The sequence below is a fragment of the Rhodococcus sp. BH5 genome (assembly GCF_027583855.1).
Lineage (GTDB): Bacteria > Actinomycetota > Actinomycetes > Mycobacteriales > Mycobacteriaceae > Rhodococcus_F > Rhodococcus_F qingshengii.
Map to the genome: position 1 here is coordinate 518,656 of NZ_JAJHVW010000002.1, position 56,052 is coordinate 574,707.

Consider the following 56,052-nt stretch of genomic DNA (forward strand, 5'->3'; position numbering starts at 1 on the left):
CCTCCCCCTCCAGTTCTCGGCCTCGAACGCAGTCGTGGCAGACCATTCGGTGAACGTGTGGCTGCCGGTGGTGGTCCTGGTCCTGGTCAGCACTGTCATTGCCTATCTCACCGGCATCGCCGCGATCACGCTGCTGGGGCCGACAATCGGGTCTCTGGTAGCGCTGACCGAAGTGCTGTGCGCGGTCGTCGCCGCGTGGATCCTGGTCGGGGAATCCGTCACCGCACTCCAAGCTGTAGGTGGCGCAGCAATCATCGCGGGGTTGGTCCTCGCGCGCCTCGGCCAGGTTGCACCGAAACAGATACCGGCCGACCCGATGACAAATGTCATGGCAGAAGAATGACGGACGGACGAGGGATCACGACCTCGAAGCGAGCAGATTCTATGTATGACCTCAACACAGGCACGGCATTCACCACAGGCACTGCACACACTCACTGAAGGATCGGCACACGACGCCGTCCGGTTGACCGGACTTCGCAAGAGTTTCGGAACCGTCGACGCCGTCAAAGGTATCGACCTGAGCATCCGCCCCGGCGAGATCGTCGCGTTCCTCGGCCCGAACGGCGCAGGCAAGACGACAACCATCGACATGATCCTCGGCCTGTCCCGGCCGACGTCAGGCGAGGTGAGCGTCTTCGGAATGTCACCTCGATCGGCGATTGCCCGCGGACTCGTCTCGGCAGTCATGCAGACCGGCGGACTACTGAAAGAGCTGACGGTTGCCGAGACGGTGCAGCTGACCGCCAGCCTGTACTCCCAATCCCGTCCGGTCGACGAAGTGCTGGGGAGAGCCGGAATCCTCGACATCTCCGATCGCCTGGTCAGCAAATGCTCAGGCGGACAACAACAGCGGTTGCGATTTGCGATGGCGTTGCTGTCGAACCCGCAATTGCTCATTCTCGACGAGCCCACCACCGGTATGGACGTCGAAGGGCGTCGGGACTTTTGGTCCGCCATCCGCGCCGACGCAGATCACGGTCGCACTGTGCTTTTTGCGACGCACTACCTCGAAGAGGCCGATGTCTACGCCGACCGCATCATCCTGGTCAGGCAAGGCACCGTGGTCGCAGACGGGACCACCGCCGAGGTCAAGGCGATGGCGTCCGGGCGCACCCTGCGCGCGACTGTTCCAGGCATCACCGACGAACTCCTGCGAGCCATACCGAACTCCGACGCCGTCGAGGTGCGCGGTGAGTCGCTACTCGTGCACTCGGGCGACACCGATGCCGTTGCACGGTTCCTGTTGACCAATACGCAGGCTCGCGATCTCGAAATCGTCTCGCGTGGCCTCGAAGACGCATTCATCGCACTCACGTCGAACAACTCCGAAGGACAGAAGTGATGACCACTGCAACCGAAGCGAATACCTACGGAGCCGAGCGAACCGTCGTACCTCTCGGCGGATTCAACACGACGCTACTGCGACTGGAATTTCGTCGCCTGACTCGCAACCGGCGCACGATGATCTTCACGCTCGTCATGCCGGTTGTCTTCTTCCTCGTCTTCGGTCTCGGTCAAGGCGACGACGACCACGGGATCGGGCACGGCAATGTCGCCGCGTACATCATGATCAGCATGGCCCTGTACGGCGCGATGCTGGCCACCACCAGCGGCGGCGCGATGGTCTCGATCGAACGAGCGTCCGGGTGGAGCCGACAACTTCGGCTGACTCCCCTGACCCCGGTCGCCTACATCGCCGTCAAACTGATCATGGCGATGCTGCTCGGTCTCGTCTCGATTCTCGTGGTCTACGTCGTCGGCGCGTTCACCTCGGCGCAGATGGACGGATCACTCTGGTTCACAACGGCATTGATCGCCTGGCTGGGATCGTCGATCTTCGCGGCCTTCGGCCTGTTCATGGGGTACCTACTCCCCAGTGAGAACGTCATGCAGTTGCTCGGACCGGGACTGGCTCTGCTCGCATTCGGCGGCGGACTCTTCGTACCACTCACCGACGGTTCCGTATGGGCGACCATCGCACAGTTCACCCCGATGTTCGGCATCAACGCCCTCGCCCACGCACCGTTGACGGGCAATAGCATTCACTGGACCTGGATCGTCAATATCCTGGTGTGGTTCGCCATCTTCGCCGGCGGAGCGATCTGGCGGTTCCAACGAGATACGGAGCGTGTGTAGTTGTCGCAAACGACTGACCGAGAAGATTCCGTCGCGCTCCCGCGGCGGAATCGTTTCGGCGTTCTCTTCGCGGCGGTCTGGATGGTATTTCTCGGCGGGCCGCTGATCGAGGGATGGAATCTGCGCGACGAACTGCGCGGCTGGACAGGGATTCTCGCGACGGTCGCCTTCAGTGCGCTCTATCTCTACACGTTCGCCACAACGCAGCAGCGGCGTCGAATGACAATGACTCGGCCGACGATTCGCGAAGCTGCACTGGCTCTGTCCGCCTTGACCGCGTTGGCCGCCGTGATGATCGTGAGCGTCGGGCCGACAGGTTTGGCAGCAGCACCGTACCTCGCGGTGACAGCGGTGACACTGTTGCCGACCGTCGCCGGCGGCATTCTCGCCTTGGTGTTCGCGGCCTCCGTGGAGATAGTCAGCCTCTCGTCCGGATGGGGGAACTACTCCGGACTCTCACTCGGAGTCTGCGCGGCCGCGTTCGCGACCTGGGGAATCATGTCCCTGATCAGCCGCAACTTCGCCATACTCCATGAACGCGAAGAGCAGGAGCAGCGGGCAATCATGGAGGAGCGAACGAGGATGGCGCGCGATCTGCACGACATCCTCGGGCACTCGCTGACCGTCATCACGATCAAAGCCGAACTGGCCAATCGCCTACTCGATGTCGATATCGAACGTGCGCGCAACGAACTCGACGACCTCGAAAGACTTTCTCGTGACGCGTTGGCAGACGTGCGCTCGGCCGTCGAAGGATTTCGTGGGATTTCGCTACCCGTCGAGATAGCCCGAGCGCGAGAGGCTTTGCGTGCGGCAGGTATCGAAGACGACGTGCCGAGCAGCACCGACATGGTTCCCACGCGTCTTCGGGAACTCTTTGCATGGACGATCCGTGAGGGCGTCACCAACGTCGTTCGACACAGCGGTGCGACCCACTGCCGGATCACGGTCGACGAGAATAGTGCGTCGGTCGTCGACGACGGACGAGGGGCCGAGTCGACGTCTTCCGGAAACGGTCTGATCGGATTGCGCGAGCGCGCCGGAGCGTCGGGCGCACGAGTGATCATCACTCATCCCCAGCCGCAGGGGTTTGCACTTCAGGTAGTCGAACAGGAGACAGAGTGAACAGCCAGGGCGATCGAGCAACCATACGGCTGCTCTTGGCGGACGATCAGGCGCTCGTGCGAGGAGCTTTGGCCGCGCTACTCGATCTGGAATCCGACCTGTCCGTGGTGGCCGAGGTCGGTCGCGGCGACGAGGTGGTGTCCGCCGTTCTCGAACACCGCCCGGACGTCGCGCTTCTGGACGTCGAGATGCCCGGCATGGACGGAATCGCCGCGACGGCGGCCCTTCGCGAGGCAGCACCCGACACCCAGGTTCTGATCGTCACCACGTTCGGCCGTCCCGGATTTCTTCGTAAAGCCCTGCACGCCGGGGCCGGCGGGTTCGTCGTCAAGGACACCCCCGCCAGGCAGCTTGCCGACGCGGTCAGGCGTGTCCACGCCGGACTGCGCGTCGTCGATCCCACCCTTGCGGCCGACAGCCTCGTCAGCGGCGAGTCGCCCCTGACGGAGCGTGAGACCCAAGTACTGCGCGCCGCTCACGACGGCGCACCCGTGGCAGCCGTCGCAGGGGCGCTCTTCCTGTCTGCCGGGACAGTTCGAAATCATCTGTCATCCGCGATGGGTAAGACGGGTGCGTCGACGCGCGCGGAAGCCGTCAGAATCGCCGAGTCGAACGGCTGGCTCTGATCCGCGCGTCTGGAATCGCCTTCCCCGGCAAATAGTTCGCCGTTCGATTCGTGATGGCGATTTGTCCAGATCACTCAAAGTAGGGACCTTCTACCCTAGGGATTTTCCCTGCAAACGACCGCTTCGCGAGAATCCGAAACAGCTAATCGTTCGATACCTGGCTATGATGCAGTTAATTGAACCGACGGAGCCTGTGCGTAGCGGGGGAAGGGACGTCTCATGTCGAACCAGTTCAACGATCGCTTGAACTCGCTGTTCGAGACTGCCGACTTTCACGTCACCAACGCGATGGTCGTTCGCGGCATGACCGAGTTCGGCTGCCGTATCTCCACGCCGTACCTGTCGCAACTGCGCACCGGCGTCCGAACCAATCCGTCACCCGAAGTGGTTGCCGCCCTCGCCCACTTCTTCAAGGTCCATCCGGACTACTTCTACGCCCCGTCCGATCACACTCCGCCCGCGATCTCAGGTGGCGAGGCAGACCTCTCCCTCCTCGAACAGCTGCACAACGTGCGCCTGCGGAACCTCACCTCCCGTGTCGTCGACCTCTCACCGTCTTCACAGGATCTGCTTGTCGAAATGGCGGAGAATCTACGTTCCTCCGAAAATCTTCCGCGTGTACCACCGGACTCGAATTCCTACATGTCACGCGCATAGCGCCCTTCGCCGACTCTCCTTGACTGCTCAGGGAGGGTTGGCCTTATGCTGGTCGATGCAGCTGGTTCGCCCGGCACGGTCATGAGGAGCCCCGAAGACCGGTCCCGGCGTCGAAGCTCCGTCAGCGCAAGCTGTCGGGGTGAGAGGGAACCCGGTGAAAATCCGGGACTGTCCCGCAGCGGTAAGCAGGAACGACCGCCGTTCATGTGCACTGGGCATCCGCCTGGGAAGCGACGGCCAGTAGGTTCGATCCAACTCGATCGAGTGCCCGCGAGTCCGAAGACCTGCCGACTGTGTCGGGCACGCCGTGCCCGACGGTCCACCGCCTCGTGGAATGGGCGTGTAGATCTCCATCGGACCTCGCGTGCGGTGCGGGCAGTGCTGCCCGCTGAAACTCGGGGTCTCGTGAGGTATACCCGTCTGCCGGCAGTGGCCATCAGTGCATTGGCAATCTGGAGAAACTCCGTGACAACAACATTCACTTCGACCGTGCTGGGCTCACCGCGCATCGGTCCTCATCGAGAACTCAAGCGGGCAACCGAAAGCTACTGGGCAGGGCGCATCGACGCCGACGCCCTGCAGGCTGTCGCCCGTGACCTCCGTCGGCAGGGCTTGGCCGACCTCCGTGACCTGGGCCTCGACTCCGTCCCGGTCAATACCTTCTCCTTCTACGACCAGATGCTCGACACCGCAGTTCTTCTCGGCGCGCTGCCCGACCGCGTCGCGTCGGTCGCCGATCCGTTGGACCGCTACTTTGCCGCTGCCCGTGGGACGGACACCATCGCGCCGCTCGAAATGACGAAGTGGTTCGACACCAACTACCACTACCTGGTGCCGGAGATCTCGCCGTCCACCACGTTCGCACTCGACCCGTCCAAGGTCTTGTCCGAACTGGCAGAAGCACTTTCCGACGGCATTGCAGCCCGCCCGGTCGTCATCGGACCGGTCACCTTCCTGCTGCTCTCGAAGGCTGTCGGCACTGACGAGCCGCTGCTCTCGCGACTCGAAGAACTACTCCCCCTCTACGCGGATCTACTCGGTCGGCTCGCGAAGGCCGGTGCGAGCTGGGTTCAGCTCGACGAACCGGCCCTCGTGGGCGATCGCACCGACGAGGAAATCGAAGCGGCACGCGCTGCGTACGAACAGCTTTCAGCGCTGTCCGAGCGGCCGTCGATCCTGTTGGCGTCGTACTTCGGTTCGCTGCGTGAGGCGCTGCCCGCGCTTGCGTCCACCGGCGTCGAAGGATTTGCCGTCGACCTGGTGGCCGGTCAGGATTCGATCGGCTCCGTCCCCGAACTCGCCCGCAAACTGGTCGTCGCCGGCGTGGTCGACGGACGAAACATCTGGCGGTCGGATCTGGATTCGGCACTGAGCACGTTGGGTGCTCTGTTGGGCAGCGTGGATACTCTTGCCGTCTCCACATCGTGCTCCCTGCTGCATGTTCCGTACACTCTCGACGCAGAGGCCGATGTCGACAAGGCCCTGCGCTCGTGGCTCGCGTTCGGCACCGAGAAGGTCAAGGAAGTAGTAACTCTCGCAACCGCTCTCACACAGGGCCGAGAGTCGGTGGAGGACGAGTTCGCTCTGGCACGAGCGGCCGCGTCGACCCGCAAGGACGATCGCAGACTCAATGATGCGAGTGTTCGGGGACGCCTGGCCGCCGTGCTGAACTCGGCGACCGGTCGCGCGCCCGCCGCCGAACGTCGCGCTGCCCAGGACGAACTGCTTTCTCTGCCGCCGCTGCCCACGACGACTATCGGTTCGTACCCGCAAACCTCGAAGATCCGCATCGCTCGCGCAGCACTGCGCAAGGGCGAGATCGACGAAGCCGAGTACGTCAACCGTATGCGCGCCGAAATTGCCGAAGTTGTTGCGCTCCAGGAAAAGCTGGACCTGGACGTTCTTGTTCACGGTGAGCCGGAACGCAACGACATGGTCCAGTACTTCGCGGAGCAGTTGGACGGATTCTTCGCCACCGCCAACGGTTGGGTCCAGTCGTACGGCACCCGCTGCGTGCGTCCGCCGATTCTGTACGGCGACGTCTCCCGCCCGAAACAGATGACCGTCGACTGGATCACGTACGCGCAGTCCCTGACCGACAAGCCGGTCAAGGGCATGCTCACCGGACCCGTCACCATTCTGGCCTGGTCGTTCGTCCGCGACGACCAACCCCTCGCCGACTCGGCAAATCAAGTCGCACTGGCCATTCGAGACGAGACCGTCGACCTGCAGGCCGCCGGAATCGGAATCATCCAGGTTGACGAACCGGCTCTACGAGAACTACTCCCACTGCGTGCCGAGGATCAGCGCGCCTACCTGGACTGGTCGGTCGGCGCCTTCCGGTTGGCGACCTCGGGCGTCGCGGATTCCACCGCGATCCACACGCACCTGTGCTACTCCGAGTTCGGAGCGGTGATCGGCGCCATCGCCGGCCTCGACGCGGACGTCACGTCCATCGAGGCGGCGCGCTCACACATGGAGGTCCTCGACGATCTCAGTTCGGTCGGGTTCGACCTCGGCGTCGGCCCGGGTGTCTACGACATCCACTCGCCGCGGGTGCCGAGCGTCGACGAGATTGCCGAATCCCTGCGTGAGGCACTCAAAGCTGTTCCTGTCGAGCGGTTGTGGGTCAACCCGGACTGCGGTTTGAAGACCCGCGGTTCCGTCGAGGTCGAGGCGTCACTGCGTAACCTCGTCGAAGCCGCGAAGTTGGTACGAGCGGAGCTATAGGGGCAAAGCCCCTGTGCGCCTTTTTGGTAGTGGGCACTACCAAAAAGGCGCACGGGGGTCAGCTCAACCACGTGTTGCCGAAGAGCAGAATCCCGTCCGCACTCGGGGTCACTCCGTGGACGTTCTCGCGCCACGGGATGAAGACCTTGCCGGAGTTGACCACGGCCATCGGCGCCGTCTCGTTGACCACGGTCTGAATATCGTCGATGACGGCTCGCCGCTCATCCTCGCCCGACGCCGTTTGCAGCTTGCCGAGCAACTCGTCCATCCGAGCGTTCTTGTAACCGAGGATGTTCGACGGCGATTCGCTGAACAGGTTGCCGTACATACGCACGAACGGTGACTCTTCCAGCACGTTGAACGCGAAGTAGGACACGTCGTAGTCATGCTTCGCGTACAGCATGGAAATCAGATCGTTGATGCTGGTTGCGTAGGTGATGTCGACCGTGAAACCCACTGCCTGCAAGAGCGACTGAAACGTCAGTGCGCTGCGCTGCGTCGCCGGATCGTTCATCCCGACGTACGTCAGTTTTCCGTCGTAACCGTCCGCCTTCGCCTCGGCGAGATACTTCTTGGCCGCCTCGGGGTCGAAGCCGTTCCCGGCCACCGATCCGTGCCACTGCGACCACGACGCGAACATGTCGGTGCCGGGTTCGCCGAAGCCGCCCTGAACTCGCTCGTTGAACGTATTCGGGTCCACCGCAGCGACAATCGCCTTACGCACGCGCTCGTCCTTCGCTGCCCGATCGTCGCGCTGATTGATTGCCAGAACTCCGGCCATGCTGGCCGAGTACACAAATCCGGGATCACCGGCTTCGAAAGCCTCGTGAATGAAGTCGGGAGACTTCAGATAGGCAACCTGGATTCCGTCGGTGTGCAATCCTTCCAGTTTGCTCTTCTCGTTGACGATTGCGGGAAAGCGCAACTTCTCGAGGTACGGCGCCCCGTCCCAGTACGTCGGACGGGCAGCGAGCACCAATTCGTCCTGGGAGGCGAACTTCTCGACGGTGAACGGGCCTGCCCCGATCGGGGTGAACGTGCCGGTAGCCATCGACGAGGGCGCGACGATCATGCCGGGACCGGTGGTGAACATGATCGGGAACTCGTCCCACGGCTGCGCCAATGTAAAGACGACCGTTCTCGGATCCGGTGAATTCGTCTCGCGCACAGCGGTCTTCCACACCAGCGCGTGAGTTCCCTTCTTCTGCAGATAGTGATCGATGCTCCACAGGACTGCCGCACTGTCCATCGGAGTGCCGTCGCTGAAGGTGACGCCGTCGCGCAATTTCAGTGTCCACACCGTGTTGTCGCCGTTGGCCGACAAGGACTGCGCCAAGTGGGGGACGTATTCGCCCGCCGCCGTATCGAAGCGCATGAGAAGGTCGTAGATGGCTGCCATTTCGCTACCACCGGTAGCGCCGCCGTCCTGACGATCAGCCGGATCGAGACTGCTGATCCCGTTGTAGGTGGCAAACGACACGGTGCCACCCGATCGCGGCTCTCCCCCGTTGTTCTGGTCACCGACAACTCCGACCGTCACGTCCGATGCATCCGTGGTCGTACCTTGGCTGCTACCGGCGCACCCCGTCACCACCAGCGTCGCCGACGCCAGGACAACCATCCAGATTCGAGCGCGGACTCGGTACGAGCGCTTCATTGCGACTCACTTTCACAGTTCACGGATACGTCGATCCCTGGATCGGACACCCGACATATTTGTAAGTGAATTCTAGGTAAGGTCTCGTCCTGCGTCTTCGTTTTCACAAAGCCGAAGCGATAATTCGCATTCATGACAGCAGAAACAAGAACTGAATTCTAGGTTGCAACCGTTCAGCGAATTACCAGTCCGATGACGTCTTCGACGTTCCGCTGGGCCTCTGCGAATCCGATCCGGCCACTGGTCCACAGCGCAAGGGCCGTCAACATCGTGCCGCCTATTGCCACGGCCGCAACCCTCGCCGTCTCGGCCGGGACGCCGTCCATCAACTCGAACAGCATTCTCCGATGTGCCGCTGCGCGCAGATCCAACGACTCGATCACGAACTGATCCGAGGACGAATGGAGTTCGATCTCCAACCGAGCGAAGTAGGGCCTACGCTCGAATGCCTTCATCTCGCGACGATGAAGTGCCAGAACCCGCTCGTACGCGTTGTTCTCACCACCGTCTGCCCGCAACTTCTCAGGACGACGGACCGATTCGAGACCGCTCCACGCCGTCATCGCCGCAGCCAGAAGTTGCTGTTTGGTCGGAAAGTAGCGATACAGCGTTCCGAGTGCGACGCCTGAACGCTCCGAGACGTCTTTCATCTGGATTCGATCCGACGGCATCTCGGCCAGCATCTCGACCACCGCCGTGGTCAGTCGTCCTCTCCGCTCGAGTTGCCCCACCGACATGAGGTCGACGTCCAAGGGAAACTCGTCGCTGCGCGCAGTCACGCGCGTCACGATAGTTCAGAATCCTGACCGCAGTGCCGGGTTGCGAAGTTTCATCGTAACCCCGAGATCTAATACACGGATTAATCAACTGCAGATCGCGCTAGGGTTAGTCCATGACTGACCGGACAACCGATGACCAGCCAACCGTCGGCGTGCTGAACTTCTGGTCGTTCATCGAACTGGCCAACAAGCGACTGGCCACCGAACACGGCTTTCGCGACCAGCTGGCCACCGAGGTACTACTGACACTCAATCGGGCTTCCAACGTGGTCACCTACGATCTCGAGTCGTCGATCCACCGCCCTCGCGGCTGGTCATGGTCCTCCTTCAGGCTGTTGTTCGTCACCTGGCTGGCCGGTCCGATCGAGCCGAAGGCTGCCGCCGAGCTCACCGGCATGAGTAGGGCAGCGGTCTCCAATCTGTCCAAGTCGCTGCTGGCAGACGGATTGATCGATCGTCGGCCCACCGAGAACGACGGCCGTTCCGTCCAGCTGTACCTGACCGCCAAGGGCCGAGAAGCCATGGTCGAAGCCTTTCGCGAGCAGAACGAACGCGAACACGCCTGGGTAAGCGTCCTGAGCGAGGCCGAACAGCGAATTCTTGTCATGCTCCTGGACAAACTGATCACCAACCGCAGCCAGTTCGACGTACGCGGACGTAACTGACATAGACCCGAACCCCTTGGAGGGTTGCGCTCATCACATCATTTTAGTTAATGTGTTTACTATCTGGTGGAGGTGAGCCAGGCAGAACAGCACAGAAGGAGCCCCGTCATGGCGTTCTATCGACAACTCGGCAACATCCCACCGAAGCGTCACACCCAACACCGTGACGAGTCCGGCAACCTCTACTACGAAGAGCTGATGGGAGAGGAAGGTTTCTCCTCGGATTCTTCGTTGCTGTACCACCGCGAGATCCCGTCGGCCATCGTCGACGCAACGGTCTGGGAACTGCGCGATCAGAGCACAACCCCCAACCATCCCCTCAAACCGCGCCATCTGAAACTCCACACGCTGTTTCCCGAAAGCACCTGGAACGAGACCGACGTGGTAACCGGCCGTCGTCTCATCCTCGGAAATGCCGACGTGCGATTGTCCTACGTCGTTGCGGCAGCGCCATCTCCCCTGTATCGCAACGCAATCGGCGACGAGATGGTCTACATCGAATCTGGCGAGGCGACCGTCGAGACCGTCTTCGGTGCACTCGAGGCCAGTGAAGGTGACTACGTCCTGATCCCGATGTCCACAACGCATCGATGGATCCCCAAGGGTGACAAGCCACTTCGTGCCTACGCCATCGAGGCGAACAGTCACATCGTCCCGCCCAAGCGCTATCTTTCCCGCTTCGGCCAGCTGCTCGAGAACGCACCGTTCTGTGAACGAGACCTGCACGGACCGATCGCGCCCATGATCGCCGAAGGAACCGACGTCGAGGTACTGGTCAAGCACCGAACGTCGGCGGGCATCGTCGGCACCCGAATGGTTTATCCCACGCACCCTTTCGATGTCGTCGGCTGGGACGGCTGCCTGTACCCGTACACCTTCAACATCTCCGACTACGAGCCGATCACGGGCCGTGTTCACCAACCGCCGCCGGCGCACCAGGCGTTCGAGGGGAACAACTTCGTGATCTGCAACTTCGTTCCGCGCAAGGTCGACTACCACCCCCTGTCGATCCCGGTGCCGTACTACCACTCGAACGTCGACTCGGACGAGATCATGTTCTACTGCGGCGGTGACTACGAGGCGCGCAAGGGTTCCGGCATCGGACAGGGTTCGATATCGATTCATCCCGGCGGCCACGCCCACGGACCACAACCCGGCGCCTACGAGCGGAGCATCGGCGCCGAGTTCTTCGACGAGCTCGCCGTGATGGTCGATACGTTCCGGCCCCTCGAATTGGGTGAGGGAGCCCTGGCCTGCGAGGACGAAGCGTACGCCTGGAGTTGGGCAGGGCGGGGGCCTCGGCAATGACGATCATCTCCCCACTCCTGCGTGGCCTGTGCGACGACGCAGCACTCTTCCCACCCGGCAATGCTCCTCTCGCCGAGGCAATTCCGGCCCACGCCGCCTACCTGCAGGCAGATTACGACGCACTGGTCGGGCCTTTCGTTTTTCCCGCGCCGCGACTGAGCGAACTGGCTGCGTACGTTTCAGCGGACAGCCCGGTGACGCTGAGTCTGACCGTGCCGGCCGGCCCATCCGAAACGGCGGCCGCACTCTCGAACGCGCTCGCCATCCCTGGTGTTCACGTCGCCGCCGTCGAGGTGGGAATTCCTGACGGGTTGGACGCCGATGCGGCCTTCGAGGAACTCTCTCGTGTCCATGCCGCTCATCCCGACGTCGACATTTTTGTCGAGGTGCCTCGAGGTGATCGGCGCGCGGGCTATCTCACAGCTCTCGAAACTGCCGGGCATTCCGCAAAGTTTCGCACCGGCGGGATTGTCGCCGAGGCGTACCCGAACGAGGAAGAGCTCGCCGATGCGGTGATATCCGTTGTCCGAGCGAATATCCCGTTCAAGGCGACTGCGGGACTGCACCACGGTGTGCGCAACACCGATCCGGAAACAGGCTTCGAGCAACACGGCTTCCTCAACATCATGGTGGCCGTCGACGCGGCGAGGCGGGGCGCCGATCGTTCGGAAATTGTTGCTGCACTGTCTCAGCGCGATGGAAAATCGATCGCGCAAGCCCTGGCCGACCTCACCGAGGACGAGGCCGGCGAGGTGCGTCGCCGATTCCTCTCGTTCGGTACCTGCAGCATCTCGGACCCTCTGACCGAGCTGGAAGGCCTCGGGTTGATCGTCCGCTCCGACAAAACCGAAGGAACTCTCGTATGACTGTCACGACCATCGACATTCCCGCCGACTCACTGTTCGGTCTCGACAATCTGCCGTACGGGGTCTTCTCCCCCGCGGGAGGGTTACCGCGTGTCGGTGTGCGCGTCGCCGAATCGGTGGTCGATCTCGCAGCGACACTGGGTGATTCCGTCTTCTCCGAACCGACTTTGAACGCGTTCATGGCTCAGGGACGAGATCAGTGGGTATCGGTGCGAAACCGGATCACGGAGCTCGTGACTAGCGAAATAGACTCGAATGCAGTGTTTTCCGTTGATTCGGTGACAATGCATTTGCCGATCGCAGTGGCCGATTACGTCGACTTCTACGCCTCGGAGAATCACGCAACCAACCTCGGGCGGTTGTTCCGCCCGGACGCAGCCCCCTTGATGCCGAACTGGAAGCATCTTCCCGTCGGATACCACGGGCGCTCGAGCACCGTCGTCGTCTCCGGCACCGACATCGTTCGTCCCTGCGGACAGCGGAAGGCACCCGATCAGGAAAGCCCGGACTTCGGACCGTCCCGGCGCCTCGACATCGAAGCCGAGATGGGATTCATCGTCGGAACTCCCTCGAAGATGGGCGATTCCATCACCCCGGACGAATTTGCCGAGCACGTCTTCGGCGCCGTCGTCGTGAACGACTGGTCTGCCCGAGACATCCAGGCGTGGGAGTACGTGCCCCTCGGTCCGAACCTGGGGAAGAGTTTCGCGACCTCCATCTCACCGTGGGTCGTACCCTTGCTCGCTCTCGAAGCAGCCCGAATCGACACTCCGGTGCAGGATCCCGAACCGCTTTCCTATCTGCGTGGTGAAGAGAAGTGGGGGCTGGACATCGACCTGGCCGTCGAATGGAACGGTCACGTCGTCTCCCGGCCGCCCTACGCCCAGATGTACTGGTCGCCTGCGCAGATGCTCGCGCACACCACCATCAACGGCGCAGCAGCGAGCACCGGCGATCTCTTCGCGTCCGGAACCATTTCCGGACCGGACAAAGATCAGCGCGGCGCCTTCATCGAGTTGACGTGGGGCGGCATGGAACCCGTAGCTGTGGGCTCCGAGACCCGTACCTTTCTCGAAGACGGCGACACCATCGCCATCTCAGCCACCGCTCCCGGCGTCGGCGGATCACGAATCGGCTTCGGGGATGTTCACGCTCGGATCCTGCCTGCAACGCAAACCGAAAGATAGTGATTGACAACTGTTTGATTCACACTGATCTGATGTCCGGAATTCCTTGCCTCACGATTCTCCGAAGATAAGCTGGACTAACCATCCAGAGCGATCGAGAGTCCTGGCTCCGTGACGTCGCAGCAACCCCCTCTGCTGAGGTGCGGGTGCTTTCTGCCAGGTCCGATGGAGGACTCGTGCCAGGCGATCGACCCCGTACCTCAGTGGGGACAGCAGCTGTCATCGTGATCGTGGGTGGTGGACCCCGCGGGACCGGCGTACTCGAGCGGATCCTCGCTCACGAATCGGTGAACGCCGATCCCACACCGATCGACATTCACGTTGTCGACCCGTATCCGGCAGGCGCCGGCCGTATTTGGCGAGGCAGCCAGGCGCCGCTTCTGTGGATGAATTCGACAACCGCGGACGTCACGATGTTCACCGACGAGACCACCGCCGTGATCGGCCCGGTGCTGCCGGGTCCGACCCTCGCGGAATGGGTCGCCGAGCGCTCGGCTGAGCTTGCCGAATTCCCAGAAATCGCAGCAGAAGTTCCGACGCTCACCCCGTCGTCGTTTGCATCGAGGTCACTGCAGAGCCGATACCTGAACTGGGTGTTCGAGACTGCAGTCGACTCCGCGCCAGCGCACGTCGACGTTCGAGTTCATCGACGATCCGTGGTCGACATCGTGAACGTCGGCGAGACACAGACAGTTCATCTGGACGACGGAGCTGTCATCGACGCGACGACCGTCCTTCTCGCACAGGGGCACCCCGATGCGTTGCCTGCCCCACGCGAAACCGCGCTGACCAGCTTCGCGTCCGATCACGGGTTGACGTATGTGGGTCCGGGCTACACTGCCGATCTCGACGCCGATGTCATTCCCGAAGGCGAACCGGTTCTGATCGCCGGACTCGGGCTGGCTTTCATCGACTGGATGGTTCTCCTCGCCGAGAGCCGTGGCGGCATCTTCGAACGCGGTGAAGACGGCGTCCTCACTTACGCTCCCTCGGGTCGGGAACCCCTGTTGTATGCCGGATCTCGTCGCGGAGTGCCGTATCATTCCAAGATTTCGTACTCGATCGCTGACGCGCGGCCACCGCTACCGCGGTTCTTCACCGCTGATCTCGTTCCCGGCGACGGACCGTTGGATTTCCGAAACGACATCTGGCCCTTGGCGTCGAAAGAACTGGCAGGCGCCCACTATTACGAGCTGTTCGCATCTCACCCGGATCGGACAGTGGGCACCTGGGAGGAGTTCGACGCCGAATTCGCCTCGCTGGCTTGGGGATCGCCTCGATTGCAGGAACTGGTCGAGAACGCAGTCCCGAAGCCGGAAGACCGTATCGATCTCGAGCGGCTGAACCGCCCACTCGGCGGTGAGCGCTACGACGGGCTTGCCGAGGTCCAATCCCGGATCACCGAATACATCTCGGCAGATGTCGCGCGGAGGTCGGACCCGTATTTCAGCGCCGACGCGGCTGTCTTCTCAGCGCTGCTGTCGACGTACATGACCGTCGGAGAATTGTTGCGGCGCGGCAGAATCCCGGCCGAATCCGTCGCCAAGGACGTCGAGGGTTGGCTTCATTCGTTCTTCAGCTTCATCGCCAGTGGTCCGCCGCCCGAGCGTTTGGAACAGTTGATCGCCCTCAACGAGGCGGGCATCGTCCAGTTCCTCGGGCCGGATTCGGTGTTCTCCACCGAGATCGACCCGGCAACGGGGGCTGGGATCTTTGTCGCGCGCAGTGCGTCGCACACCGACATCGTGGCCGCGAACACCCTCGTCGAAGCACGCTTGCCGGTTGCTTCCATCAGCGCGAGCGGTGACTTGCTCCTGCAGACGCTTCACGGTCGGGGCGAGGCAGTCGAACTTCGTGCGACCGTGGACAGTTCGGCGAAGCTCGCCGTCGACGGCACGTCACGAATTCTCGACCGGAACAACACAGCTCATCCTCGCCGCTTCGCGGCCGGGCCGTGGGTTGCAGGCCACAACTGGTCGGCGGCTTTCCCTCGTCCCCGTACCAATGCGGGGTTTTTCCGGCACAACGACGCCCTGGCGGCGGAGATTTTGGGCGCTGCGCGCCTGTGAGCGATTAGGGAGTCCTGGGACTCCCTAACCGCTCACGGGGGCTGTGCCCCTCCTAGCTGAACACCAACTCACCCTCGTCAACCGCGACGGTGATACTGCCGCCCTCTTCGAGGAGATCGTCGAGCAGCATGTCGGCGATCTTGTCGTCGACCACACGCTGAATCGAACGACGCAACGGGCGAGCCCCGAACTCGGGCTGATGCCCGTGCTCGGCGATCCAGTCCACCGCGTCGGCAGTGAACTCGATCTCGATGCCCTTGGACTGCAGCCGCTTCCGGCTGTCGTCGAGCAGCAGATCAGTAATCCGGTGCAGTTGCTCGGTGTCGAGCTTGCGGAAGATCACGATCTCGTCGATACGGTTGAGGAACTCCGGCCGCATCGATTCGCGCAACCTGGCCATCACGCGGTCGCGCAGTGGCTTCTCCGCCGACTCTGCATCACCCGTGGTGAAGCCGAGTCCACCGGACTTGCTCGAGATGATGTCCGAGCCGAGATTGCTGGTCATGATCACGACGGTGTTCTTGAAGTCCACCGTCCGACCCTGACCGTCGGTCAGACGCCCGTCGTCGAGCACCTGGAGCAAGGTGTTGAACACGTCCGGGTGTGCCTTTTCGATCTCGTCGAGCAGGATCACCGAGTACGGGTTACGACGCACCTGTTCCGTGAGCTGTCCGGCCTCGCCGTAGCCGACGTATCCGGGAGGAGCACCGACCAATCGGCTGACCGTGTGCCTCTCACCGAACTCACTCATGTCGAAGCGCAGCATCTTGTTCTCGTCTCCGAAGAGTGTGGCAGCCAGAGCTTTTGCGAGCTCCGTCTTGCCGACGCCAGTGGGTCCGAGGAACAGGAAGCTACCGACGGGACGATCCGGATCGCTCATACCGGTACGGCTACGACGCACGGCACGCGCGATTGCGCGAACGGCGTCATCTTGCCCGATGACACGACCGTGCAGTTCCTCTTCCAGACGGCGCAGGCGATCTTTCTCTGCCTGAGTCATCTGGCTTGCCGGAATACCCGTTGCGCGAGCGACAACTTCGGCGATTTGTTCAGCGGTCACGTCCGGCGTTTCCTCGGAAGGAACCGAGGATCCTGCCTTCTCGAGACGCTTTGCGACGCCGTTGATCTCGTCACGCAGGGTCGACGCCTTCTCGTACAACTCGTCGGCGACGGCTTTTTCCTTGTCGCTCTCGAGCTGCTCGAGACGCTGCTGCAGCGCAGCGGTGTCTACCGTGGTCGTCTTCAAGCGAAGCCTGGCGCCGGCCTGGTCGATCAGGTCGATTGCCTTGTCCGGCAAGAACCTGTCGCCGATGTAACGTGCCGACAGCTCCACCGCAGCGGTGATCGCCTCGTCGGTGTAGTGCACCTTGTGGTGATCCTCGTACCGACTGCGCAGTCCGCTCAAGATCGCGATTGCGTCCTCGATCGACGGCTCTCCGACCTGTACGGGCTGGAAGCGCCGCTCGAGCGCGGGATCCTTCTCGATGTTCTTGCGGTATTCGTCGAGCGTGGTGGCGCCGACGATGTGCAGTTCACCGCGAGCGAGCTTGGGCTTGAGGATGTTTCCGGCGTCCATCGCACCGTCTGCGCCGCCTCCGGCACCGGCGATGGTGTGCATCTCGTCGATGAAGACGATCAGCTCGTCCTTGTGTGCGGTGATCTCGTCGATCACCTTGGTCAGCCGTTCCTCGAAGTCACCGCGGTAACGGGTACCCGAGACCATGCTCGAGAGTTCGAGCTGGACGATCTTCTTGCCCACCAACGATTCCGGGACATCCCCGTCGACGATGCGCTGGGCGAGACCTTCGACGATGGCAGTCTTGCCGACGCCGGCCTCACCCACCAGGACCGGGTTGTTCTTGGTGCGGCGGGAGAGGATCTCGATGGTCTGTTCGATCTCGTCGGCGCGGCCGATCACCGGATCGACGCCGCCGTTGCGGGCGCGATCGGTGAGATCGATGCCGTACTTGTCGAGCGTCGGTGTGGTGGACTCGTCTTCGACTGGACCGGCTGCGGGATTCTGAACCGCTGCCTGCAGCTTCTCCGGCGTGATGCCGGCCGAAGCGAGCAGACGACCCGGAACATGATCGGGGTCACCGGCCAGAGCGATGAAGAGATGTTCGGGGTCGATGTACGTCGATCCCAGGGCTCGGGCCAGTTGATGAGCCTCGAGTAGAGCGGTTTTCACGGCACTGCTGAGCGCAGGAGCAGAGTAGGCCCCCTGCTCACGGCCTTGTGGCAGCCGCAGGTCGACGGCGTCGACCACGGATTTCGGGTCGGCTCCGGCGCGCTGCATGAGCGTGCGGACCGGATCCTGCTCCGCCATGACGCGGAGAACGTGCAGTGCATCGAGATCCGAATCACCGCGAGCAGCCGCTACACGTGCAGCGTCAGCCATGAGTTGCTGGGTGGCCCTGCTCATGAGCCGGGAAATATCGATGCGACCGGGACCCTCGGGCCCGAAGAATGCTGGCATTCCGAAGCCTCCTTGCAGAAAGTTGAGCGTTACTGACTCAATTAACGTGCATGGGGCTCGATCAATTCCCGCGGCCTCAGATTTGTTTCAACACCATCCAGTCGCCGATCGTTCTCAACTACCGAAAGATCCGGTAGACCGACCGACCGGGTACGCCTCGACGCGCATGATCACCGATCCCGCGCAGGGACCACTCTTGATGTCGGTACGCCACGAACCTTTCAGACTGCCATCGGGCTGAGGTGTGTAATACGCCTCGGAGTGCGCCGGTGCCCACACCTTGGGCACGCCTTCCCCCTGGTAGCAATCCCACTCCCAGTCATAGGGGTGCACCCAACTGGTTCCGTCCCAGGTGTATCGCGCAGGCTGCGGCAACGTCGGATTGGCGGGAGCCGGACCGCCGACCACTGTGGCGATACAGACTCCGCTCGAGCAGTCCGTCTCGAACGTGTATGTATCGGAGAAATCCGGCTCCCACTGGCTGGCGGCCAGACTTGTGCCCGTCTTGGTCGCGGCGAAACGCTTGAGCGAGTAATCACCGGACCAATTCGCATCCGCAGCCCCCGCGGGCATCGCTCCGGCGACAAACCACGTAGCAACGAGCGCAACCACCAGCAATGACTTTCGCATGCGTGAAGTGAATCACAAGCTATGTCCGAATTGTCGGATACTGGCCACAAGAACACCGACGACGATCAGCACCAGCGAAACCAACGGCAACGCTCCCGCACCCCTGTCCGCCAAGATCAGCCCGCCCACGACGCCGCCCGCTGCGATCGCCGCATTGAAGATCGTCACGAAAACCGATTGCGCAGTGTCCACAGCGTCGCCCGTCGTATCCGCGAGCGCAGTCTGAAGGAGAGTGGGAGCGCCTCCAAATGCCACGCCCCATGCCGCAACGCTGAGTGCGATCACTGCGAAGCTGTCACCGCCGACGCCCAACGCCGTCAAAGCTGCGGCAAAGACCACCAAGCTCAGCACGGTGAGACTTCGAAGGGCCCGGTCGACAAACACCCCGACCACACCGATGCCCACGAAGGCGAAAAGTCCGAACACGAACAAGACGATTCCCAACCGATCGCCGAAACCGATGCGATCCAGAAACGCCGCCAGATACGTGTACACGATGTTGTGCGCGAGGATCCACAAGAACGCGACAAACAGAATCGGTCGTACGCCCGGCAGGACCAGGACTTTCCGCACCGGCAGCTGCCGATCCGCTTGTTGCCCGGGAAAGTCCGGCATCACCGTGAGTATCCACGCGACCAGAAGTAGCGCAGCAACCGACATCACGGCGAAGACGACGCGCCAATCGGCCAGGGTCCCGAGCCACGCCCCCATCGGAACGCCGATTGCCAACGCGATCGGCTGTCCGACGGAGGCAACCGCAACGGCCCGCCCCTGCAGGTGAGGGGGCGACATCCTGCGTGCGTACCCGGCAAGCAACCCCCACACCACACCTGCCGCCATACCGGCCAGAAACCGAACACCCAAGGTGAGAACAAGATTCGACGAAAGCGCTGTCACCAGATTGAAGACACCGAACCCCAGAATCGCCGACACCAGGACAGCACGCCGTCGCAACCCTCGGGTCAATGCGATCAGTGGTACCGCCCCGACGACGGAACCCAATGCGTATGCGGTAACCAATTGCCCTGCGCCGGAGACTGATACGGACAACCCTGACCCGATCTGCACCAGTAGTCCGGCCGGCATGGTTTCGGTTGTGATCGCTATGAAGCCTGCCATTGCGAGTGCCGACAACCCGGCCAGCGGTAGTGTCCGGACGGAATCGGTCTCCGCCAGTGCCGAAGTCGCCGTCCCGTCCGAGTTCGAGCTCACCTCGTCGGTGTTTCGGGACTGCCTTCACCCGACTGGCCGGAACGGACCAGTTCTGCAATAGACGCCCAGTCCATCTCGCCCTGACCGTTCGCCAGAGCCTGAGCGAGCACGCCTCGAAGTACGCCACCGAACGGCAAATCCAGATCGACGCTGTCGGCGGCGTCGAGCGCAAGCCTCAAATCCTTGAGGCCCAGAGCTGTGGTGAATCCTGCAGGCTCGTACTGACGCGTCGCGACGAGGTTTCCGTAGCTGGAGTAGACCGGCCCCGGGAAGATCGTCGAGGTCAGCAGTTCTACGAGTTGGCTTCCGTCCACACCTGACCTCTCCCCCAATGTGATTGCCTCGCCCAAGGATTGAATCGCGGCGAGGATGAGGTAATTGCCGATGATCTTGACGATGTTGGCCTGCTCCGGACGCTCACCTTGTGGCCACGTGCGAGCACCGATGACGTCGAGGAAGGGTTGCACTCGCTCGAGGAGGGAACTGTCGCCGGCGGCGATGATGTTCAACTGACCAGCCTGAGCAACAGAAACGCGTCCGAACACCGGCGCCGCGATGTACCCGATACCGTACTCGGCGTGCAGTGCGGCGGCGCGCTTGGCAAGGTCGACGCTGACGGTGGCCATGTTGACGTGCACGGTTCCACTCGGAACGGATGCGAGGACGGCGGGATCCAGAATGGCCGAAGACACGGCCGAATCATCTGCCAACATCGACAGCACAACACCGGACTGGAATGCCTCGGCAACGGTTTTCGCGCCGCTCGCCCCTTCCTCGACCAGTTCGGCTACCGCTTCAGGGCTGCGATTCCACACCGTCACGTCGAAGCCTGCGCCCAGTAGATTTCGAGCGATGGGACGACCCATCGCGCCCAAGCCGACCACGGAAACAGAAGTCATGGATTTCCCTCTCGAAAGTGCTGAACCATCTAAGACGGTTCAAGACTCTCACACGGGTACAGTTGCTGTCGAACCGGTTGAGATGGTTCGCCACGAAGGAGGACGAAAGTGAACGAAGCAGGAGCTGATCAATCCGCTCGGGACGTGTTTCGACTCGACAACGACACGCTCGCCTTCCGCTTCACCGCCACCCTCACCAATCGGAACGGCTCGAGGTTCGAACGACTCACGAGCCCGCAGCGACTCGAATTATGGTTACGCGCCAACGATCTGATGGACGCCCCCGCAACCGCGACAGAAGACGACCTCCGCGGCGCGCAGGATTTACGTGAGGCCATTCATCGCATCGGAACCGCCGTGTGCGAGAACCGCCGCGCCTCACGCACCGATGTCGGGATCGTCAACACCGCATCCGAGCTCGGTGATGCCCACCTCGTCCTCGAGAGTGGCCGGGCCCTCTGGAAATCAGCCGGAGACAATCCGATCCGCGACGCTTTGTCGATAGTGGCTGCCGACGCGATCGCGGTGCTCGGTGGACCCGACCACGACCGCGTCAAAGCCTGCCAGGGCGACGGGTGCACCGGCCTCTACGTCGACACCAGTCGCGGCAACAACCGACGCTGGTGCTCGATGAACATCTGCGGAAACAAAGCCAAGAAATCCGCGATGACCGCTCGCGCCGACTAGCTCATCTCACCTTCACCGCGACTCCATTTCGCCGCCACTCGGTTCCACAGCTTCTCGATCGGCGTCGACAGCAGGAGAAGAAACAGCGGGAAGTACGACGTCACCGGAACGAGCACACTGACGAGCAGCGCCACCACCATGATCAGGAAAGTGACGATTTCAGCGGTGAAATGCGGCTTCGCATTCTCTTCGCTCAACGACGGGTTGCGAACCAGACCCCACGCGACCACCGCCAGGCACGCAGCACTGGCTGCCATTGTCCCGATGTAGAGAGCCCTGGTCCCGAGATCCTGCGACGGCGCTGCAACGAGCGCAGTCGGAAATGGCAAGAACACGATGGTCATCACCCACAACCCCAGCCCGCGCACAACCACCTTGTCTCCGTCGACCACAAAACGAAGCAGCCGATGCTGCGACCACCACAGACGGAAGATCACCAGAAAGCTCAGGGCGAACGAATAGAACTGCGCAGCATGATCGCGCAGGAGTTCCGACGTGGTGCCGTGGTGGTCACTGGTGAGTTCGACCAGCGGCAGGACGAGCAGCGTGATCGCAATGGCGACAATCGCGTCGATGAAAGTGACGTAGCGCTCGAAGTAGCGGGTGCGTTCCGCAATCTCAGCCATTGCGGAAGCATAAGCCTCACAACAGGAAACAGACCGGCGACGCCACTTTACGGAAGCACGTATCCGGAAACATACAATTAACGAATCAAATTCGTTAGATCTCTTGACCGTGACGGAGCCCATCCCCATACTTAACGAATCACATTCATTAAGTGACTCGCATCACGCCACCAGGGGTCGGTTCAGCCACCCCCTTCAGGACATGGGGTTGCCCTAGTGCCGATCAACGCTTCGACGAATACGCAGTCCGACCGGGTTCCACTCACCGCCAACCGCGGTATTGCCGTCTTCAGTATCGGCGTCATGGGGTTCATCACCGCGAACCTCATCCCCCTGATGATCGTGGCAATGGTCGAGGACCTCGGTGTCACCGAATCCGCTGCCGGTGCCGTTCTGACCGCATCGCTGCTGGTCTGCGCCGTCACCTGCCTCGCCACCACCCGAATCGCCTCGGGCCGGCATCGCCATCTCCTCGGCCGCGTCAGCCTGATCGCGATGGCAGCCGCATTCGGCGTTGCGGCCATCGCACCGTCCACGACGATCGCATGCGCCGCGATCATCGTCGGCGGTATCGGCGCTGGTGGATCCGCATCCGTTGGCGGAGCGGCACTGGCCGCGCTCACGAACCCGGACCGGGCGTCAAGCATCAGCGGCCTCGTGAACCGTGTCGTCGTCACAGCCGTCCTCGCTCTCATACCCATCCTCGGCACACACATGACCAACGCATTCGGCATCGTCGCAGTCCTGGCACTGGCTACCGCAGCAACGGTCACCTGGTTGCCGTCGTCCCCGGTGAAAGAGTCGCCGGAGATGGCGAAGTCCGCCAATACGACCACAGCTCTCCCCGCCGGGGTCAGCGCGAAACGTCTCACTTTTGCCGGAACCGCATTTCTCGCGATGCTTGCAGTCTGGGCGATCAGCGAGGACTCGTTGTGGGCAGTACTCGGCATCATGGGTTCCGAGCACGCCGGGCTCTCGGATCAACAAATGAGTCTCGCACTGAGCGCATCAACGGCGGGTGGTGTGCTCGCGGCTGTTACCTTGACCGCGTTGGGTTCTCGGGTCAGTCGGACAGTATCGATCTCCGTGCTACTGATACTCGGGGCAATTCTGAAGCTGTCTGCCGGCCTCACCACCGATCCCACGATCTACCTGGTAGTGGTCATCGCTTGGAACACGATCTACGCGGCCACGTTCATCGTCCTGGTTGCCATCTCGGCCGCGCTCGACGCGGCCGGCCGATGGTCGGCGCCACTACTGGGCACCTACCTCATCGGCTCCGCGTTCGCGCCGCTGTTCGGAACTTCGGTGACGGCCGGCCTCGGGTATCCGACCTTCGGAGTCATCATCTCGGGGATCAGCTTCGTTCTACTGGTCCCGTTCGCCTTGGTTTCCCGACTCTCTGCACATACCGAAGGTGCGTATCGTCACCACAGCGCCGCCATCACTACTACCGTCATCGCGTAAGGATCACGTAGAAGTCATGAATGACAGCATCACTCACTACCGCAACGGAAAGATCTTCACGGCTGCCGACGACGGATGGGCCGAGTCCATAGTCGTCGAGGACCACAAGCTCAGATTCGTGGGCGAAACCGTCTATGCCGATATCCTGGCACCCGACGCCGAGGTGATCGATCTCCAAGGCGCCGTCGTGCTACCCGGTTTCGTCGACGCACATACACATTTGGTCATGATGGGATTCGCGCTGCAGAAGTTGGATCTGCGTGATGCCACCGATCTCGCCGACATTCAGTCCAGCATCAAGCAATTCGCGGAATCGAACCCGGATGCACCACGTCTGCTGGGTCGCAGTTGGTTGTTCTCCGCGCTGGATGGAGAGCACCCGACGCGAGAGATGATCGACGCCGTCGTGCCCGATCGCCCGGTGTACCTCGACGCCAACGACGTACATTCGGTCTGGGTGAACACTGCAGCACTGCGAGAACTCGGCATCGACGCGGACACTCCCGATCCGATCGGCGGTCGTATCGGCCGGGATCCGGACACCGGAGAAGCCACCGGAATGCTGTACGAGACCGCCATGATGCTCTACGTCTGGCCGAAACTGGCGGAGCTCGCATCCGACGAAGACCGGGACGCCGCCCTCGCTCTCGCGTTCCGCCACTACCTCGAGGACGGCGTGACCGGTGCGGTCGACATGGCTCTCGGCGCGGACGAATTAGCCTCGCTGGAAAGAGCATTGGACGCAGGAGACGGAACACTGCCGCTGCGTGTCGCGGCTCACTGGCTGATGACCCGCGAGGACAATGAGGCCGACAACGTCCGACAAGTTCACCACGCGATCGAACTCCACGAGCGCGTCCAAGGTCCGTGGCTCCGTATCGCCGGAATCAAGATCATCATCGACGGTGTGATCGACAGCTGCACTGCCGCAATGAAAGAACCGTACTCGGACGGCACCAACGCCGAGCCCATCTGGGATCTCGAATCCTTGATCCCCGTCGTGACAGCCGCCGACGCCGCAGGCCTGCAGATCGCGATGCACGCGATCGGCGACGAGGCGTCGGAGATCGGACTGACTGCACTCGAGTACGCGATCGCCGCCAACGGAGACATTCCCCGCAGGCACCGAATGGAACACTTGGAGTCCATCACCCGGGACAACGTCGAAAGGCTTGCCCGCCTGGGAATCATCGCCTCGATGCAACCGGTTCACGCTGACCCTGCAATCCAGGAGAACTGGCAGGCGATGCTCGGCGACTACCGGGTCAATCGCGCGTACCCCTGGCCCGAATTCACCGAGGCCGGAGCGGTTCTGGCGTTGGGTTCGGACGCTCCGACCGCTCCCCACCCGCCGCTGCCGAACATGTTCATCGCCACCACCCGTCGATCCGCAATCGATCCGTCGCTGGCACCCAATCTGCCGAAGTACGCACTCCCCCTCGCGGACGCGCTGGCTCACACAACTCGCGACGCTGCCTACTCGTGCCGGTGGGAAGATGTGACCGGCCAGCTGGTTCGGGGTAAAGCAGCCGATTTTGTCGTACTGAAACAAGATCCGTTCACCGAAGGGGTCGATTCTCTCCTGACCACAGAGATTGCGATGACCGTCGTTGCTGGATCCGTGCGATACGACGCGGCCGGGGCCAAGAGCACCGAAGCACGGAACACCGAGTCCGATAGCTGATCGTTACCGGTTGTTCGATAACGCACGCATGCGGCCCGGCGACAGAACGAAGGAGGGACTTGAACACGTGAACCCATACACTCTGGAGGACGCATGCGCAGGAAAGCTCCGATTTCGGCCGCCGTCGCAGCCGCTGCACTGGTGACGGCCACTGCCCTGACGGTCGCCGGTTGTGGGTCGACCGAAGGAACACCTGAAGCGGCGGCGAGTTCCACGGCAGCCAGTTCAACGGCGTCGGCGACATCGACGGCAAACGAAACCGAGACGACGGTAGCGAGCTCTCCCCCGCCACAATCGAACACCCGCACAAATGCATCCACGACGGCGACTACGACAGCAATCCCCGCTTCGGGTCCCTGTCTCGACGTCGGCTCCTCGCTCGTCACCGACGCCATCGGCACGCTGGGCACCGACATCAACGGGGGCAATTGGATACCGAGATCCGCGAGCGAAGAACAGATCGGGAATTGTCCTGACCTGCTCTGGGTTTCGGTGGACGGCGACGGCGTCGGCGATGCGACTTACCAGTCACACGTCCTGTTCTTCCACGACGGAACATACCTGGGCACGGCTACCAGTGAGCCGTACTCGTACACACACGTCATCGACAGCAACAAGGATTCGGCATCCGTCCAATACCGTTGGCTGCTGGACGACGATGCATTCTGCTGTCCCCAAGGCGGACCGAACATAGTGAACTTCACGTGGAACGGCAGCGCCGTGGTTGCCGACGGCCAGTTCCCACCCTCCTGAACCTGCCTGGGTCCGAGTAGGACCTGAATTCAACTGTGCCCCAGCGACGACGGTCACTGGGGCACAGTCTTGTTCGATCTACTCGCCGGCGCTCCTACTCACCGACACCGAGTTCGCGCAGGCGAGTCTTGTACAGCTCGATGTTGCCGAGCTTGATGTCTTCGTAACCGCGAACCACGTCCGGCAGTGCCGCGATCTCGACGGCGCGATCGTATCCGTCGGTTGCGAGAGTACGAGAGAGGTCAGCGATCATGGCCTCGTACTCGGCGAGCAGTTCACGCTCGACCTTGCGGACGTGCATGTAGCCGAAGGGGTCGAGCTTGGTACCGCGAAGCTTCTTACCCTTGGCCAGAACCTTCAGTGCAACATGCGACTTGGGTCCGAGACCGATCTTCTTCTTGCGGCCCATCACTCGAAGGATCGGCGGGTGGAGCTTGTAGGTCAGGTTCTCCCCGGCCGGCACCTGAGACTTGACGTCCTCGATGAATGCGGGGTCGACCAGCATACGAGCAACTTCGTACTCGTCCTTGTACGCGGTGAACTTGAAGAGGCCGCGGGCAACAGCCTCGCTGAAATCGGTCCGCTCGGTTGCGGCACGTTCGGCGGTCCAGACTGCCTGAACCTGATCGATGTAGCGCTGGGCGATCTTGACGGACTGGAACTCGATGAGCTGCGCCGCACGCAGTTCCACCAGTCGCAGGGTTTCACCGGTGAAGGTGGTTCCGGCGAACATGTGAGCCGGTGCGACAACGGGTTCGCGGACGGACTTGGCCGGCGTGGTGACGGCCGAGAACGCTGCGGTGTCGGCAATTGCTGCACGACCCCAACGGAATGCCGCGATGTTCGCGTCCACGGCAACGCCGTTGATGCCGATCGCTTCTTCGATGGCCTCTGCCGGCAGACGAAGTCCGCCGCTCTGGTAGGCCGCACCGATCAGCAGGAAGTTGGCTGCTGCGGTGTTACCGAACAACTCCTGCGCCGCGGCGAGTGCGTCGAACGAACGCAGGGTGCGCGACACCTTGTCGAGACGGGCGAGGAGTGACGTCTCCTCGGGGTAGCGAACAGCCTTGTCGTAGACCATGTCTCCGGTCGGCGTCTGCGACGTCGAGGCGATGGAGACCGTCTTCTCGGCGTTGCCGTAGTCGAGGTTCTTGTTGTCCGTCGCGGTCAGCAGGTCGAAGGCGACGATGCAATCCGCACTGCCCGGAGTGAGGCGGTTGGACGGCTCGAGCGCGCTGGAGCTGAAACGCAGGTGCGAGACAACCGGTCCGGCCTTCTGGCTCAGTCCAATCTGGTCAAGGCTCTCCACCTCGAGGCCGGCGCGCAGTGCAGCCGTTGCGAGCACCTGGTTGACGGTCACGATGCCGGTGCCGCCGATGCCCGCGAGGAAAACGTTCTGCGTGCTGGTGAGCGGTCCGAAATCGGGGTCTGCGACGACGGGCGGGACGGGACGTGCGGCCTTGGGAGCCTTCTTGCCCGGTACCAATTCGACGGTCACGAACGACGGGCAATCGCCGTCCATGCAGGTGTAATCGGTGTTGCAGGACGTCTGGTCGATCTTCGTCTTGCGGCCGTACTCGGTGTCCACGGGCTGGACCGAGAGGCAGTTCGACTTCACACCGCAGTCACCGCAGCCTTCGCACACTGCCTCGTTGATGACGACGCGAGTGTTGCGAGTGGGCAGCGTGCCACGCTTGCGCTGGCGACGAGCGTCGGCCGCACAGTGCTGGTCGTAGATCAACACTGTGACGCCCTTGATCTCGCGAAGCTCCTTCTGGGCCTCGTCGAGGCGATCGCGGTGCCAGAGCTTGGTGCCCTTGGCCAGAGCGCGCTTGTTGTGACGCGAAGGCTCGTCGGCGCAGATGATGATCTGCTTGACGCCCTCGGTGGTCAGCTTGTGGCTGAGCTGAGCAACGGAGAGGGCACCTTCCGCGTCCTGTGCACCGGTCATCGCCACTACTTCGTTGTAGAGCAACTTGTAGGTGATGTTCACGCCTGCGGCGATGCATGCCTGGACAGCCAACTGACCGGAGTGGAAGAAGGTGCCGTCGCCGATGTTCTGGAACAGGTGAGGCACGTCGGTGAACGGTGCCTGCCCGATCCACTGGCTGCCCTCGCCGCCCATTTGCGTCAGGCCGGTGACAGCGCTGTCCTCACGGCCGGACATGGTGACGAGTGTGTGGCAACCGATTCCGCCGCCGCCGATGGAACCCTCGGGAATAGCGGTGGAACGGTTGTGGGGGCACCCGCTGCAGAAGTACGCGGTTCGCTTGGCGGAGAGCACGTTGAGCGACAGCGGGGCCGGGAGGGTGCGCTTGAGCTCGACGTGCGGCTTCAGTACGCGGCGCAACGGGGCGAGCAGCCGGCCTGCGGTCAGTTCACCACTGGCAGGCATGAGCAGACGGCCCTGGCCGTCACGCTTGCCGATGATGCGAGGGGCATCGTCGGTGCCGTACAGGACTTCCCGGATCTGAGCTTCGATGAAGGCGGTCTTGTCCTCGACCACGACGATCTGCTCGAGACCTTCGGCGAACTCCTTGATCTTCTCGCCCACGACGGGGTAGCACATTCCGATGCGAAGGAGACGGATCCCGGCGCGGTGCAGCGCGGCATCATCGACGCCGAGGTCTGCCAGAGCTTGACGGACGGAGTCGAAAGTTGTACCGGTGGCGGCTATACCGATCTTCGCACCGGAGGGGTTGACCTCGATCACATCGAGGTTGTTGGCAGTTCCGTACGCGTGCACAAGATCCCATCGCGGGCCGTACAGATCGGCCTCGGCGATGACACTGTCCGGCGGCGCGGCCATCTGACGCTGCTTGTAGACGAAGGGCTTGCCCTCGAACTGCACTTCCGGAACCACGATGTCGAAGTCCGCGATGCTGCCGTCGATCGTCCAGGCACCGTCTGCGACGTCGGCGACGATCTTCAGCGCTACGACGCAACCGGATACACGCGAGAGTGCAACGGCGTGCATACCCATCGTGATGATCTCTTCGGCATTGCGTGGGAAGAGAACCGGCACGCCCATCGCGGCAAGCGAGCGCTCGCTGACGGCCGGAACCGTGGAGGACTTCGATGCGGGGTCGTCGCCCACCAGGAGGACGACGCCGCCCTTGGGGTTCACGCCGTACATGTTGGCGTGGCGAATGGTGTCGGTAGCGCGGTCGACGCCGGGGCCCTTGCCGTACCAGACGCCGGTCACGCCGTCGTGGGTCGCGGTTCCGGCGGGGAGATCCGTCTGGCTTCCCCATACCGCCGTGGCGGCGAGCTCCTCGTTGAAGCCAGGGATGAAGGTGATGTCGTGCTCGGCGAGAACCTTGGGCATGCCGTGAAGCATCTTGTCGACGCCGCCGAGGGGGCTGCCCTGGTAACCGGAGACGAAGGTGGCAATACGCTTACCTGCCCGAATGTCGCGAACGTGCTGCTCGACGAAGCCGCGTGCAATTGCCTGAACACCGGTCAGCAACACCGGTCCCGATCCCGACCGGTACCGATCATCGAGGTCATAGGGCTTGGCCTGGGCTACGCCCGACACCAGTTCAGTCATCGTGGACCACCGTTCCGTCTGCAGTGCATTTCAACTACCGTGCATTTTCAACAACCGCGTAACTCGATCTGTTCAGATGATCGTGGTCGAGGTATGTGAAAGCGTCAACAGAGGCTTGTTCAACTATTCAAATTGACAATTTGTGAGCCAAATCACGTGACCTAGGTCATCGAATCAATCAGTTGGAGACCCGTTCGTGGCGATACGGCGAAACGGACATAAAACGTTCCCGACAATGCACACCGAGAACTTTCTTGACATTGACGCAACGTCAACTTGCATGCTGAATGAGCACAACCGATCCGAGAGTAGGAACTCCACGTGAGCGAATGGTCCATCCAAGAACTCGCCAAATCCGCAGGTACCACCAGCAGAACGCTGCGTCACTACGGCGATTTGGGACTCCTGGAACCGAGTCGCATCGGCGCCAACGGCTACCGCTTCTACGACGAAGACGCCCTGGTGCGACTGCAACGCATCCTTCTACTTCGGGAACTCGGACTCGGATTGCCGGCCATCGCCGAAGTCCTCACCGGCGAACGCGATACGGCCGCCGCACTGCGTACGCACCTCGAACTCCTCGAGCAAGAGCGCACGCGGATCTCGAGACAGATCGAATCGGTCAACAGGACCTTGAACAAGACGAAGAATGGTGAATCACTCATGCCGGAAGATGTTTTCGACGGGTTCGACCACACCCGATACAAGGACGAGGTCATCGAGCGCTGGGGCAAGGACGCCTACACCAGCGGCGACAACTGGTGGCGGTCGATGTCGGAGCAGGACCGTAAAGCTCATCTGCAAGCTCAAGCCGACATCGCAGCGGCATTCGGAAAAGCACTGACAGCGGGGCTGTCCGCGGAAAGCGACGACGTCCAGACGATTACCCGAAGACAGTTCGAGTGGATAAAGATCGGTTGGCAGGGAAGGACTCCCAGCGCCGACGCCTTCACCGGACTCGGCCAGATGTACGTCGACGATCCCCGCTTCACTGCAAACTACGACAAGTACGGAGAAGGCACCGCTTCGCTGGTCCGTGACGCGATGAAGGTCTACGCCGAGCGCAATCTGCACTGACGCCGATCAGTCCTGCCCACTGCCGAGGAGGTTGTGTCGGTGCGCTGCCGCGACAGCCTCTTCCCGGGAATGCGCACCGAGTTTGCGATACAAGGCTCGGAGGTGACTCTTCAGCGTGTTGTTGGATACGAACAACCGCCGCGCGATCTCACCGATCGGAATGCCGAGACCCAGTTCCACGAGAACGTCCATCTCCCGTTTCGTCAATTGGACCCGAACGATGGCCGCCGGATATATCTGCGCCGCTTCGGATTCGAGAAAGGTCGCGACGGCACTGCTCGAGCCCTCGGCCCGATCTTCGAGTTGCCTGATCAGATCACGCGGTATCGTCGCCAGGGCCGACAGGACACCGGAGGTTTCGAGCAGTCCGCGAGCTTCCTCCCATGTACTCGCGGCAGCGGGGATCCTGCCCAGTTCACACAGAGCAGCGCATTCGATCAGCAGAGATTCGAGCCGAAACCTCGTGAGATACTGCCCGCTCCAGTCGATTTCGCGGCACAATTCCAATGCCTGGGACGGCGACCCGGTCAGGAGATGCGTCCGCGCCACGGAGACCGTGACAACTGCAAACGTATGTGGCGCAGCGACTGATTCTTCCAGCGCCTTGGTACCCTCCCCGGACGCCAACAGAAGATCGATACGTGCCGCGGTGAGAAGCGCGTCACCGAGCGATCGTTCACACGGATTCACGTGCCCGTGCGTTGCCACTGCGCGCTGGAGGGAAATCAGCCCCGAGAACGGGTCCGATTGCAGCAGTGCAAATCTGGTGTAAGTGTAGGCCGCAACCGCCCACAGGTCGCCCGGCGGTGTAACCTCGGCGAGTGCGTCCATCGCGGCAGCTCCGGCGTGCAGGTCCACGCTGTCGCACGCCACCAGTGCCCGCGCGATCGCTCCCCCCATGTGCGAGGGCGGTCCCAACCATCCCGAAACGTCCGGGTGTGTGCTTTCCAGGTGCAGCCAGTCCGTCGCGTGCGCGACGTCCCCGATCAGCGCGGAGTTGAGCGCGGCATTGCCTGCGGCGTGACGCAGGACGAACTCCGGACCATGTTGCACCGCACCTTGATAGGCGAGTCGCAATTCCACCGCGGCATCACCGAGGTCACCGGTCAATTGATGCGAGACCCCCCAGATCAGCCGCAGGGCGGGCAGTTGAGACCCCAACGCGCCCAACGACTCGTCGCCGAGGCCGTACACGACGTGCGCCAATTTGCGCGTGATCTCGGTAGAGCGTTGGTACTTACCGGATGTTCTCAGCACCACCGATTGGACAGTTCCGACGTTCAACAAGCTGTGCGCATGCGGACTACCACCTATCGCACGCAATTCCGCCGGTTCCGTCGGTAATGAATCGCCGTTGATCAACTGCGGCCGCAGACGTGATTCGAGCAGGTCACGACCCACCAGAATCGAAGGGTTCGAACTGAGTACGTCACCGGGTATGGATTGCAACGCAGTCCGGACCAATCCGGTGTGATCGACCAGAAGATCAGCCCAGTGGCGCTCGAGTATGTCGAGCTCCCTGGTCCACTTGCGTCCGTCCAAGGCGTAGTGAACGGCACCGGCTATATCCGAAGTCCCGAGAGCGTGATCGACGAGAACCTGGAAGGGATCTTCGAATCCATCCCCTTGTTCGGCCCGTATCTGTATGAATGCCAGTCGAACTGACGGCGCGAAGTACCAGGACGGTTCTCCCTCGAAACCATTCCGGAAGATCAGACCGAAAGACTCGAGCAAGTCCAGTTTGCCCTCCACGTCAAGATCGTCGGACAAGACACGAGCGATCTCTGGTGTCACCGTGCGGGCAGCGGCGATCGTAGTCGCGAAGTCGAACAACTCGAGCGACTTGCCCGACCGAGGAGCGGTCCGACTGACGTACGCGTGGATCGCCTGGTCCACTCGCTGCTGAACGCGTTCGCGTCCACGGCTCGGTTCACTCAGCCCCGCAACCGCACTCAGAGCAACCTTCATCAGCACGGGAACGCCGGCGACGCGTTCACAGATCGAATGGACGATGCCCGAGGGAAGGTGAATCCCTGCCTCCGCGAACAGAACGGTGGACTCGTCGAGCGTGTATCTGAGGTCGTTCGCGCACAGGTACTCGTCCACGCGGACGTCTTCGAGCAAGTCCGTCGCAGACCGATCCTGCAGCGTGACGATTACTTTCAATCCGGGAAGCCGCACGATCAGATCCACGATTCGGCGTCCCACCTCGTCACCCTCAACCAGGTCGATGCGGTTGAACACCAACACGAATGGTGCGGGCGACGAGTCGAGGAGTGATTCGATCGCGCCCACTGGATCCTCGCGCATTCGTGGCGGGGCCTCGAGTGATTCCAGCGAATCCTGAATTACTGCGAGCGCGGTGTTCCAGTACTCGAGGGGGGTCATCCGATGCGATGGCGCCGGCACCCAGACTACCGGTCTGCTCGGCACCTGCCCGAGAGTCGTGAGCCACAACGCGGCGAGTTCCGTCTTGCCGAACCCAAGCGGCGAATCGATGACAGTCAATCCCGCCGAGCGTTCCATCAATCCGAGGAGGCGGGGACGAATCGCCGTGGCTCCACGCCCGGCAAGCCGCCTTTGCAGCGTGCCCCTTCCTCGAGGATTTCGCTTTGCTCGAGATAGCTGCGATCGATTCGAAGTGGACCTCATGATGGCCGACAAACGAGCAGTCGATCCCCGCCGAACTCGAGATTTCGTTCGAGCATCGAACTCCCAACCTGTCCACCCATAACGAACAACATAGACAGCTTCGCCGCGACACGCGAGCACTGGCCGTCTCACAAATACGCCCGATTTGTCTCATCATGTGGGCTCGGTCACTATTGACGTTTATTTGCGGGAGAGTGACTGCGACCTGCGGGATCTGACATATCATGCCCGCGTGTCGATGAATTCCGCCCGCATCCGCGTGTCGACCCGATCGGTCGATCCTGCGGACGCCGACGACTTCTGGCGCAGTGTCACACGTCCGTTCTTCGTCACCGACCGAATTGACCCTGACACATCTCTCGAAGGCTCGATCACAGCGCTTTCCATCGGAACCTCGTTGATCGGTCAAACTACCTTCAACGCACAGAAGTACACCCGAAACAATCGGTTGATCGCCGAGAGCGGACTCGACGATGAATACATGGTCCAGGTCGTCCTCGACGGGCAGTTGAGCGGCAACGCCGACGGAGTCGATTTCGTCGCACGTCCAGGCGATGTCACATTCTTCGACCTCGGGCGTACCTGGACCGCCGACGCGGAGGCGGAATCGACAGGGCGCACCATCACGCTCCTCGCACCGCGTTCCCTCGTCGAGGCCGAGTCAAAAGGTCGTTCTCTACACGGGACGGTACTGCGCGGAGTTCCTGCCGTCGTGCTCGCTCAGTGCATGCAATCGGTCGTACTCGCGCTACCGCATCTCGATCCCGATGCTGCGGCCGGCTACGAGGACGTCGTCGCTTCCCTCCTTCGTGTCAGCTTGGGTATCGCCGAACCTCATCTGTCGCCGCGGCCCGATCACTCTCTCCGCGATCGTGCGTACGCCTACATCGCCGAGCATCTCTCGGAGACCTGGCTCGGCCCGACGAGCATGTGCGCAGCATTGTCCGTCTCCCGGGCACAGCTCTATCGCGCATTCGCATCCGACGGCGGAATAGCTCTTGTCATTCGGCGGAAGCGTCTCGAACTCGTCTACCGCGAATTGACCAGAACCGAGATGCCGAACGAAACGATCGAAGCGTTGGCCCTGCGATGCGGCTTCACCTCGAAATCCCAGTTGGCGCGAGCGTTCAAGGACTTCTACGGGATGACCCCGAGCCAAGCCCGAACCGACGGCAGACGCACGATCGGGGACCCGTCGATCGCACGCCTGCACCGCCGACTCGAGTTCTTCAGCCCCTGAATCCGAGATACTCCACAGCCTCGCGAGCGTGCCTGTGTTCTAGTTGATCCATGAGCTGGGTCGACAAGGAACTGAGTCTGGCTGCGCTCACAGGTGCGGTCACAGGTGTCGCCGTGATGATCCCGATAGTCGGCGATGGAGCCTGGTCCTGGGTAGGACTGTTCATGGCGGCTGTCGTCGCTACTGGTGACCCGGTGCGAGATGCCGGAGGATTCCCGACCTCCTTGATCGTACTGGCGGTCATCGCCGCAGTTACGTACGTGTTCTCCTACCTGCTCGCCCCCGCCCAGGCCTCCGAAACCCCGTAAGAACCTCTGCTTCATCACGATTCGTCCTCCGAACCGCGGTGGAGATCAATAATTCCATGACAGGCAGCGAGCTCAGATCACTTCAGCTGGAAATGAACCGGAGAACAAACTGCTCGATGCCTTCCGATATGACCTTGGTCAGCGCGGTGAAGTCGTTCGACCAGCGTTGAATATCCAAGCTGCTCATCACTTTCCTCCGTTCTTCGTCCCGCTGCCCGTGACCGCACAACGTATGCGGGACGTTGGGGCGCACTGGAACTATCTGCGAGAACGCGGTTTCCGTTACCAATTGACCGGTCGAACAGCACAGCTTTTCGCTACCGCATCAGACGGTCACTTCTTCGACCGGTTTCTCCTCGTGGCTCGCCGCGCCGAAGACGGCCACGGCGACGGCACCCGCGATTGCCCCGACGAAGCCGACGACGGCAAGCCATTCCAGGCCCGGTCTCGACGCGTCGCCGAGCACCACGACGCCAACGATTCCCGGAACCACCGTCTCGCCGACAACCAGAGCCGCTGTCGCTCCGTTGACGGATCCCAGTTGCAGCGCCACCGTATGCAGATAGAAGCCGCCCAGGCCCGAGACGAGGATCGCCCAGCCTGCCGGATCGCGGAGCATGGTGCCGATTTCGAACGGATCGATTCCGTAGACCACGCGTACGGCAATGGCCAGACAGCCGAACAGCACACCCGAGATCAACCCGGCGACAACTGCTGCGCGTGAGCCCAACCATCGGATCAAACCGATGCCGATCAGCAAGATCAACGCCGAGCCCACGAGGACACCCCAATGGACGACGTCGTTGGAACTCCCACCGCCCGCGTGACCTGACGACAATCCGAGCAGCAGGAGCGATCCGATCACCGCAGCGATCGCGAACCAGTCGCGACGATGCAACTGGATGCCGAGGACCACGGTCCCCAGCACTGCCGTGATGACGAGATTGGCACTGACCACTGTCTGCGACAAGAACAGTGGAATGAGCCGCGCGGAGATGGCACTACCGGCGAATCCGACCGCATCGAGCACGGTGCCCAGGATGAACGACGCCGTCAGCGCGGCCGCGAACGTCGAACGCAAGGTCGGGCCACCCGACGCCGTCACGTGTCCGGCCTCGCCACGCTGCTCGGCGGCAGCTGCCGACTTGCGCGCGCCGTAGGCTTGCAGCACGGATGCAACGCCGTACCCGACGCATGCCACGATCGCGGCAATCAGTCCGATCAGCATCGAAATTCCACACGAAGTTCCTGGGCAATGGTCATGGAAATAGACCCTGCCCTATTTCCCCAGGCCTGACATCACCCTCAGGTATTCGAACAAGTGCTACCCGAGAAGTACACCGACCGACGCTGACCGGTACCTGGGGACACCCCGACCCCTAGTGGAATTGCTTGAGAGCCCTGATCTTGTTCATGACGTCGAGCGCCGCCACCTTGTACGCCTCGGACAGTGTCGGATAGTTGAAGACAGCGTCGACAAGGTATTCGACGGTCCCGCCGCACCCCATCACCGCTTGGCCGATATGCACGAGATCCGTTGCACCCGAGCCGAAGATATGAACACCGAGCAGTTTCAGGTCATCCGTCGACACCAAGATCTTGAGCATCCCGTAGGTGTCGCCTGCGATCTGCCCGCGCGCGAGTTCGCGGTATCGGGAAACGCCAACCTCGTACGGCACCGATTCCTTGGTCAAATCGACCTCGGTGGCGCCCACGTACGACACCTCGGGAATCGAGTAGATGCCGATCGGCTGCAGATCCATCAGCTTCGCGCCTGGTTCGTCGAAGGCATGATAGGCCGCGAGTCGACCTTGATCCATCGACGTCGCCGCCAACGCCGGGAATCCGATGACGTCACCGACGGCGTAGATGTGTTCGACCTTGGTGCGGAAATTGTCGTCGACGTAGATACGGCCACGTTCGTCGGCTTCGAGCCCGGCGTTCTCCAGCGCGAGTGGCGCCGTGAGGCCTTGCCGTCCAGCCGAGTACATCACGGTCTCGGCGGGAATCTGCTTGCCGCTGCGCAGCGTCGTAAGCGTTCCGTTCGCTCCGACGTCGACGGCCGTCACTTCTTCACCGAATCGGAAAGTGACCGCCAGATCGCGTAGATGGAATCGAAGCGATTCGATGACCTCGGGGTCGCAGAAGTCCAGCATCGACGTCCTCTTCTCGACGACGGTGACCTTGGTGCCGAGTGCCGCGAACATCGATGCGTACTCGATACCGATCACTCCCGCGCCCACGACGACCATGGTGGTCGGGATGGAGGTCAGATCGAGGATCCCGTCGGAGTCGAGCACCCGGTGACTGTCGAAGGACACCCCCGCCGGGCGAGCAGGCAACGTTCCGGTCGCGATCACGACGAACCTCGCCGTGATCGTCATCTTGTCTCCGCGCGAGGAGTCCTCGACGAGGATGGTGTGCTCGTCGACGAACGAGCCGACCCCTACCAACAATTCGACGCGGTTGCGCAGAAGCTGAGATCGAACGACTTCGATTTCTTTGGTGATGACATGCTGGGTTCGCGCCAGCAGGTCGGCCGGAGTGATGTTCTCCTTGACGCGGTAACTCGCGCCGTACAGTTCGCGTTGGTTCATCCCGGTGAGGTAGAGAACCGCCTCACGCAACGTCTTCGACGGAATGGTGCCGGTGTTGACGCACACTCCCCCGAGCATGTTGCCCTTCTCGACCATCGCTACCCGTTTACCCAGCTTGGCCGCCGCGATGGCAGCCTTCTGCCCACCCGGGCCGGAGCCGATCACAACCAGGTCGTATTCCATCGGATCAGTCATCGCTTAGAAATACCGTCTGCATACGACCGACAGATGCCGAGCATGTCAATACTCGGTGAACAATCCGCGCGCCGAAACGACACGACGGCGGTACACGAACCCTGTTGCAATTAAAAGAGATACAGCCGAACCCATACGAAACTTGCTACACATAAACATATTCCGACGTTCGCATGCACACATGCTTCGTCGCCGACGGAATTCACAACGGTCTGTTGAAATTTGTTTCACCACAGAGTGATTGATCGATCAACTGACAGGTGACCAGGGCCGTAAACCGGATGTCCAGTATTCGAATTGTCCGAAAAAACGAGCGGAATGTTCCTCGTCACATCCCGCACCGAAGCAGTTGCGCGGAGCCTCGGGCCGCGTTCTACTTGCCTTGACTAATCATCTGTCACTCTCGGTTACAAACATCCGCCCCGTTCACGATCCCCACCTTTCGCCATCTCGAGAGATCAGGTTTCCCAATGGAATTCACGGAACTTGCCGACTATCCCCTACCTCCAGGGACCGTCACAGAGTGGACTCCCGCCGCGGTGAATCCGCCCGAGCTGTGGCCTGTCGACCAGCGTCCCGCCAGCTACATACACGAGGCACACTTGAAACATGCCGAGCAGGCGAAACGGCAGGTGCACCATCAGACCGACGTGTGCACTCCGTCGTGGCTGGGTACCTCGTTTCGCATCCACGACCGACTCGACCGAAGGATCTGGGCGGCCGCTCTCGATCACTGGATCGATCGCCACGAAGTGCTCCGAACACACGTCGCCGTGGAGGGCGAAACGATAGTCCGACGCACCGCGGCGTCTGGAGACGTCCGGATTCTGGGCACCGAGGTCGGACACCTTGCGTCCTCGATGTCTGTCTTCACGCATCTGCAGCAACTGCTCGACCGATCGACCGATCCACTTGTCTGGCCTGCGTATCAGTTCGCGACGATCGAAGGCCCCAACCACTTCACCGTGGTTTTTGCCGCTGATCATGCTCTGCTGGACGGATATTCGGTGGCGTTGACCGCGCACGAACTGCAGACGATCTACCGATCGTTGAGCGAGGGAAGCCCTCCCTCGCCGCCGGAGACCGGAAGCTACATCGACTTCGGCACCAAGGAACGAGATCTCGTGGGACACGCGGACCGCTCTCACCCGGCAGTGCAGACGTGGCGCGAGTTCTACGCGCAGGGCGAGGCTCCGTACTTTCCAGCGCTACCCGAACCGGTCACCGGACGCCGAGTCCCTCAGCAGAGCCTGTCTGCCTGGCTTCTGAGCGCCCGGGGAGCCGAACGCCTGGCAGAAGCGAGCAAGCGCAGCAACCAAGGATTCCTGGCCGCGATACTCGCGTGCGCGGCCAAGGTGACCGGCGATCTCACCGGTGCAGACGAATTCCGCGTCGTCGTGCCGCAACACACCCGTTCGGAGCTTCGATGGGCCGCGTCGCTGGGATGGTTCATCGGTGTTGTGCCGGTGAGGATTCCGATTGCCCCCGCCGCAACCGTGAGCGATCTGGCCAAGGTTGCCGGCACGGAGATACGGCGCGTCCACCCCGCCGCGGCACTGCCGTATTCGAAAGTGTGCGAGCTGATCGACTCCCCGCAGCACCTGCCGTTCGTGCTCTCGTACATGGACGTTCGTCACGTTCCTGGTGCCGAGCAATGGACGAGCTGGCAGACCAGGGGCCTTCGTAGTCGAGATCATTCGGGAACCGACGTCTACATCTGGCTCACGCGGACTCCCGAAGGGCTCAATCTGGCCATACGCCACCCGGGCAACGCGCGCACGAGCCGCCACATCCATCAGTTCGCGGGACTCCTACGCCGCGAAATGGAGGACTTTGCCTTCTCGACCGACACTTTCGCACCTCCGACCAACACCGCCGTACCGATCAATACCGCTGTACCGATCGAGGAGAACTCTCATGGAAATGACACCCATCGATCTCTGGGCACCGAAAGCCGGGACGCTCACCGAGTTCAGGCCTACTGAACAATCCCTGGCGGCGGCATCCGGGGCACCGCGGAGCGACCAACCGCTCTCGTTCCTACAGGAAGGACACATTCGTACCGCCGATCACAAGCGCGCACAAGGCGTCGACTGGTCACCGTGGATCGGATTCACGTTCACTCTGCCCGGTGATCTCGATCGGGAGGCACTGCGTCGGGCGGTCCAGGCGTTTGTCCTGCGGCACAACACACTGCACAGTTGGTTCGAGGTGAGATCATCCGAAGATCCCGACGGTAGCGGGGTCATCGACCGTCACGTGGTGGATGCGTCGACGATCGAACTCACGCCGCACAGCGTCGGTTCTCTGAACACGACAGATGCGGTTCGCGAGCATGTGAGCCGAAGTTTCGCCGGCGATACCAGCCCATTGCAATGGCCCTCGTTCATCAGTGGCGTCGTCGAGCACGGCGCCGGCTTCACCGTCTACTACGGCGTCGATCACTCGCACACCGACGGCCTGTCGTTGATGCTGGGCGTCGAAGAACTTCGTGCGCTGTACATCGCCGAAAGCGCCGGCATCGAGGCTCAACTTCCCTCTCCCGGCAGCTACGTCGAGTACAGCGGCGAGGAACGGACATCCGCGGGGAACCTCGACCTGGCCGCAGCGCCTGTGCAGCAGTGGATTTCGATTCTCGCCGCCAACGCCGGCCAACTCCCGACGTTCCCCCTCGACCTCGGTGTCGCGCGGGGCGAACAGGCCCGGTCGACCCGCACACACATCGACGTTCTCGACAGCGACGAGTCAGCCGCGTTCGCAGCGCTGTGCAAGTCCAATGGCGTCGGCTTCTCCACGGGGATCTTCGCAGCCCTCGCCCTCACCGAGATCGAAGTTGCGGATCGAGCGAACTACTTCGCGCTCAACGCAGTCGGCACTCGCTCCGATCCGAGATACCTCTATTCCCAAGGCTGGTTCATCAATCTCGTCCCGGTCTCGTTCACGCTGAGCGGTGTCACGAACTTTACCGATGCACTCCCCCTTGCCCACGCTGCTCGCGCTGCGGTGAAGGGACTCGCGGACGTGTCCATTCACTCGGTGATCGCCCAGGTGTCGAAGTTGACCGGATCCGACATCGGTGGAACCTCGGTCCCGCCGATGGTGTCGTACATCGACATGCGCCTGATTCCAGGTGCCGAGCACCATGACGAACTCGAGGCGCGGGCACTGGGTGGGCCAGGAACGACGGGTGATCTGTCGATGTGGATCAACCGGAAGGAAGACCGTACGTACGTGATGGTCAGTTTTCCGGACACCGAGCAGGCGCACACATCGGTGAATCGGTACCTACGACACCTTCGCAACGTCCTGAGAACGGTCGCTGATACCGGCGACTACCGTGTCGTGCGTCAGGCGGATGCACGTCAGGAAGTGGAGACCGCCTGATGCACATCACGTTTCTCGACAGGTTCGAGGCACGGCCGGGCCGCATTCTGCAGTGGACGCCGAGCGAAATCTCCACCGGAACGACGTATCCGGTTCCCCCGACCTCCAATCAGCAGCTGCATCTTGCCGGCAGCCGCGGCGATACGACTTGGCTCGCTGCCACTTTCGACGTTCCCGGCCCCATCGACACGGACGCACTCAAGGCCAGCTTCGAGGAATGGACGTCCCGTCACGACGCCCTGTCGTGCTCGTTCTCCCAGGCCGAAGAATCGGGTGAATCCTCGGCACTGTTCGTCGACGTCGCCGACGTCGGCGATCTGCGCCTGCGTGAGGAAACAGTGGCTGACGCGAGAACACCGGAGCAGGTGCGAGAACTCTTGGGCGAGCGCTTGGATCGATGGTGCAATCCTTTCGCGTTTCCCGCGTACTTTCTCGGTGCCATCACCCGCGAGGACCAGTCGACAGTGGTCTGCGGGTTCGACCATGCCATCTGCGACGGCTGGTCCATGAGCATCGCAATTACCGAGATCAGCACTCTGTATCGCGAATACACGCGGGCGGACCGTGATCCGATCGCGTCTGATCTCCTTCCGGAGCCCGGGAGTTTCCTCAACTACTGCTTCCGGGAATCGGCAACCGCGGATCCAGAGCCCGGCGACCACCGGATTGCGGGTTGGCGGTCCTTCCTCCGAGCATGCGGGGGTGACACTCCCCATTTTCCCGTAGATCTGGGACTGCCCGCCGGGGCGATGTCGCCCCAGGGCACAGACACCCGAATGCTCCTCGACGCCGACGAAGCAGAGCTGTTCGACCAGAACTGCGCCGATCATCGACACTCCTCGTTCGGTGCAATTCTTGCGTCGATCGGTTTGGCCACAACACAATTGACCGGCAAGAGGGACACGCACCTACTGTTCCCTGTTCACACGCGTCGGGAACCGCGACACAACCACACCTTCGGATGGCTGGTAGCCAATGCGCCCATCACCGTGACGAGCATGGACAATCTTCACAGCACTGCCCGGGCAGTCAATCTCGCTTTCCACGAGTCACTTTCACTGTCGTCCGTGTCGTCGAGGCAGGTTTTGCGGAGCTTGGGGCCCGCGGTTTCGCCCACTCGCAGAGACATCTTCTCGGTGTCCTACGCCGACTACCGAACCATGCCCGGTGGATCTCGCCCCCGTAAATCAAAGTCCAGCGAATCACAGCCTGCGCCGATCAATCCGCAGCAACTCAGTCGCGTCTCGAACGCCGACGACGTTCAGTTCTGGTTCTCACGAACTCACGACGGATTGGCAGTGCGGACCAGGTTTCCTGCGCCCGCTACCCGGACAGTGCACACCTTCCTCTCGCATGTCTCCGAGATCCTGTCGACGCCGTAGACGAACGGCCGCCTATCCGTAGATCTATTTGACACTTCTTTGTTGTGCACAACTTAACTGTGCGCTACAGTTGTTCTCGTGACCAACCCACTCGCCCTCGAACGCCAGGTCTGCTTCGCCCTCTATTCGGCGTCGCGGGCCACGACGGCCGCGTACCGGGCGATGCTCGACGACCTGGGAATCACGTATCCCCAGTACCTCGTCCTGTTGACACTCTGGGAACGAGACGGCCGGGGCGTGCGTGAGATCTGTGAGGCACTCGATCTCGATACCGGAACTCTCTCGCCGCTGCTCAAGAGGCTGGAGGGTCTGGGATTCATCGAGCGCCGACGCCTCACCACGGACGAGCGTCGCGTCGAGATTCACCTGACCGAGGCGGGTTCCACCTTGCGTAGCAAGGCCGAGGACATCCCGGCCAAGCTCGCAGGCGCCACTGGTCTGAGTAACGACGAACTCACCGAACTCCGAGACGTTCTCACTCGTCTCGGTGAGTCACTTCAAGCATCCAACGCCCACTCCGACGGAAAGAAGAAGTCATGAACATCGTCTACACCGCAGAAGCACTTGCCACCGGCGAAGGCCGCAACGGTCACGCTCGCACCTCGGACGGACGCCTCGATCTCGGCCTCGCCATTCCCAAGGAAATGGGTGGCAGCGGCGAAGGCACCAACCCCGAGCAACTCTTTGCCGCCGGATACGCAGCATGCTTCCACTCCGCTCTGCAGATGGTCGCCCGTGCCGAGAAGGCCAACGTGGCTGATTCCGCAGTCGGCGCGCGGGTCGGCATCGGCCCCAACGGTGCAGGAGGCTTCGGACTCGCTGTGACGCTGGAGGTTTCACTCCCCCATCTACCCCATGATCAGGCCGTCGAGCTGACGGAGAAGGCACACCAGGTGTGCCCGTACTCCAATGCAACTCGCGGCAACATCGAGGTCACCCTCGAAGTAAGTAAGGACGACGAATGAGCACTACCACTGTCAGCCGGGAAATCCGTCTCGCTTCACGCCCGAACGGTTGGCCCACGTCGGAGAACTTCGCCACCGCCGAAGTAGAACTCCCCGAACTCGAAGACGGCCAGATCCTGGTCCGCAACATCGCCATCTCCGTCGACCCGTACATGCGCGGCCGAATGAACGACGTGAAGTCCTACCTTCCGCCGTTCCAGGTCGGTGCGCCGCTCGACGGTGGTGCCGTCGGCGAGGTCGTCGAATCCAAGTCGACTGATCGCGCCGTGGGCGACGTCGTCGTCCACGGCCTCGGATGGCGTGAATACGCCATCCTCGACGGATCCGCAGTGACTCCGGCCGACACGTCCATCGCGCCGGCGACGGCCTACCTGGGTGCCCTCGGCATGACTGGCCTCACCGCGTATGCCGGCCTCACCGCGGTTGCGGAGTTCAAGGAAGGCGATACCGTATTCGTCTCCGGCGCAGCAGGTGCCGTCGGATCGCTCGTCGGTCAGATCGCCAAGTTGCTCGGAGCGAAGCGAGTAATCGGTAGCGCCGGTTCACCGGCGAAGGTTGCCCGACTTCTCGAACTCGGATTCGATGCGGCATTCGACTATCACGACGGCCCGATCACCGAACTACTCGCCGCTGCCGCCCCTGACGGCATCGACGTGTACTTCGACAACGTCGGTGGCGAGCATCTCGAAGCCGCAATCGATGCCATGAACCAGGGTGGCCGGATTGCCCTGTGCGGAGCCATCGCTCAGTACAACACCACCGAGAAGCCCACCGCTCCCCACAACCTGGCACTGGTGATCGGCAAGCAGCTCACACTGCGCGGATTCCTCGTGGGCGGCTACCGTCACCTCGGTGGCGAATTCCGCACCCACATGGCAGGGTGGCTCGCCGACAACAAGATTCAGTGGGACGAGACCATCGTCGAAGGCCTGGAGAATGCACCGCAAGCGTTCATCGACCTGATGCGCGGCGCGAACACCGGCAAGATGGTTGTCACGCTGTAACCCGAACAACATCTAGCTCGAACGGATATGAAAGTGGCCGCGAACTTCTCGAAGTTCGCGGCCACCTTCATATCTGAATCAAATCCCGAACGAGACTCCGGTCAACTTCTCCGACAGTGTCCACAAACCCGAGGCTGTCTTCGTATCGTGTGACTTCTTGTTCGACCCCACGACCTTCGGATACCCTCGCTGCTCGAACGGACCGTCCGGTCCGATGTAACTGCCGCCGAAGGCATCCGGCGCGGTTGCCGCCCACAGTTCGGGAAGGGCGCCCATCTCCGCGGACTGCGCGAAGATCGAATTGCCGATTCCCATCAGCTTGTCCTGGATCGACTCGGTGTGCCCCTGCAGGTTCGTCGACGCGTATCCCGGATGCGAAGCGAGCGCTTTGAGCGAAGATCCCGACGCCGCGAACCTGCGTTGAAGTTCGTACGTGAACAACAGATTGGCAAGCTTGGACTGCCCGTAGGCCAACCATCGGTTGTACTTCCGACGCTCGAAATTGAGATCGTCCAGATCGACAGTTCCGAGCTGATGCAGGGCACTGGACATCGTCACGACACGATCGGTGAGCTTGTCCTTCAGCAATCCGGTCAATGCGAAGTGTCCGAGATGGTTTGTGCCGATCTGCATTTCGAATCCGTCGACCGTCCGGCGGAACGGAACCGCCATCACGCCGGCGTTGTTCACCAGGACGTCGACCTTCTCCGTTGCGTCGGCGAAGGCTCGTACCGACGACAGATCCGAGAGGTCCAATTTGCGGACAACCGCGTTGGGCCCGATCTCGGCGGCTACGGCGTCGGCCTTCGTGGTGTCACGACAGGCGAGGACGACGTCGGCCCCGGCTTTGCCCAGCGCTCGTGCGACTACCTCACCCAGTCCGCTGTTCGCCCCCGTGACGACAAATGTGCGGCCGGTCTGATCGACTACGTCTTCTGCGGTCCATTTGGTCATGCTTTCCAGCGTACGTGCCTTACTCGCCGGTAGGGAGGGGTCGCTTTCCGTCATCGCCTGCGCTTGGCGCGGATGGGCTTGGCGCCCGGCAGCGGCGGTGCAGCCACTCTGGGCGACGGGGGCGCGGTCATTCCGGGAGTCGGCGACGATTCGGCTTCCTTCTGCTCCGCAGCGATGCGTCCGTACACAAAATGCTGTTGTCCCAGCGTCCAGCAGTTGTTACTCACGAAATACAGCAGGATCGCCACGGGCGCGAACGCACCGAAAGCGATCACCCCCACCGGAAACACCCACAATGCGAGCTTGTTCATGATCGCTGTTTGAGGGTTGACGGTTCCGGTGTCCACTTGGCGCGCGATGGATGCCCGCGATGTGAAATGTGTAGCGACGGCGGCAAATATCATCAGCGGTACAGCTACCAGAATGATGGAGATACGGCTGACGTCGCCGAATGCTTCCAGTTGTGCTGCCGGGCTCGAAATCATGGCGGACAACGGTGCGCCGAACAGTTTGGCGTCGAGAAAAGACTGCACATCCGAGGCACTGAAGAAGTAGTTGGCCGTGTTCGCGTTGTCCGCCACCGACATCGGTTCGGTCGGGCTCAGAAACGGGACGTGCGATGCCGCTCCGGTCCGATTGAACGATCGCAGGACGTGATAGAGACCAATGAACACCGGTGCCTGAACCAGCATCGGCAGACAGCCGAGCAACGGACTGTAATTATGTTCTTTCTGCAGCTTGGCCATCTCTACAGTGAGTTTCTGCCGGTCACCCGAATACTTCTTCTGCAACGCCTTGATCTGAGGTTGCAGCTTCTGCATCACCAGTTGAGTGCGGACCTGCTTGACGAAGGGTTTGAACAGCAGGGCTTTGAGCGTGAAGACGAGAAATACGACCGACAACGCCCACACGACGCCGTTGTCGGGTGATCCGGAGACCAGTGAGAAGACCTTGTGCCAGAACCAGAGGATTCCGGACACGGGGTAGTAGACAAAATCGAGCATGACGAATGAACCTCACCGAGAGGCACGCTCAGAGAGATGAGAGCGCGGGAATGGTTGTGGACGCAAGACGTCTGACCGACCTACGACGAGTTCACACCCGCCGACTGCCGATCTACAGACCGATTCCCGGAGCTCGAGGTTGCGGACGACCGGGCGCGTCCGGGCTGCTCTGCCTGCGGAAAGCACCACGCAGGCAGCGTTCGTCATCAGACGGGCCAGTGGCCGAAACCGCGCACAGTTGCAGAAGTTCGTACTTCGAGGAGGTTGCGAGCGCAGCGACCACGAAGACGGCAATCGCAGTTCCCAGCACCGCGGCGCTACCCGAGGAACCAAGCGGAGGCACTGCGAGAAGAGCGATGAACGGCAGCAGAAGCAGCAACAGTGACCGTGTCACCGTTCCTGTGCTCCGCTGTTGCATGACTGCGAGAGTACAGAACGTCTGCCGAATCCAGCCAGACGCTTGCCTCACGTACTTGTTCGCGCAGCCATTTGTGCGCAGGATCGTGGTCCATCCGACCGTGCCACTGTTGAGCGTTCGGCGCTCCCGCTGCGAATCGCCTGACCGGAGCCGGGGGGGAGGCCGGCCGCCGTGCCCTCCTTGATTCGGATCACGAAAGTCCGTCGAAGTTTTCGCGATCGATCAACAGGCCTTGCACCCACAATGCCACTCGAAACAGGTATGCACCCCGTCCAACTGACCGGTGCGAACACGTCGAGGCGCAACCAGGCTGAGTGTCGCAAGCCGAAGCCCGATCACACCCAGCTGGACACCTGCTTCGGGACGCATCGACGCAAAGGCAACACGAGAAATGTCGCACCACCGATTCACCGACCCCCGCACGAGGAAGCATGCACTCGGAAGGGCGCTTGTCGTCGGTGTTCTTTCCCTGACAACCCTTGCCGTGAGTATCGACACCGCGAACGCTCAGGCCCCCGTGCTTCGGGACTGGAACATCGCCGCAGTTTCCGTCGACACGAATCCGGCGAAGGTGTCAGCTTTCGCTTCCTCGGATACAGGCCGCGTATTGGCAGCCGCAGAGTCCAAGATCGGCACTCCGTACGTCTGGGGCGCGACCGGGCCGGACTCGTTCGACTGCTCCGGTCTCGTTCAATGGGCCTATGCACAAGCGGGCGTTTCGATTCCGCGAACCAGCTACGACCAGGCGGTTGGCGGCACTCCAGTTTCCCGGGACGATCTACAGCCGGGTGACGTGGTCCTGTACTACGGCGGGGAGCATGTGGGGATCTACGCCGGAGGCGGTGAGGTCGTTCACGCCCCGACGTCCGGGGAGTCGGTCGAGCGCGCACCCGTGGACTCGATGCCGTACTACCTCGCCCGACGTTACTGACATGAATCCCGCAAGCTCGATGAAACAGCGTGTATCGCGGCGATATTCGAATCGCTCGTCGCGAGCCGAACGATTGACACTCCCCCATTGCGCGGAATGTGATGTCATCCTCTCACCCGCGAGCGCGGTCTGCGCCCGGTGTCGTGGGGCGCGGTTGGACGTGACGCGGTGTTGCGGAGACGGCACTGTCGTGTCCTGGCGAACGGTTCACGGCGACCCCTCGACCGTTCTCGCCATCGTGGAATTGGACGAGGGGCCGTGGCTGTACACTTTCCTCACCGAATCCCCTCGCGCGGATGCGCCTGGACCGCTACGAGTGTCGTTTCAGGGGCGTGAAGAAGGTAAGCGCTACCCGGTGTTCTGCTTGTGCGGCGACGACCGTGGTGAACTGCTATCGGACGTCAACTCCGGCCTGCTGAGCCATTGACCTCACGCGAGTCACGCTCCTGCGCGGTCGAGACGTACCACGCTGCGATCTGCGCTCTGGAACTGAATCCCAGTTTTGTCAGTACGTGTTCCACGTGTCCCTGAGCGGTGCGCAGCGAGATTACCAAGTGCTCCGCAATCGCGCGATTGGTCAACCCTTGGGCAACCAGTTCCGCAACTTGCTGCTCACGAGGAGTGAGGTGAGGCCCTTCAGCCGACGACGCAGTCGTGACACTGGAGCGCTTGTCGAGCGCATATGCGACAGCTTCACCCTCGGACATCGCAAACCCGCTGCGAAACGACTTGTCGAAAGCATCGTCACCCATGGCTTTGCGAGCAGTCTCTGCAGCAGTGTCGTGATGAGCTGACAAACCCGGCAGGCCCGCCAGCCGTCCCCCGACCTTCTGCCAATACATGGCTGCCGCGCCGAGCAGAACCGCTGCATGCTTCCAATCACGTTGCGCTGCAGCAATCCACGCCAACGGCTCGATACACCACGCCGAGTTCATCGGGGCATCGAGAATTCTCAGACTTCGAGTCAAATAGTCACTTGCGGCATCCAATTCACCTCGGAGCCAGCTCACGAGCCCGAGAGTTCCCAGCGCAAATGCCTGGAACATCATCTCGTCGGCGGGCACGGTGATCGCGAGAATCTCTTCGTTGCACTCCACAGAGCGATCAAGAGCGCCGGACAGGAAGTACGCGACTCCCAAGGTGTCCAGGCCGATCACAACATGCAGCAGATTCTTGTCGAGTCGAAACAGCGTCAACGCGGATTCCAGCTTGGCTGTAGCGGTATCGAAGTTACCTCTGAAGGTATCGACGTATCCGTCTCCCCACGTCGCCAAGCCGCGCGAGCGCACATCCGCCAAGTCGTTTGCCAGGCGCCAACTCTCGTCGACCAACTCTTCTGCCCGTTCGAGTTCCCCCTGCATCGCGTGATTCACGGCGTCGATGGCCAAGACATCCACTCGGAACGGATCCAGCTCTCGATCCTCTGCATTCAAGGCTCGATCCGTCCAGTAACGCGCCTGCACAAGTAATCCACCTGCAAGCCAGAATCTGTACAACGCACCGACCATTCGCGTTGCAGATCGCGCCTCTCCGGCAGTGGAAATCGAGTACTCCAACGCATCGTTGACGTTGCGCTGTTCACGACCGAGCCTTGCGATCCAGGCAGCTTGCCGGCCACTGATCCACTCGGCTTCCGCATGAACGACCAGTGCCTCGAACCAATCACGATGGCTTCGACGCAGAGCGGAATACTCACCGGCGGACTCCAACTTTTCATGTCCGTACTCCCGGAGTAGGTCGAGTAGGTGGTACCGAACATCCCCGTCGGTTTCCTCACGAATCAGGATGGACTTCTCGACCAACGCGGTGACGAGATCGAGCACTTCGGTCGAATTCATGTCCTGCCCACACACGCCCTCAGCGGCATCGAGATCGAACCCACCCGAGAACACCGACAACCGCCCCCACAACTGCTGTTCGGTTGGCGAGCAGAGGTCGTAACTCCAATCGATCGACAATCGCAGCGTCTGTTGACGACTCGGAACGTCGCGTCCACCCGTTGTAAGAAGTCGGTATCGATCCGAGAGCCTGTTCATGATCTGCTCAGCAGACATACCACGCAGGCGAGCTGCCGCCAGTTCGATCGGAAGTGGGAGTCCATCCAAGTCGTGACAGATATGCGCAACGGCGCGCTTGTTCTCCTCGGTGAGGGTGAAACCAGGTACGACGGAAGCCGCACGCTCGGTGAACAACGACACCGATTCGTACTGGGCAATTCCCTCGAATTCGGGCGGCTGTTGCTGCGGTGTGGTGAGTGAGGGAACGCGCATCGTCACCTCACCGCCCAGGCCCAGCGATTCGCGGCTCGTCGCCAGGATCTTGACGCCGGCACATCGCCGTAGGATCGCGCCTACGAACACAGCGACGGCATCGACCAGATGTTCACAGTTGTCGAGCACCAACAGCAGACTCCGATCGGCGCAGTAGTCGATCAATGCCTGCAGCGGGTCCGCCGACGAGACCGACCGGACACCAAGGGTCACGGCGACATGATCTTCGAGGAGATCCGAATCTGTCTGCTCCCCCAGTTCCACCAACCAGGCACCGTCTCGAAACACCCTTTGCAACGCGCCCGCAAGTCGGATCGCGAGCCGTGTCTTGCCCACGCCACCGATCCCGGTGAGTGTCAACAAACGGGACGTCTCGAACAATCTCCTGGCGTCGGCCAACTCACGCCGACGACCGACGAAACTCGTCAGCTCCAAGGGCAGGTTGCCGACAACTCGCTGGTCGGCTTCTGAGCGCACAGCGGATGCCATCGACCGACTCGCTTTCTGCCATACCACTACACAACAACGCTACCCCCACGATCGGCCTCCCGAGCAGCACTCACGCGAGCATGTGATCGGAGCCCACTTGTTCTCCCCCGAGTGCGAGATGCACGACGGCCACACCGGTGTCACGCAGACGAAACAACGTATTCCTACTCTGGCAGACAGACGAAGGGAGAGCGACATGCCGCCGCGCCGTAGATCGGTACTGCTGACGCAACTGGTAATCGATGCTCCCGGAAGTCCACAACAAACGATCCTCGACGAACTGCGGCGAGTGATTCTGTCGGGTTCGGCGCCTCCGGGTACCCCGATTCCTCTCGGCGACGTGGCTGATGTGTTCGGTGTCAGTCGAATACCTGTGCGGGAATCACTGAAAACACTGGTCGGAGAGTCCTTGGTCGACCATCGACATCAATTCGGCTACACCGTTGCTCAGCTGACGCCGGCAGAACTGCGAGAGATGTACATCGTCCGCGAAACTCTCGAATCAGCTGCATTGGCCGTCGCCGTCGAGCAGGCAACCGAAGAGGATCACGAACACGCCGTCGAGGTGAACTCCCGTTTGGAGATCGCATTGCGCTACGACGACTCTCAGTCCTATCACTGCGAGAGCCGAAACTTTCATCTCGCACTGACCCGACCGTCTCAGATGCTTCGACTGCTGCACATGTTCGAAGCTGCCTGGAACATCACCGAACCAGTACAGCCGATGGTCCATGTTGCCGGCGTCGATCGCCGGGTTCTGCACTCGGATCACACCGCGATGCTGGACGCATTCCTGCGTCGGGACGCATCCGCACTTCTGAGCGCTTCCGAAATCCATCATCGCCGACTCGATACCGTGATCGCGACTCTACCGACAGACACCGGTCTATTGGCCGAAAAAGATATACCGATCACGCAATAGTCGTGCAACACAGCATCGATACCTTTCTCTCAACACAGTTTTCATCACTGACGCTGAGAGCTCGTGGCACCGTCCGCTGATTTCCTGCACTGATGCACAGGAGCTGTCATGACCGACATTCTTCCGTCCCGAACGACCACTACCCCCACTCCCCCAAAGGAAACCGGATCGGGTGACCTTGTCGAAGCCGCGGGTCACCCTGTCGGAAGCGGCCTGATCAAGCCGGGCTACGACCCTCGTTTGACCAACGAGGACTTGGCGCCGCTTCGCAAGCAGACCTGGTCGTCGTACAACATCTTCGCCTTCTGGATGTCCGACGTACACAGCGTCGGCGGATATGTCACTGCCGGTAGTCTTTTCGCACTGGGATTGGCCAGTTGGCAAGTACTCGTCGCCCTGCTGGTCGGTATCACGATCGTCTACTTCTTCTGCAATCTCGTCGCCAAGCCCAGCCAAGTTACCGGCGTGCCGTATCCGGTGATCTGCCGCAGCGTGTTCGGCGTCCTCGGCGCGAACATCCCGGCAATCATTCGTGGCCTGATTGCCGTGGCTTGGTATGGAATTCAAACCTTCCTCGCTTCAGCAGCCCTCGATGTCGTACTGATCAAACTCTTTCCGTCACTCGCGCCCTATGCCGTCGTCGAAGACTACGGATTCGCCGGACTCTCCGCACTGGGCTGGGGAAGTTTCATGCTCCTGTGGGTACTTCAGGCCTGTGTCTTCTGGCGAGGCATGGAATCGATCCGCCGCTTCATCGACTTCTGCGGGCCGGCTGTGTATGTCGTGATGTTCATGCTGTGCGGCTACCTGATCTACAAGGCAGGCTGGAGCGCCATCGATCTCACGCTCGGCGACGTCAAGTACTCGGGTTTCGACGCCGTGCCGGTCATGCTCGGTGCGATCGCTCTGGTTGTCTCGTACTTCTCCGGACCGATGCTCAACTTCGGCGACTTCTCCCGCTACGGAAAGTCGTTCGCTGCCGTCAAGAAGGGCAACTTCCTCGGTTTGCCGTTGAACTTCCTCGTATTCTCGGTGTTGGTCGTCGTCACTGCATCGTTGACGCTGCCGGTGTACGGCGAACTGATCACCGATCCCGTTGCGACCGTTGCACGAATCGACAGCACCTTCGCCATCGTTCTCGGCGCACTCACCTTCACCATCGCCACGATCGGCATCAACATCGTGGCCAACTTCATTTCCCCGGCCTTCGACTTCTCTAACGTGAGTCCGCAGAAGATCAGCTGGCGCGCCGGCGGAATGATCGCAGCGATCGGCTCGATCCTCATCACGCCGTGGAACTTGTACAACAATCCGGACGTCATTCACTACACACTCGAAACCCTCGGAGCCTTCATCGGTCCGCTGTTCGGAATTCTGATTGCCGACTACTACCTCGTGCGCAAGCAGAAGGTGATCGTCGACGAACTGTTCAGCATGTCGCCGACCGGAACCTACTGGTACAGCAAGGGATACAACCCTGCTGCAGTGACCGCCACCGTGGTGGGAGCCGTCGTCGCGATGGTCCCGGTCCTGGGCAAGGACCTCACCGGGATGTACACCGCAGCGCAGTACAGCTGGTTCATCGGTTGTGGGCTCGGATTCACCGTCTATTACCTACTCGCCGCGCGCTCTTCCTCAGCTGTCCGGAATGCTTCCTCTCCCGACACTGTGACGGTCGACTGATCGTCATGAGAATCAAGGTGATCAACCCCAACACCACGTGGGCGATGACCGCCAAGATCGAGGAATGTGCCCGGACCGTCGCAGGCTCGGGCACATTCGTCGAGGCTGTCAGCCCTGCCATGGGTCCCGCGTCGATCGAAAGCCACTACGACGAAGCTCTCAGCGTCCCCGGAATCCTGACCGAGATCGCCGCCGGAGAAAAGAACGAAGTCGACGGCTACGTCATCGCTTGCTTCGGTGACCCAGGTCTTGATGCAGCCCGAGAGTTGGCCAAGGGCCCCGTCGTAGCTGTTGCCGAAGCGGCCATGAACTACGCAAGTTTCCTGGGTCGCGGATTCAGCATCGTGACCACTCTCGGTCGAACCCGCGGCCGCGCAGCCGATCTGGTGGACCGGTACGGCATGCAGGCTCGGTGCCGGGGTATCCACTCCTGCGAGATTCCGGTTCTGGAACTCGATCGTGATCCCGACGCGCGAAAGGTGATCTTGGAAGCCTGTTTCGACGCATTGGAGCAAGACGACTCGGACGTCCTCGTGCTGGGTTGCGCCGGCATGGCGGACCTGTGCCAGGACTTGTCCGACGAACTGGGTGTCCCGGTAGTCGACGGCGTTGCCGCTGGGGTCACGATGGTTCAGTCGTTGGTCACCCTCGGACTGTCGACCAGTTCGCGCGGCGAGTTCGCACGCCCACTTCCCAAGAACTACACCGGTACACTGACACCGTTCTCGCTGTGAGCGTGCCTGAGCGAGAGTCGAACACCTGTCACCAGCAGCGCCAGGATCGCGAACAATACTCCAGCCCAGACTAATTGGCGGGTTTCGAAATGCGCGAGAAACAGTCCACCGACCGCAGTGCCGAGCGTGATCCCCAGGTTGGAGAACGAGATGAAAAGGCTGTTGCCGAATTCAGGCGCGTCGACTGCATCTCGCCCCATCCAGCTCTGCGAAACCACCAGTCCACCGGAATGCACTACACCCCAAACCAACACGGCTACAACCATCGCGCCGAAGTACGGGCCCGCCAGATAGAGCATCACGTAGACGACGATGTACAGCAAGGGAAAAGCCACAACCGTGCGCACCACCCCCTTGGCGAGCAGAGCCCCGAAGACGAAGTTGCCGAAGATCATCACGACACCGAAAGCCAATAGCATCGCGCTGATCCACGATCCGCTCATGCCGGTCACTTCGCCGAGGTATTCGGCAAAGTATCCGTACACCGAGAACATGGCTGCGAAGACGAAGGTGACGGAAAGAATGGTCAACCACACGCGCGGCCGGCGAAGTATCCCGACCTGTGCACCGTACGACAGGCGTTGTGTCACAGGAGCCGAGGGCAGAAGTACGACAATCCCGAGAAACGCGAGAACGTTGACCACGGCGCCGAACACGAATGCTGTCGACACCGAAAAGTTCTCGGCCAAATAGGACGTCAAGGGCACGCCGAACGCGAATCCGACTGTGACGCCTGCAAATACCTTGGTCACCGCGGCGGTCGCCTGTTCCGGCGATACCAGACGAACCGCACTTGCAAGCGCGACAGCGAAGAAGACCGGATGAACCACGGCGGGGATGATCCGAAATGCAAACATCACCTCGAAACTCGATGTGGTCGCATACACCACATTGGAGACCGCAAAGACTGCAATCGCTACCAACAGAACGGTTCTCCTGTTGATTCCCGAGGTGATCAGCGTTGTGAACGGACCGGTCACCGCCACGACGAGTGCAAACACACCGACCAACCATCCGGCAGTCGACGCGGTGATACCGAACTTTTCGCTGATCTGAGGCAGAACCCCGATAATGCCCATCTCCGTAGTGATGATTCCGAATACACCCAACGCCAGAACCGGTATCAACAATTTCGACTTCACGACACACTCCTCACTACTTCGCCACACAAGACAGTTACATATCTATATATGTAGATATATTGGTTGAACAACCCGACCGACGAGGGCAATTCGGCCGCTACAGCTTTTCGCGAACGAATTCCCTGAACTCGCCGATCACGGATTCGTTTCGTCGGTAATACGTCCACTTCCCGATGCGCTCGGACTCGAGCAGACCCACGTCTTTCATGCCCTGCAGATACCCCGAGATCACCGACTGGGCAAGTCCCGATCGCCCCTGGATGTCACCGACACAGACTCCGATGTGAAACCCGAGATCCTGCTGCGTATACGAGTCCTCGTCGAAATACTTCGCCGGGTGCGCGAGCCACTCCATGATCTGCAGGCGAGTCGGGTTGGACAGCGCCTTGAAGATCGCCAAAGCATCCATGGACCACACCCCTCTGCACGACAACCGGAACGCATCTACTTTTATGGATATGTTTGGCGAAGTCAAGCCCGATTCAGACCGAAAGCCGTCTGCATCACATCGAAGCATTCGAAGTGAGCTGCGACACTTACGTTTCGACGACCTGCGGAAATCTCAGCGTCGACTTTCTATCTGTGACGACTTGTTTATAGTTATCGCCAACAACGAATTGCCGGAAGTTTCCGGTTCACCTCAGAACGTCCGTGGGTGAACACAATTCGCTCAACACCAGCCGTACCCGGCTTGTCATTCGGGAGTCGAACCATGAACACACCGCATCAGTTCAGGGTCGTCACCTCATGGTGATGTCGAAGCTCGCCAAATGGCAGCTGGTCGCCCTCGTCGTGGTTGCACTCCTGGGCTTGATCTATGTCGGAGCGAAATACGTACGGCTGGACAATCTTCTGGGATTCGGCCAATACACGGTCAAAACCGAACTGGCGACGTCCGGTGGCATCTTC

The 56,052-nt window shown here is 61.5% G+C and carries 47 protein-coding genes, 1 pseudogene and 2 riboswitches (1 of these 50 only partly in view); of the genes and pseudogenes, 31 read left to right on the forward strand and 17 right to left on the reverse strand.

Annotated elements, in window-relative coordinates; translation table 11 throughout:
- From RhoBH5_RS08790 to metE, 7 genes are all read left to right on the forward strand, one after another.
- Positions 1–343 carry the final stretch of an EamA family transporter gene (locus RhoBH5_RS08790; RefSeq protein WP_003940332.1) on the forward strand. 605 nt of this gene lie to the left of the window's left edge, so the window shows 343 of its 948 coding nt (coding positions 606–948); its start codon lies beyond the left edge, outside the window; it ends in the stop codon at positions 341–343.
- Between the two features lie 45 nt (positions 344–388).
- Entirely contained in the window at positions 389–1,345 is a 957-nt protein-coding gene (locus RhoBH5_RS08795) for an ABC transporter ATP-binding protein (RefSeq protein WP_003940598.1), read from the forward strand.
- Entirely contained in the window at positions 1,345–2,139 is a 795-nt protein-coding gene (locus tag RhoBH5_RS08800) for an ABC transporter permease (protein WP_019745005.1), read from the forward strand. Before RhoBH5_RS08795 ends, RhoBH5_RS08800 begins: the two co-directional genes overlap by 1 nt.
- Positions 2,140–3,264: a sensor histidine kinase gene (locus tag RhoBH5_RS08805; protein WP_064114428.1), complete on the forward strand. Its 1,125-nt coding sequence runs from the start codon at positions 2,140–2,142 to the stop codon at positions 3,262–3,264.
- Complete coding sequence (locus RhoBH5_RS08810; RefSeq protein ID WP_270008168.1) at positions 3,261–3,890, forward strand: response regulator transcription factor; 630 nt, start codon at positions 3,261–3,263, stop codon at positions 3,888–3,890. Before RhoBH5_RS08805 ends, RhoBH5_RS08810 begins: the two co-directional genes overlap by 4 nt.
- Before the next feature lie 219 nt (positions 3,891–4,109).
- Entirely contained in the window at positions 4,110–4,547 is a 438-nt protein-coding gene (locus RhoBH5_RS08815) for a helix-turn-helix domain-containing protein (RefSeq protein ID WP_003940179.1), read from the forward strand.
- An 81-nt stretch (positions 4,548–4,628) separates the two neighbouring features.
- Positions 4,629–4,853, forward strand: a riboswitch (cobalamin riboswitch).
- A gap of 159 nt (positions 4,854–5,012) precedes the next feature.
- Entirely contained in the window at positions 5,013–7,277 is a 2,265-nt protein-coding gene (gene metE / locus RhoBH5_RS08820; protein ID WP_193595001.1) for a 5-methyltetrahydropteroyltriglutamate--homocysteine S-methyltransferase, read from the forward strand.
- Positions 7,278–7,335: 58 nt separating this feature from the next.
- Here metE and RhoBH5_RS08825 read toward each other — a convergent pair whose 3' ends face one another.
- Entirely contained in the window at positions 7,336–8,934 is a 1,599-nt protein-coding gene (locus tag RhoBH5_RS08825) for an ABC transporter substrate-binding protein (protein WP_050654752.1), read from the reverse strand.
- A 173-nt stretch (positions 8,935–9,107) separates the two neighbouring features.
- Entirely contained in the window at positions 9,108–9,722 is a 615-nt protein-coding gene (locus RhoBH5_RS08830; RefSeq protein WP_003939912.1) for a TetR/AcrR family transcriptional regulator, read from the reverse strand.
- Between the two features lie 104 nt (positions 9,723–9,826).
- Between RhoBH5_RS08830 and RhoBH5_RS08835 the strand changes: the two genes are divergently transcribed.
- The 5 genes from RhoBH5_RS08835 to RhoBH5_RS08855 all read left to right on the forward strand — a co-directional run bounded on the left by RhoBH5_RS08835 (position 9,827) and on the right by RhoBH5_RS08855 (position 15,808).
- Positions 9,827–10,378 (forward strand): MarR family winged helix-turn-helix transcriptional regulator, encoded by a 552-nt coding sequence (locus RhoBH5_RS08835; protein ID WP_007733603.1) that lies wholly within the window; start codon positions 9,827–9,829, stop codon positions 10,376–10,378.
- 108 nt (positions 10,379–10,486) lie between these two features.
- A complete protein-coding gene (locus RhoBH5_RS08840) occupies positions 10,487–11,686 on the forward strand; it encodes a homogentisate 1,2-dioxygenase (RefSeq protein WP_030535304.1) in 1,200 nt (399 codons plus the stop codon).
- The gene (locus RhoBH5_RS08845; RefSeq protein ID WP_030535303.1) at positions 11,683–12,552 is read left to right on the forward strand and encodes a hypothetical protein; all 870 of its coding nucleotides are present in this window, start codon (positions 11,683–11,685) and stop codon (positions 12,550–12,552) included. Before RhoBH5_RS08840 ends, RhoBH5_RS08845 begins: the two co-directional genes overlap by 4 nt.
- A complete protein-coding gene (gene fahA, locus RhoBH5_RS08850) occupies positions 12,549–13,739 on the forward strand; it encodes a fumarylacetoacetase (protein WP_065455275.1) in 1,191 nt (396 codons plus the stop codon). Before RhoBH5_RS08845 ends, fahA begins: the two co-directional genes overlap by 4 nt.
- A 78-nt stretch (positions 13,740–13,817) precedes the next feature.
- Positions 13,818–13,911: riboswitch (SAM riboswitch) on the forward strand.
- Between the two features lie 4 nt (positions 13,912–13,915).
- Positions 13,916–15,808, forward strand: coding sequence for an FAD/NAD(P)-binding protein (locus tag RhoBH5_RS08855; protein ID WP_270008169.1), 1,893 nt, complete (start codon positions 13,916–13,918; stop codon positions 15,806–15,808).
- A 52-nt stretch (positions 15,809–15,860) separates the two neighbouring features.
- On the opposite strand, the gene RhoBH5_RS08860 is transcribed toward RhoBH5_RS08855, so the two are convergent.
- From RhoBH5_RS08860 to RhoBH5_RS08875, 4 genes are all read right to left on the reverse strand, one after another.
- Positions 15,861–18,284 (reverse strand): ATP-dependent Clp protease ATP-binding subunit, encoded by a 2,424-nt coding sequence (locus tag RhoBH5_RS08860; RefSeq protein ID WP_161120119.1) that lies wholly within the window; start codon positions 18,282–18,284, stop codon positions 15,861–15,863.
- 114 nt (positions 18,285–18,398) lie between these two features.
- Complete coding sequence (locus tag RhoBH5_RS08865) at positions 18,399–18,914, reverse strand: hypothetical protein (RefSeq protein ID WP_037128543.1); 516 nt, start codon at positions 18,912–18,914, stop codon at positions 18,399–18,401.
- 12 nt (positions 18,915–18,926) lie between these two features.
- Positions 18,927–20,126: an MFS transporter gene (locus RhoBH5_RS08870; RefSeq protein ID WP_118603263.1), complete on the reverse strand. Its 1,200-nt coding sequence runs from the start codon at positions 20,124–20,126 to the stop codon at positions 18,927–18,929.
- Positions 20,123–21,025 (reverse strand): NAD(P)-dependent oxidoreductase, encoded by a 903-nt coding sequence (locus RhoBH5_RS08875; protein ID WP_054781765.1) that lies wholly within the window; start codon positions 21,023–21,025, stop codon positions 20,123–20,125. Before RhoBH5_RS08875 ends, RhoBH5_RS08870 begins: the two co-directional genes overlap by 4 nt.
- A 108-nt stretch (positions 21,026–21,133) precedes the next feature.
- Between RhoBH5_RS08875 and RhoBH5_RS08880 the strand changes: the two genes are divergently transcribed.
- The gene (locus RhoBH5_RS08880) at positions 21,134–21,712 is read left to right on the forward strand and encodes a CGNR zinc finger domain-containing protein (RefSeq protein ID WP_158170087.1); all 579 of its coding nucleotides are present in this window, start codon (positions 21,134–21,136) and stop codon (positions 21,710–21,712) included.
- On the opposite strand, the gene RhoBH5_RS08885 is transcribed toward RhoBH5_RS08880, so the two are convergent.
- Positions 21,709–22,338 carry a TMEM175 family protein gene (locus tag RhoBH5_RS08885; RefSeq protein WP_003940262.1) on the reverse strand — a complete coding sequence of 210 codons (630 nt, stop codon included), beginning with the start codon at positions 22,336–22,338 and terminating at the stop codon, positions 21,709–21,711. The genes RhoBH5_RS08880 and RhoBH5_RS08885 overlap by 4 nt on opposite strands.
- Before the next feature lie 216 nt (positions 22,339–22,554).
- Here RhoBH5_RS08885 and RhoBH5_RS08890 point away from each other — a divergent pair, with 216 nt between their 5' ends.
- From RhoBH5_RS08890 to RhoBH5_RS08900, 3 genes are all read left to right on the forward strand, one after another.
- Positions 22,555–23,805 (forward strand): MFS transporter, encoded by a 1,251-nt coding sequence (locus RhoBH5_RS08890; RefSeq protein WP_047271024.1) that lies wholly within the window; start codon positions 22,555–22,557, stop codon positions 23,803–23,805.
- 16 nt (positions 23,806–23,821) lie between these two features.
- Positions 23,822–25,489, forward strand: coding sequence for an amidohydrolase (locus tag RhoBH5_RS08895; RefSeq protein ID WP_270008170.1), 1,668 nt, complete (start codon positions 23,822–23,824; stop codon positions 25,487–25,489).
- 93 nt (positions 25,490–25,582) lie between these two features.
- The gene (locus RhoBH5_RS08900) at positions 25,583–26,242 is read left to right on the forward strand and encodes an LppP/LprE family lipoprotein (RefSeq protein WP_270008171.1); all 660 of its coding nucleotides are present in this window, start codon (positions 25,583–25,585) and stop codon (positions 26,240–26,242) included.
- A gap of 94 nt (positions 26,243–26,336) precedes the next feature.
- Here RhoBH5_RS08900 and RhoBH5_RS08905 read toward each other — a convergent pair whose 3' ends face one another.
- Positions 26,337–29,792: an indolepyruvate ferredoxin oxidoreductase family protein gene (locus RhoBH5_RS08905; protein ID WP_042921773.1), complete on the reverse strand. Its 3,456-nt coding sequence runs from the start codon at positions 29,790–29,792 to the stop codon at positions 26,337–26,339.
- A 321-nt stretch (positions 29,793–30,113) separates the two neighbouring features.
- Between RhoBH5_RS08905 and RhoBH5_RS08910 the strand changes: the two genes are divergently transcribed.
- On the forward strand, positions 30,114–30,869 hold the full coding sequence (locus tag RhoBH5_RS08910; protein ID WP_030535291.1) for a MerR family transcriptional regulator: 756 nt from the start codon (positions 30,114–30,116) through the stop codon (positions 30,867–30,869).
- A gap of 6 nt (positions 30,870–30,875) precedes the next feature.
- Here RhoBH5_RS08910 and RhoBH5_RS08915 read toward each other — a convergent pair whose 3' ends face one another.
- The gene (locus RhoBH5_RS08915; protein WP_270008172.1) at positions 30,876–33,395 is read right to left on the reverse strand and encodes a helix-turn-helix transcriptional regulator; all 2,520 of its coding nucleotides are present in this window, start codon (positions 33,393–33,395) and stop codon (positions 30,876–30,878) included.
- Between the two features lie 364 nt (positions 33,396–33,759).
- On the opposite strand from RhoBH5_RS08915, the gene RhoBH5_RS08920 reads away from it, so the two are divergent.
- Both RhoBH5_RS08920 and RhoBH5_RS08925 read left to right on the forward strand, forming a co-directional pair.
- On the forward strand, positions 33,760–34,761 hold the full coding sequence (locus tag RhoBH5_RS08920; protein WP_270008176.1) for a helix-turn-helix domain-containing protein: 1,002 nt from the start codon (positions 33,760–33,762) through the stop codon (positions 34,759–34,761).
- A gap of 50 nt (positions 34,762–34,811) precedes the next feature.
- Positions 34,812–35,069 carry a hypothetical protein gene (locus RhoBH5_RS08925; RefSeq protein WP_054827151.1) on the forward strand — a complete coding sequence of 86 codons (258 nt, stop codon included), beginning with the start codon at positions 34,812–34,814 and terminating at the stop codon, positions 35,067–35,069.
- A 325-nt stretch (positions 35,070–35,394) separates the two neighbouring features.
- Here the strand turns inward: RhoBH5_RS08925 and RhoBH5_RS08930 are convergent, their stop codons facing one another.
- Both RhoBH5_RS08930 and sthA read right to left on the reverse strand, forming a co-directional pair.
- Entirely contained in the window at positions 35,395–36,297 is a 903-nt protein-coding gene (locus RhoBH5_RS08930) for a hypothetical protein (protein ID WP_003940348.1), read from the reverse strand.
- Positions 36,298–36,448: 151 nt separating this feature from the next.
- The gene (gene sthA, locus RhoBH5_RS08935; protein WP_054827928.1) at positions 36,449–37,861 is read right to left on the reverse strand and encodes a Si-specific NAD(P)(+) transhydrogenase; all 1,413 of its coding nucleotides are present in this window, start codon (positions 37,859–37,861) and stop codon (positions 36,449–36,451) included.
- 470 nt (positions 37,862–38,331) lie between these two features.
- On the opposite strand from sthA, the gene RhoBH5_RS08940 reads away from it, so the two are divergent.
- From RhoBH5_RS08940 to RhoBH5_RS08965, 6 genes are all read left to right on the forward strand, one after another.
- Positions 38,332–39,846 carry a condensation domain-containing protein gene (locus RhoBH5_RS08940; RefSeq protein WP_270008173.1) on the forward strand — a complete coding sequence of 505 codons (1,515 nt, stop codon included), beginning with the start codon at positions 38,332–38,334 and terminating at the stop codon, positions 39,844–39,846.
- Positions 39,779–41,245 (forward strand): condensation domain-containing protein, encoded by a 1,467-nt coding sequence (locus RhoBH5_RS08945; protein WP_058037779.1) that lies wholly within the window; start codon positions 39,779–39,781, stop codon positions 41,243–41,245. The genes RhoBH5_RS08940 and RhoBH5_RS08945 overlap by 68 nt, the downstream gene beginning before the upstream one ends.
- Positions 41,245–42,627 carry a condensation domain-containing protein gene (locus RhoBH5_RS08950; RefSeq protein ID WP_270008174.1) on the forward strand — a complete coding sequence of 461 codons (1,383 nt, stop codon included), beginning with the start codon at positions 41,245–41,247 and terminating at the stop codon, positions 42,625–42,627. The genes RhoBH5_RS08945 and RhoBH5_RS08950 overlap by 1 nt, the downstream gene beginning before the upstream one ends.
- Positions 42,628–42,705: 78 nt before the next feature.
- Positions 42,706–43,167, forward strand: coding sequence for a MarR family winged helix-turn-helix transcriptional regulator (locus tag RhoBH5_RS08955; RefSeq protein WP_003940568.1), 462 nt, complete (start codon positions 42,706–42,708; stop codon positions 43,165–43,167).
- On the forward strand, positions 43,164–43,592 hold the full coding sequence (locus tag RhoBH5_RS08960) for an organic hydroperoxide resistance protein (protein WP_003939720.1): 429 nt from the start codon (positions 43,164–43,166) through the stop codon (positions 43,590–43,592). The genes RhoBH5_RS08955 and RhoBH5_RS08960 overlap by 4 nt, the downstream gene beginning before the upstream one ends.
- A complete protein-coding gene (locus RhoBH5_RS08965) occupies positions 43,589–44,596 on the forward strand; it encodes an NADP-dependent oxidoreductase (RefSeq protein ID WP_007733944.1) in 1,008 nt (335 codons plus the stop codon). Before RhoBH5_RS08960 ends, RhoBH5_RS08965 begins: the two co-directional genes overlap by 4 nt.
- A 78-nt stretch (positions 44,597–44,674) precedes the next feature.
- On the opposite strand, the gene RhoBH5_RS08970 is transcribed toward RhoBH5_RS08965, so the two are convergent.
- From RhoBH5_RS08970 to RhoBH5_RS08980, 3 genes are all read right to left on the reverse strand, one after another.
- Positions 44,675–45,550 carry an oxidoreductase gene (locus RhoBH5_RS08970; protein ID WP_030535283.1) on the reverse strand — a complete coding sequence of 292 codons (876 nt, stop codon included), beginning with the start codon at positions 45,548–45,550 and terminating at the stop codon, positions 44,675–44,677.
- 50 nt (positions 45,551–45,600) lie between these two features.
- A complete protein-coding gene (gene yidC / locus RhoBH5_RS08975; RefSeq protein ID WP_003939695.1) occupies positions 45,601–46,554 on the reverse strand; it encodes a membrane protein insertase YidC in 954 nt (317 codons plus the stop codon).
- A gap of 112 nt (positions 46,555–46,666) precedes the next feature.
- Positions 46,667–46,972, reverse strand: coding sequence for a DUF6412 domain-containing protein (locus RhoBH5_RS08980; protein WP_029256089.1), 306 nt, complete (start codon positions 46,970–46,972; stop codon positions 46,667–46,669).
- 391 nt (positions 46,973–47,363) lie between these two features.
- On the opposite strand from RhoBH5_RS08980, the gene RhoBH5_RS08985 reads away from it, so the two are divergent.
- Together RhoBH5_RS08985 and RhoBH5_RS08990 are read left to right on the forward strand one after the other, a co-directional pair.
- Positions 47,364–47,903: a C40 family peptidase gene (locus RhoBH5_RS08985; RefSeq protein WP_065351330.1), complete on the forward strand. Its 540-nt coding sequence runs from the start codon at positions 47,364–47,366 to the stop codon at positions 47,901–47,903.
- 190 nt (positions 47,904–48,093) lie between these two features.
- A complete protein-coding gene (locus RhoBH5_RS08990; RefSeq protein WP_007733940.1) occupies positions 48,094–48,330 on the forward strand; it encodes a hypothetical protein in 237 nt (78 codons plus the stop codon).
- Here RhoBH5_RS08990 and RhoBH5_RS08995 read toward each other — a convergent pair.
- A complete protein-coding gene (locus tag RhoBH5_RS08995; RefSeq protein ID WP_058226164.1) occupies positions 48,305–50,662 on the reverse strand; it encodes an ATP-binding protein in 2,358 nt (785 codons plus the stop codon). The genes RhoBH5_RS08990 and RhoBH5_RS08995 overlap by 26 nt on opposite strands.
- A gap of 196 nt (positions 50,663–50,858) precedes the next feature.
- Here RhoBH5_RS08995 and RhoBH5_RS09000 point away from each other — a divergent pair, with 196 nt between their 5' ends.
- From RhoBH5_RS09000 to RhoBH5_RS09010, 3 genes are all read left to right on the forward strand, one after another.
- Positions 50,859–51,584 (forward strand): GntR family transcriptional regulator, encoded by a 726-nt coding sequence (locus RhoBH5_RS09000; protein WP_042451513.1) that lies wholly within the window; start codon positions 50,859–50,861, stop codon positions 51,582–51,584.
- 108 nt (positions 51,585–51,692) lie between these two features.
- Positions 51,693–53,267, forward strand: a complete 1,575-nt coding sequence (locus RhoBH5_RS09005) for an NCS1 family nucleobase:cation symporter-1 (protein ID WP_050654766.1) — start codon at positions 51,693–51,695, stop codon at positions 53,265–53,267.
- 5 nt (positions 53,268–53,272) lie between these two features.
- Positions 53,273–54,001 (forward strand): aspartate/glutamate racemase family protein, encoded by a 729-nt coding sequence (locus RhoBH5_RS09010; RefSeq protein WP_007733934.1) that lies wholly within the window; start codon positions 53,273–53,275, stop codon positions 53,999–54,001.
- Here the strand turns inward: RhoBH5_RS09010 and RhoBH5_RS09015 are convergent.
- Together RhoBH5_RS09015 and RhoBH5_RS09020 are read right to left on the reverse strand one after the other, a co-directional pair.
- The gene (locus RhoBH5_RS09015) at positions 53,968–55,143 is read right to left on the reverse strand and encodes an MFS transporter (RefSeq protein WP_003939751.1); all 1,176 of its coding nucleotides are present in this window, start codon (positions 55,141–55,143) and stop codon (positions 53,968–53,970) included. The genes RhoBH5_RS09010 and RhoBH5_RS09015 overlap by 34 nt on opposite strands.
- A 97-nt stretch (positions 55,144–55,240) precedes the next feature.
- Positions 55,241–55,552: an ArsR/SmtB family transcription factor gene (locus RhoBH5_RS09020; RefSeq protein WP_007733929.1), complete on the reverse strand. Its 312-nt coding sequence runs from the start codon at positions 55,550–55,552 to the stop codon at positions 55,241–55,243.
- Positions 55,553–55,839: 287 nt separating this feature from the next.
- Here RhoBH5_RS09020 and RhoBH5_RS09025 point away from each other — a divergent pair.
- Positions 55,840–56,052, forward strand: a pseudogene (locus RhoBH5_RS09025) (mammalian cell entry protein); the annotation flags it as partial.

Bases quoted from the DNA above. Each gene is read 5' to 3' on its own strand.
- RhoBH5_RS08795 (WP_003940598.1), top strand. From the start codon at position 389: ATGACCTCAACACAGGCACGGCATTCACCACAGGCACTGCACACACTC.
- RhoBH5_RS08970 (WP_030535283.1), bottom strand. From the start codon at position 45,550: ATGACCAAATGGACCGCAGAAGACGTAGTCGATCAGACCGGCCGCACA.
- RhoBH5_RS08925 (WP_054827151.1), top strand. From the start codon at position 34,812: ATGAGCTGGGTCGACAAGGAACTGAGTCTGGCTGCGCTCACAGGTGCG.
- RhoBH5_RS08905 (WP_042921773.1), bottom strand. From the start codon at position 29,792: ATGACTGAACTGGTGTCGGGCGTAGCCCAGGCCAAGCCCTATGACCTC.
- RhoBH5_RS08965 (WP_007733944.1), top strand. From the start codon at position 43,589: ATGAGCACTACCACTGTCAGCCGGGAAATCCGTCTCGCTTCACGCCCG.
- RhoBH5_RS08845 (WP_030535303.1), top strand. From the start codon at position 11,683: ATGACGATCATCTCCCCACTCCTGCGTGGCCTGTGCGACGACGCAGCA.
- RhoBH5_RS08815 (WP_003940179.1), top strand. From the start codon at position 4,110: ATGTCGAACCAGTTCAACGATCGCTTGAACTCGCTGTTCGAGACTGCC.
- RhoBH5_RS08840 (WP_030535304.1), top strand. From the start codon at position 10,487: ATGGCGTTCTATCGACAACTCGGCAACATCCCACCGAAGCGTCACACC.
- RhoBH5_RS08875 (WP_054781765.1), bottom strand. From the start codon at position 21,025: ATGACTTCTGTTTCCGTGGTCGGCTTGGGCGCGATGGGTCGTCCCATC.
- sthA (WP_054827928.1), bottom strand. From the start codon at position 37,861: ATGACTGATCCGATGGAATACGACCTGGTTGTGATCGGCTCCGGCCCG.
- RhoBH5_RS08865 (WP_037128543.1), bottom strand. From the start codon at position 18,914: ATGCGAAAGTCATTGCTGGTGGTTGCGCTCGTTGCTACGTGGTTTGTC.
- RhoBH5_RS08980 (WP_029256089.1), bottom strand. From the start codon at position 46,972: ATGCAACAGCGGAGCACAGGAACGGTGACACGGTCACTGTTGCTGCTT.
- RhoBH5_RS08930 (WP_003940348.1), bottom strand. From the start codon at position 36,297: ATGCTGATCGGACTGATTGCCGCGATCGTGGCATGCGTCGGGTACGGC.
- RhoBH5_RS08960 (WP_003939720.1), top strand. From the start codon at position 43,164: ATGAACATCGTCTACACCGCAGAAGCACTTGCCACCGGCGAAGGCCGC.
- RhoBH5_RS09005 (WP_050654766.1), top strand. From the start codon at position 51,693: ATGACCGACATTCTTCCGTCCCGAACGACCACTACCCCCACTCCCCCA.
- RhoBH5_RS08825 (WP_050654752.1), bottom strand. From the start codon at position 8,934: ATGAAGCGCTCGTACCGAGTCCGCGCTCGAATCTGGATGGTTGTCCTG.
- RhoBH5_RS09010 (WP_007733934.1), top strand. From the start codon at position 53,273: ATGAGAATCAAGGTGATCAACCCCAACACCACGTGGGCGATGACCGCC.
- RhoBH5_RS08915 (WP_270008172.1), bottom strand. From the start codon at position 33,395: ATGGAACGCTCGGCGGGATTGACTGTCATCGATTCGCCGCTTGGGTTC.
- RhoBH5_RS09000 (WP_042451513.1), top strand. From the start codon at position 50,859: ATGCCGCCGCGCCGTAGATCGGTACTGCTGACGCAACTGGTAATCGAT.
- RhoBH5_RS08835 (WP_007733603.1), top strand. From the start codon at position 9,827: ATGACTGACCGGACAACCGATGACCAGCCAACCGTCGGCGTGCTGAAC.
- RhoBH5_RS08940 (WP_270008173.1), top strand. From the start codon at position 38,332: ATGGAATTCACGGAACTTGCCGACTATCCCCTACCTCCAGGGACCGTC.
- RhoBH5_RS08885 (WP_003940262.1), bottom strand. From the start codon at position 22,338: ATGGCTGAGATTGCGGAACGCACCCGCTACTTCGAGCGCTACGTCACT.
- RhoBH5_RS08920 (WP_270008176.1), top strand. From the start codon at position 33,760: ATGAATTCCGCCCGCATCCGCGTGTCGACCCGATCGGTCGATCCTGCG.
- RhoBH5_RS08895 (WP_270008170.1), top strand. From the start codon at position 23,822: ATGAATGACAGCATCACTCACTACCGCAACGGAAAGATCTTCACGGCT.
- RhoBH5_RS08800 (WP_019745005.1), top strand. From the start codon at position 1,345: ATGACCACTGCAACCGAAGCGAATACCTACGGAGCCGAGCGAACCGTC.
- yidC (WP_003939695.1), bottom strand. From the start codon at position 46,554: ATGCTCGATTTTGTCTACTACCCCGTGTCCGGAATCCTCTGGTTCTGG.
- RhoBH5_RS08860 (WP_161120119.1), bottom strand. From the start codon at position 18,284: ATGCCAGCATTCTTCGGGCCCGAGGGTCCCGGTCGCATCGATATTTCC.
- RhoBH5_RS09020 (WP_007733929.1), bottom strand. From the start codon at position 55,552: ATGGATGCTTTGGCGATCTTCAAGGCGCTGTCCAACCCGACTCGCCTG.
- RhoBH5_RS08985 (WP_065351330.1), top strand. From the start codon at position 47,364: ATGTCGCACCACCGATTCACCGACCCCCGCACGAGGAAGCATGCACTC.
- fahA (WP_065455275.1), top strand. From the start codon at position 12,549: ATGACTGTCACGACCATCGACATTCCCGCCGACTCACTGTTCGGTCTC.
- RhoBH5_RS08900 (WP_270008171.1), top strand. From the start codon at position 25,583: ATGCGCAGGAAAGCTCCGATTTCGGCCGCCGTCGCAGCCGCTGCACTG.
- RhoBH5_RS08945 (WP_058037779.1), top strand. From the start codon at position 39,779: ATGGAAATGACACCCATCGATCTCTGGGCACCGAAAGCCGGGACGCTC.
- RhoBH5_RS08995 (WP_058226164.1), bottom strand. From the start codon at position 50,662: ATGGCATCCGCTGTGCGCTCAGAAGCCGACCAGCGAGTTGTCGGCAAC.
- RhoBH5_RS08950 (WP_270008174.1), top strand. From the start codon at position 41,245: ATGCACATCACGTTTCTCGACAGGTTCGAGGCACGGCCGGGCCGCATT.